At 63.3% G+C, this 55,770-nt stretch carries 56 protein-coding genes (1 of these 56 only partly in view); 25 read left to right on the top strand and 31 right to left on the bottom strand.

What is annotated here, in order from left to right; all coding sequences use genetic code 11:
- The 5 genes from ACFUOZ_RS19375 to ACFUOZ_RS19355 all read right to left on the bottom strand — a co-directional run.
- A protein-coding gene (locus tag ACFUOZ_RS19375) for a siderophore-interacting protein (protein WP_377551147.1) crosses the window boundary here: on the bottom strand, window positions 1–72 show its start. Its footprint begins 984 nt before the window's first position; the window shows 72 of its 1,056 coding nt (coding positions 1–72); it begins with the start codon at window positions 70–72; its stop codon lies off the left edge, out of view.
- Window positions 69–893 carry an ABC transporter ATP-binding protein gene (locus ACFUOZ_RS19370; protein ID WP_377551144.1) on the bottom strand — a complete coding sequence of 275 codons (825 nt, stop codon included), beginning with the start codon at window positions 891–893 and terminating at the stop codon, window positions 69–71. Before ACFUOZ_RS19370 ends, ACFUOZ_RS19375 begins: the two co-directional genes overlap by 4 nt.
- A 1-nt stretch (window position 894) precedes the next feature.
- Window positions 895–1,935 (bottom strand): FecCD family ABC transporter permease, encoded by a 1,041-nt coding sequence (locus ACFUOZ_RS19365; protein ID WP_377551141.1) that lies wholly within the window; start codon window positions 1,933–1,935, stop codon window positions 895–897.
- A gap of 65 nt (window positions 1,936–2,000) precedes the next feature.
- Window positions 2,001–3,119, bottom strand: coding sequence for a FecCD family ABC transporter permease (locus tag ACFUOZ_RS19360; protein WP_377551138.1), 1,119 nt, complete (start codon window positions 3,117–3,119; stop codon window positions 2,001–2,003).
- A 5-nt stretch (window positions 3,120–3,124) separates the two neighbouring features.
- A complete protein-coding gene (locus ACFUOZ_RS19355) occupies window positions 3,125–4,195 on the bottom strand; it encodes an iron-siderophore ABC transporter substrate-binding protein (protein WP_377551135.1) in 1,071 nt (356 codons plus the stop codon).
- Between the two features lie 441 nt (window positions 4,196–4,636).
- On the opposite strand from ACFUOZ_RS19355, the gene ACFUOZ_RS19350 reads away from it, so the two are divergent.
- Window positions 4,637–5,128 (top strand): FBP domain-containing protein, encoded by a 492-nt coding sequence (locus ACFUOZ_RS19350; RefSeq protein ID WP_377551132.1) that lies wholly within the window; start codon window positions 4,637–4,639, stop codon window positions 5,126–5,128.
- Window positions 5,129–5,203: 75 nt separating this feature from the next.
- Here the strand turns inward: ACFUOZ_RS19350 and ACFUOZ_RS19345 are convergent, their stop codons facing one another.
- The 4 genes from ACFUOZ_RS19345 to ACFUOZ_RS19330 are packed head-to-tail and all read right to left on the bottom strand — an operon-like array spanning window position 5,204 to window position 11,305.
- Window positions 5,204–8,689, bottom strand: a complete 3,486-nt coding sequence (locus ACFUOZ_RS19345) for an ATP-binding protein (RefSeq protein WP_377551130.1) — start codon at window positions 8,687–8,689, stop codon at window positions 5,204–5,206.
- On the bottom strand, window positions 8,686–9,708 hold the full coding sequence (locus ACFUOZ_RS19340) for a DUF4194 domain-containing protein (RefSeq protein ID WP_377551127.1): 1,023 nt from the start codon (window positions 9,706–9,708) through the stop codon (window positions 8,686–8,688). The genes ACFUOZ_RS19345 and ACFUOZ_RS19340 overlap by 4 nt, the downstream gene beginning before the upstream one ends.
- Window positions 9,701–11,158, bottom strand: a complete 1,458-nt coding sequence (locus ACFUOZ_RS19335; protein ID WP_377551124.1) for a DUF3375 family protein — start codon at window positions 11,156–11,158, stop codon at window positions 9,701–9,703. The genes ACFUOZ_RS19340 and ACFUOZ_RS19335 overlap by 8 nt, the downstream gene beginning before the upstream one ends.
- Window positions 11,159–11,305 carry a hypothetical protein gene (locus ACFUOZ_RS19330; RefSeq protein ID WP_377551122.1) on the bottom strand — a complete coding sequence of 49 codons (147 nt, stop codon included), beginning with the start codon at window positions 11,303–11,305 and terminating at the stop codon, window positions 11,159–11,161.
- Window positions 11,306–11,472: 167 nt separating this feature from the next.
- Between ACFUOZ_RS19330 and ACFUOZ_RS19325 the strand changes: the two genes are divergently transcribed.
- Together ACFUOZ_RS19325 and ACFUOZ_RS19320 are read left to right on the top strand one after the other, a co-directional pair.
- A complete protein-coding gene (locus tag ACFUOZ_RS19325; protein ID WP_377551119.1) occupies window positions 11,473–11,775 on the top strand; it encodes a hypothetical protein in 303 nt (100 codons plus the stop codon).
- Between the two features lie 64 nt (window positions 11,776–11,839).
- Window positions 11,840–13,804 (top strand): acyl-CoA dehydrogenase family protein, encoded by a 1,965-nt coding sequence (locus ACFUOZ_RS19320; RefSeq protein WP_377551117.1) that lies wholly within the window; start codon window positions 11,840–11,842, stop codon window positions 13,802–13,804.
- A 4-nt stretch (window positions 13,805–13,808) separates the two neighbouring features.
- On the opposite strand, the gene ACFUOZ_RS19315 is transcribed toward ACFUOZ_RS19320, so the two are convergent.
- Window positions 13,809–14,213 carry a YchJ family protein gene (locus ACFUOZ_RS19315; RefSeq protein ID WP_377551114.1) on the bottom strand — a complete coding sequence of 135 codons (405 nt, stop codon included), beginning with the start codon at window positions 14,211–14,213 and terminating at the stop codon, window positions 13,809–13,811.
- Window positions 14,214–14,397: 184 nt separating this feature from the next.
- Here ACFUOZ_RS19315 and ACFUOZ_RS19310 point away from each other — a divergent pair, with 184 nt between their 5' ends.
- On the top strand, window positions 14,398–15,270 hold the full coding sequence (locus ACFUOZ_RS19310; protein ID WP_377551111.1) for a hypothetical protein: 873 nt from the start codon (window positions 14,398–14,400) through the stop codon (window positions 15,268–15,270).
- Window positions 15,271–15,285: 15 nt separating this feature from the next.
- Here ACFUOZ_RS19310 and ACFUOZ_RS19305 read toward each other — a convergent pair whose 3' ends face one another.
- Window positions 15,286–15,777 carry a flavin reductase family protein gene (locus ACFUOZ_RS19305; RefSeq protein WP_144662274.1) on the bottom strand — a complete coding sequence of 164 codons (492 nt, stop codon included), beginning with the start codon at window positions 15,775–15,777 and terminating at the stop codon, window positions 15,286–15,288.
- A gap of 279 nt (window positions 15,778–16,056) precedes the next feature.
- Here ACFUOZ_RS19305 and ACFUOZ_RS19300 point away from each other — a divergent pair, with 279 nt between their 5' ends.
- From ACFUOZ_RS19300 to ACFUOZ_RS19280, 5 genes are all read left to right on the top strand, one after another.
- Window positions 16,057–17,091, top strand: coding sequence for an aldo/keto reductase (locus ACFUOZ_RS19300; RefSeq protein ID WP_377551108.1), 1,035 nt, complete (start codon window positions 16,057–16,059; stop codon window positions 17,089–17,091).
- 164 nt (window positions 17,092–17,255) lie between these two features.
- Window positions 17,256–18,359 (top strand): sulfite oxidase, encoded by a 1,104-nt coding sequence (locus ACFUOZ_RS19295; protein ID WP_377551105.1) that lies wholly within the window; start codon window positions 17,256–17,258, stop codon window positions 18,357–18,359.
- A gap of 169 nt (window positions 18,360–18,528) precedes the next feature.
- Window positions 18,529–18,906 carry an RNA-binding S4 domain-containing protein gene (locus ACFUOZ_RS19290; RefSeq protein WP_377551102.1) on the top strand — a complete coding sequence of 126 codons (378 nt, stop codon included), beginning with the start codon at window positions 18,529–18,531 and terminating at the stop codon, window positions 18,904–18,906.
- 214 nt (window positions 18,907–19,120) lie between these two features.
- Window positions 19,121–19,792: a DUF6318 family protein gene (locus ACFUOZ_RS19285; RefSeq protein ID WP_377551100.1), complete on the top strand. Its 672-nt coding sequence runs from the start codon at window positions 19,121–19,123 to the stop codon at window positions 19,790–19,792.
- 335 nt (window positions 19,793–20,127) lie between these two features.
- A complete protein-coding gene (locus ACFUOZ_RS19280; protein ID WP_377551097.1) occupies window positions 20,128–20,742 on the top strand; it encodes a hypothetical protein in 615 nt (204 codons plus the stop codon).
- 238 nt (window positions 20,743–20,980) lie between these two features.
- Here the strand turns inward: ACFUOZ_RS19280 and ACFUOZ_RS19275 are convergent, their stop codons facing one another.
- From ACFUOZ_RS19275 to ACFUOZ_RS19265, 3 genes are all read right to left on the bottom strand, one after another.
- Complete coding sequence (locus tag ACFUOZ_RS19275) at window positions 20,981–21,442, bottom strand: DUF3817 domain-containing protein (protein ID WP_377551095.1); 462 nt, start codon at window positions 21,440–21,442, stop codon at window positions 20,981–20,983.
- A 57-nt stretch (window positions 21,443–21,499) separates the two neighbouring features.
- Entirely contained in the window at window positions 21,500–22,093 is a 594-nt protein-coding gene (locus tag ACFUOZ_RS19270; protein ID WP_377551092.1) for a hypothetical protein, read from the bottom strand.
- Window positions 22,094–22,170: 77 nt separating this feature from the next.
- Window positions 22,171–22,677, bottom strand: a complete 507-nt coding sequence (locus tag ACFUOZ_RS19265; RefSeq protein WP_377551090.1) for a hypothetical protein — start codon at window positions 22,675–22,677, stop codon at window positions 22,171–22,173.
- A 126-nt stretch (window positions 22,678–22,803) separates the two neighbouring features.
- Here ACFUOZ_RS19265 and ACFUOZ_RS19260 point away from each other — a divergent pair, with 126 nt between their 5' ends.
- The 6 genes from ACFUOZ_RS19260 (at window position 22,804) to ACFUOZ_RS19235 (ending at window position 29,040) form a co-directional block, all read left to right on the top strand.
- On the top strand, window positions 22,804–23,028 hold the full coding sequence (locus ACFUOZ_RS19260; RefSeq protein ID WP_377551087.1) for a helix-turn-helix domain-containing protein: 225 nt from the start codon (window positions 22,804–22,806) through the stop codon (window positions 23,026–23,028).
- 285 nt (window positions 23,029–23,313) lie between these two features.
- The gene (locus ACFUOZ_RS19255; protein WP_377551085.1) at window positions 23,314–24,042 is read left to right on the top strand and encodes a FadR/GntR family transcriptional regulator; all 729 of its coding nucleotides are present in this window, start codon (window positions 23,314–23,316) and stop codon (window positions 24,040–24,042) included.
- The gene (locus ACFUOZ_RS19250) at window positions 24,039–25,103 is read left to right on the top strand and encodes an asparaginase (RefSeq protein ID WP_377551083.1); all 1,065 of its coding nucleotides are present in this window, start codon (window positions 24,039–24,041) and stop codon (window positions 25,101–25,103) included. The genes ACFUOZ_RS19255 and ACFUOZ_RS19250 overlap by 4 nt, the downstream gene beginning before the upstream one ends.
- Window positions 25,100–26,515, top strand: coding sequence for an aspartate ammonia-lyase (gene aspA / locus ACFUOZ_RS19245; RefSeq protein WP_377551080.1), 1,416 nt, complete (start codon window positions 25,100–25,102; stop codon window positions 26,513–26,515). The genes ACFUOZ_RS19250 and aspA overlap by 4 nt, the downstream gene beginning before the upstream one ends.
- 145 nt (window positions 26,516–26,660) lie before the next feature.
- Complete coding sequence (locus ACFUOZ_RS19240) at window positions 26,661–28,172, top strand: amino acid permease (protein ID WP_377551077.1); 1,512 nt, start codon at window positions 26,661–26,663, stop codon at window positions 28,170–28,172.
- Window positions 28,173–28,368: 196 nt separating this feature from the next.
- Entirely contained in the window at window positions 28,369–29,040 is a 672-nt protein-coding gene (locus ACFUOZ_RS19235) for a FadR/GntR family transcriptional regulator (RefSeq protein ID WP_377551075.1), read from the top strand.
- 41 nt (window positions 29,041–29,081) lie between these two features.
- Here the strand turns inward: ACFUOZ_RS19235 and ACFUOZ_RS19230 are convergent, their stop codons facing one another.
- From ACFUOZ_RS19230 to ACFUOZ_RS19210, 5 genes are read right to left on the bottom strand one after another with little or no spacing between them, the layout of a single operon-like run.
- Window positions 29,082–29,951, bottom strand: a complete 870-nt coding sequence (locus ACFUOZ_RS19230; RefSeq protein WP_377551072.1) for an amidohydrolase family protein — start codon at window positions 29,949–29,951, stop codon at window positions 29,082–29,084.
- Window positions 29,948–30,904, bottom strand: a complete 957-nt coding sequence (locus tag ACFUOZ_RS19225) for an aldo/keto reductase (RefSeq protein ID WP_377551070.1) — start codon at window positions 30,902–30,904, stop codon at window positions 29,948–29,950. Before ACFUOZ_RS19225 ends, ACFUOZ_RS19230 begins: the two co-directional genes overlap by 4 nt.
- On the bottom strand, window positions 30,889–31,203 hold the full coding sequence (locus tag ACFUOZ_RS19220; RefSeq protein ID WP_377551068.1) for an L-rhamnose mutarotase: 315 nt from the start codon (window positions 31,201–31,203) through the stop codon (window positions 30,889–30,891). Before ACFUOZ_RS19220 ends, ACFUOZ_RS19225 begins: the two co-directional genes overlap by 16 nt.
- Window positions 31,196–32,503: an alpha-L-fucosidase gene (locus tag ACFUOZ_RS19215; RefSeq protein ID WP_377551065.1), complete on the bottom strand. Its 1,308-nt coding sequence runs from the start codon at window positions 32,501–32,503 to the stop codon at window positions 31,196–31,198. The genes ACFUOZ_RS19220 and ACFUOZ_RS19215 overlap by 8 nt, the downstream gene beginning before the upstream one ends.
- A complete protein-coding gene (locus ACFUOZ_RS19210) occupies window positions 32,500–33,804 on the bottom strand; it encodes an L-fuconate dehydratase (protein WP_377551062.1) in 1,305 nt (434 codons plus the stop codon). Before ACFUOZ_RS19210 ends, ACFUOZ_RS19215 begins: the two co-directional genes overlap by 4 nt.
- Window positions 33,805–33,943: 139 nt before the next feature.
- Between ACFUOZ_RS19210 and ACFUOZ_RS19205 the strand changes: the two genes are divergently transcribed.
- Entirely contained in the window at window positions 33,944–34,855 is a 912-nt protein-coding gene (locus ACFUOZ_RS19205; protein ID WP_377551060.1) for a fumarylacetoacetate hydrolase family protein, read from the top strand.
- Window positions 34,856–34,864: 9 nt separating this feature from the next.
- Complete coding sequence (locus ACFUOZ_RS19200; RefSeq protein WP_377551057.1) at window positions 34,865–35,617, top strand: SDR family NAD(P)-dependent oxidoreductase; 753 nt, start codon at window positions 34,865–34,867, stop codon at window positions 35,615–35,617.
- Window positions 35,618–35,659: 42 nt separating this feature from the next.
- Here the strand turns inward: ACFUOZ_RS19200 and ACFUOZ_RS19195 are convergent, their stop codons facing one another.
- Window positions 35,660–36,814 (bottom strand): FG-GAP repeat domain-containing protein, encoded by a 1,155-nt coding sequence (locus ACFUOZ_RS19195; protein ID WP_377551055.1) that lies wholly within the window; start codon window positions 36,812–36,814, stop codon window positions 35,660–35,662.
- A gap of 160 nt (window positions 36,815–36,974) precedes the next feature.
- Between ACFUOZ_RS19195 and ACFUOZ_RS19190 the strand changes: the two genes are divergently transcribed.
- Both ACFUOZ_RS19190 and ACFUOZ_RS19185 read left to right on the top strand, forming a co-directional pair.
- Window positions 36,975–38,285: an ATP-binding protein gene (locus tag ACFUOZ_RS19190; protein WP_377551053.1), complete on the top strand. Its 1,311-nt coding sequence runs from the start codon at window positions 36,975–36,977 to the stop codon at window positions 38,283–38,285.
- A gap of 44 nt (window positions 38,286–38,329) precedes the next feature.
- On the top strand, window positions 38,330–39,574 hold the full coding sequence (locus ACFUOZ_RS19185; RefSeq protein WP_377551051.1) for a low temperature requirement protein A: 1,245 nt from the start codon (window positions 38,330–38,332) through the stop codon (window positions 39,572–39,574).
- 15 nt (window positions 39,575–39,589) lie between these two features.
- Here ACFUOZ_RS19185 and ACFUOZ_RS19180 read toward each other — a convergent pair whose 3' ends face one another.
- Window positions 39,590–40,126, bottom strand: coding sequence for a phosphohydrolase (locus ACFUOZ_RS19180; RefSeq protein ID WP_377551049.1), 537 nt, complete (start codon window positions 40,124–40,126; stop codon window positions 39,590–39,592).
- Window positions 40,127–40,209: 83 nt separating this feature from the next.
- A complete protein-coding gene (locus ACFUOZ_RS19175; protein WP_377551047.1) occupies window positions 40,210–41,001 on the bottom strand; it encodes an SDR family NAD(P)-dependent oxidoreductase in 792 nt (263 codons plus the stop codon).
- 101 nt (window positions 41,002–41,102) lie between these two features.
- On the opposite strand from ACFUOZ_RS19175, the gene ACFUOZ_RS19170 reads away from it, so the two are divergent.
- Window positions 41,103–41,714, top strand: coding sequence for a TetR/AcrR family transcriptional regulator (locus tag ACFUOZ_RS19170; protein WP_377551044.1), 612 nt, complete (start codon window positions 41,103–41,105; stop codon window positions 41,712–41,714).
- 13 nt (window positions 41,715–41,727) lie between these two features.
- Here ACFUOZ_RS19170 and gluQRS read toward each other — a convergent pair whose 3' ends face one another.
- Window positions 41,728–42,615: a tRNA glutamyl-Q(34) synthetase GluQRS gene (gene gluQRS, locus ACFUOZ_RS19165; RefSeq protein WP_377551042.1), complete on the bottom strand. Its 888-nt coding sequence runs from the start codon at window positions 42,613–42,615 to the stop codon at window positions 41,728–41,730.
- A 402-nt stretch (window positions 42,616–43,017) separates the two neighbouring features.
- Between gluQRS and ACFUOZ_RS19160 the strand changes: the two genes are divergently transcribed.
- The 3 genes from ACFUOZ_RS19160 to ACFUOZ_RS19150 all read left to right on the top strand — a co-directional run bounded on the left by ACFUOZ_RS19160 (window position 43,018) and on the right by ACFUOZ_RS19150 (window position 45,687).
- Complete coding sequence (locus ACFUOZ_RS19160) at window positions 43,018–43,476, top strand: Lrp/AsnC family transcriptional regulator (protein ID WP_377551165.1); 459 nt, start codon at window positions 43,018–43,020, stop codon at window positions 43,474–43,476.
- Between the two features lie 94 nt (window positions 43,477–43,570).
- Window positions 43,571–45,064: a WXG100 family type VII secretion target gene (locus ACFUOZ_RS19155; protein ID WP_377551039.1), complete on the top strand. Its 1,494-nt coding sequence runs from the start codon at window positions 43,571–43,573 to the stop codon at window positions 45,062–45,064.
- Window positions 45,061–45,687 (top strand): hypothetical protein, encoded by a 627-nt coding sequence (locus ACFUOZ_RS19150; protein WP_377551037.1) that lies wholly within the window; start codon window positions 45,061–45,063, stop codon window positions 45,685–45,687. The genes ACFUOZ_RS19155 and ACFUOZ_RS19150 overlap by 4 nt, the downstream gene beginning before the upstream one ends.
- A gap of 25 nt (window positions 45,688–45,712) precedes the next feature.
- On the opposite strand, the gene ACFUOZ_RS19145 is transcribed toward ACFUOZ_RS19150, so the two are convergent.
- Window positions 45,713–46,168 carry an Lrp/AsnC family transcriptional regulator gene (locus ACFUOZ_RS19145; RefSeq protein ID WP_144662223.1) on the bottom strand — a complete coding sequence of 152 codons (456 nt, stop codon included), beginning with the start codon at window positions 46,166–46,168 and terminating at the stop codon, window positions 45,713–45,715.
- Window positions 46,169–46,269: 101 nt separating this feature from the next.
- On the opposite strand from ACFUOZ_RS19145, the gene ACFUOZ_RS19140 reads away from it, so the two are divergent.
- The gene (locus tag ACFUOZ_RS19140) at window positions 46,270–46,911 is read left to right on the top strand and encodes a LysE family translocator (protein WP_377551034.1); all 642 of its coding nucleotides are present in this window, start codon (window positions 46,270–46,272) and stop codon (window positions 46,909–46,911) included.
- Here ACFUOZ_RS19140 and ACFUOZ_RS19135 read toward each other — a convergent pair.
- The 3 genes from ACFUOZ_RS19135 to ACFUOZ_RS19125 form a co-directional block, all read right to left on the bottom strand.
- Entirely contained in the window at window positions 46,908–47,375 is a 468-nt protein-coding gene (locus tag ACFUOZ_RS19135; protein ID WP_377551031.1) for an SRPBCC family protein, read from the bottom strand. The genes ACFUOZ_RS19140 and ACFUOZ_RS19135 overlap by 4 nt on opposite strands.
- A complete protein-coding gene (locus ACFUOZ_RS19130) occupies window positions 47,372–47,737 on the bottom strand; it encodes an ArsR/SmtB family transcription factor (RefSeq protein WP_377551029.1) in 366 nt (121 codons plus the stop codon). The genes ACFUOZ_RS19135 and ACFUOZ_RS19130 overlap by 4 nt, the downstream gene beginning before the upstream one ends.
- A 94-nt stretch (window positions 47,738–47,831) precedes the next feature.
- A complete protein-coding gene (locus ACFUOZ_RS19125; protein ID WP_377551026.1) occupies window positions 47,832–48,803 on the bottom strand; it encodes a hypothetical protein in 972 nt (323 codons plus the stop codon).
- Between the two features lie 156 nt (window positions 48,804–48,959).
- On the opposite strand from ACFUOZ_RS19125, the gene ACFUOZ_RS19120 reads away from it, so the two are divergent.
- On the top strand, window positions 48,960–49,439 hold the full coding sequence (locus tag ACFUOZ_RS19120; RefSeq protein ID WP_377551024.1) for a DUF4383 domain-containing protein: 480 nt from the start codon (window positions 48,960–48,962) through the stop codon (window positions 49,437–49,439).
- 139 nt (window positions 49,440–49,578) lie between these two features.
- Here ACFUOZ_RS19120 and ACFUOZ_RS19115 read toward each other — a convergent pair whose 3' ends face one another.
- The 4 genes from ACFUOZ_RS19115 to ACFUOZ_RS19100 all read right to left on the bottom strand — a co-directional run bounded on the left by ACFUOZ_RS19115 (window position 49,579) and on the right by ACFUOZ_RS19100 (window position 55,376).
- The gene (locus tag ACFUOZ_RS19115) at window positions 49,579–51,627 is read right to left on the bottom strand and encodes a glycosyl hydrolase family 28 protein (RefSeq protein WP_377551021.1); all 2,049 of its coding nucleotides are present in this window, start codon (window positions 51,625–51,627) and stop codon (window positions 49,579–49,581) included.
- A 216-nt stretch (window positions 51,628–51,843) separates the two neighbouring features.
- A complete protein-coding gene (locus ACFUOZ_RS19110) occupies window positions 51,844–52,647 on the bottom strand; it encodes an IclR family transcriptional regulator (RefSeq protein WP_377551019.1) in 804 nt (267 codons plus the stop codon).
- Window positions 52,648–52,733: 86 nt separating this feature from the next.
- Complete coding sequence (locus ACFUOZ_RS19105; RefSeq protein WP_377551016.1) at window positions 52,734–53,990, bottom strand: aminopeptidase P family protein; 1,257 nt, start codon at window positions 53,988–53,990, stop codon at window positions 52,734–52,736.
- A gap of 27 nt (window positions 53,991–54,017) precedes the next feature.
- Window positions 54,018–55,376, bottom strand: coding sequence for an MFS transporter (locus ACFUOZ_RS19100; RefSeq protein WP_377551013.1), 1,359 nt, complete (start codon window positions 55,374–55,376; stop codon window positions 54,018–54,020).
- Between the last annotated feature and the right edge of the window lie 394 nt (window positions 55,377–55,770).

The raw sequence follows: 55,770 nt of genomic DNA, 5'->3' as shown, positions 1-55,770 counted from the left end.
GGTGACATCGAAGGCGAGGGTCATGGGTTCCACGGCGGCACTTGCAGTGGCCTGGATCGGTTGTGCACTCATGAGGCGATCTCCAGTTCGTTGGTTCGTGCGGGCTCGGCGTGATGCCGTCCGATCGGGATGATCAGCGGGGTTCCTGAGATGGGGTCCGGAACCACGCGGGATTCCAGGCCGAAAACGTTGGACACCAATTCCTCGTTGACCACCTCGGTTGCGGGGCCCTCGGCGACGATGCAGCCGCCCTTCATGGCGATGACGTGATCGGCGTATCGTGCGGCCAGGTTGAGGTCGTGCAGCACGATGGCTACCGTGGTGCCGCGGCTGCGGTTGAGGTCCGTGACCAGGTCCAGGACCTCCACTTGGTGGGCAAGATCCAGGTATGTGGTGGGCTCGTCGAGCAGCAGGACGTCGGTTTCCTGTGCCAGGGCCATGGCAATCCACACCCGCTGGCGTTGCCCGCCGGACAGTTCATCGATGCTCCGCTCAGCGAGCCCCAGCGTGTCTGTGGCATCGAGCGCGCGCTGCACCGCGGCGTCGTCGTTGGCGCTCCAGCTCCGGAAGAAGCCCTGGTGCGGGTACCGCCCACGGCCAACGAGGTCGCGGACGGTGATGCCGTCGGGCGCGGTGGGGTGCTGCGGCAGCAGGCCCAGCGTACGGGCGAGTTCCCGGGCCGGGCGGGTGTGGATGTCCTTGCCGTCCAGCGTCACGGCGCCGCCGCTTGGCTTCAAAAGTCGGGACAATCCGCGCAGCAACGTGGACTTTCCGCAGGCGTTGGCACCGACGATCATGGTGACTTTGCCTTCGGGAATCTCCGTGGAGAGCCCCTCAACAACCTTGCGCTGCTCGTATTGCAGCGTCAGGTCCTTGGCATGCAGGAGGGCCATGTCAGGCTTCCTTTCGGTTCGACGTGAGGAGGAGCCAGAGCAGGAACGGTGCACCGAGGGCACCGGTGATGACACCGACCGGGAGGACGGTTCCGTCCAGGACGAGCGGTGCGATGTTGGAGGCAAAGAAATCCGCGGCCAACACGATCAACGCACCCGTAAGGGCCGCCGCCGGAAGGCTCGGCTTGCGCACGATGCGGCGGGCGATCGGCCCTGCGAGGAAGGCCACGAAGGCTACCGGACCGGCAGCGGCTGTTGCGACGGCGGCAAGTCCGACGGCGGTCAGCACCAATCCCAGCCGGGTCGCGTTGACCCTGATGCCCAGTCCGGCCGCTGCGTCGTCGCCGAGTTCGAGGATGCGCAACGGGCCGGCGAGGGCAATCACTGCGGGGATCAGGATGAGCATGGAAACCGTCAGGACGCCCGCACGGTCCCATGTCGCGGAGTTCAGCGAGCCATTAAGCCAGATGAGGGCGTCAGCTGCGGTGCGGATGTCGGCGCGGGTCATGAGGAAGTTGACCACCGCGTGGAGTGCTGCGGCGATGCCCACCCCCGCAAGGATGAGGCGGTTGCCCGCAGCGTTGCCGCGGCTGCCTCCACCCGTGCCGGAACCGGTACCGCGGGAAATCGCGTAGATGATGGCCGCGACACCGAGCGCGCCGCCCAGGGCTGCCCCGGACACCACGGCTCCGGAGGCACCGAAGATCACGATGGCCGTAACGGCGGCCGCGCTGGCACCGTAGCTGATACCGATGATGTCCGGGCTGGCCAATGGGTTGCGCAGCATGGTCTGGAAGAGCGCGCCGGCCAGGCCGAAGGCAATGCCGATCATGGTTCCCACCACGGCGCGCGGAAGTTTGTGCTCCATGACGATGAAGCTCGCGCCGGGGATCTTCTCCCCGCCGGTCAGGTGGTTGATGACGATCTTGAAGAAGTCCGGGATGGTCACGGTGTAGCTGCCGAGGAGCACGTACACGCCAAACATCACCAACAGGGCGAGGGCCAAGAAGACCGTGGGGCTTACTGCGCGCCGAGATGGCATTTGATGATGATGTTCGGGCCCGCGATTGTCATTAACTGCCAACTCGCGTACGGATTTAAGGGCACTCACAGTCCGGCCCCCTTCCCGCGACGGATGAGCCAGACAAACACGGGTGCGCCGACGATCGCGGTCATGATGCCGGCAGGGACTTCGCCCGGGAGCAGGATCACGCGGCCAATGATGTCGGCGGTGATGAGCAGGATCGGTGCGGAGACCAGGGAAAACGGGAGGATCCACCGGTAGTCCGGGCCTGTCAGCAGGCGAACGGCGTGCGGGATCACCAGGCCAAGGAAGCCAATGGGTCCAGCCAGCGCGGTTGCCGAGCCACACAGCAGCACGATGCCCAGCGCCGTGATCCCGCGGGCCAGCCCGACGTTCTGACCCAGGCCGCGGGCAATATCGTCACCCAGGGCCAGGCTGTTCAGGACGCGTCCGGCGCCCAACACAATAAGGGCGCCAACGGCCAGGAACGGCAGCGCGGGAAGCAGCACGGACCAGTCGCGCCCGCCGATGCTTCCCACCTGCCAGAAACGGAAGCGGTCCAAGGTGTCCTGGCTGGAAACAAGGATGACGTTCATGAGCGAAAACAAGCCCGCGCTCAGCGCCGCCCCCGCCAAGGCGAGTTTGACCGGCGTCGCACCGTCACGTCCGCGGGAGGCGATGGCGTAAACCACGACGGCGGCTGCTGCGGCGCCGATGAAGGCGAACCAGATGTAACCGGTCAGCGAGCCGATGCCGAACACATAAATGCCAATGACCACGGCCAGTGCTGCGCCGGCGTTGAGGCCCAGGATCCCGGGATCGGCCAGGGGGTTGCGGGCCACGCCCTGCATGGCGGCGCCGGCCAGGCCCAGTGCGGCTCCGGCCAGCAGGCCAAGGACAGTCCGGGGAATGCGGGCCACCACCACGGCGTGGTTGCCATCTGCAGGATTGAAGTGGGTGATGGCCTCCCACACGGTGTTCAGGGGAAGGCCGCGGGCGCCGATCGCCAAGGATGCGGCACTCACCGCGGCGAGTACGACGACGGCCACCAGCAGCCAGGCGGTCCGCTTGGCTGCGCTGCGCGGCCGGGTTCCCCTTCCGGCCACGTCGCTGCTGCCGGACGCAATGCCTCGCTGGTTACCCGGCACCGAAGTGCCACCAACCCGCTCCACGGTAGCGGCCGTCGTCGTACTCAGTTTCATTGCGGTTACTTGCCCGCCACGTCAGCGGCCTGGCCCAGCTGCGGCAGGAACTTGTCCAGCGCCCACGGCAGGCTTAGCGGCGAAGAAGCGGAGATGGAGAGCGTCAGGGTCTGGTCCGAGTCGGCAACCAGGGCGCCCTTCTTGATTGCCGGGATCTGGCCCAGCAGCGGATCTGCCTTGATGGCGTCGGCCGTTGCGGCTTCCGGAACCCAGGTGACGAAGATGTCGGATGCGAGCTCGTTGGCCTTCTCAGCGGACCACGGGATGAAGAATTCCGTGTTCGACTTGGTGTTTTCCGTAACGACCGGGGCCAGCTTCATGCCGATCTCGGAGAGGAAGCGGGGGCGGTTGTCGATGGCGGTGTAGACGTTGGCGCCGTCGCCCTTGGCGGGCTCAAGGTTGCCGTAGATGAAGGTCTTGTCCTTGATCTGCGGGTAGTTGGAAACCTTGTCCTTGATGGTGGCTTCGGTGTCTTCGATCAGCTTCTTGGCCTCGGCTTCCTTGCCCAATGCCTTGCCGATCAGGGTGGTGCTTTCCTGCCACGGGGTGCCGTAAGCCAGCTCCGGCTGCGCCACAACGGGGGCGATTTCGCTGAGCTTCTTGTAGTCAGCCTCTTCCAGGCCCGAGTAGGCGGCGAGGATGACGTCGGGGCTGAGCTTGGCGATCTCGGTGAAGTTGATGCCGTCCGCTTCGGAGAACTGGACCGGAGCCTTGTCGGTGCCGAAACCGGCGCCGAGCTTCTCGAGTGCTGCGTCCTTCCACGGCGTGGAGCCCTTGTCGTTGTTGCCCCACTCGTTCTTCGGAACGCCAACCGGTACAACGCCCAGGGCGAGGGCGACGTCGTCGTTGACCCAGGAGACGGTGACTACGCGCTTGGGCTGTTCCTTGATGGTGGTCTCCCCGAAGACGTTCTTGATGGTGACGGGGAAGGCGGCGGACTTAGCCTGCTCGGACGCCGGCGTCGTGGCGGCCGGGCCAGTGGAGCAGCCAGTAAGGGAAAGGGCGACGGCGGCCAGGGCGGCCGTCGCGGTACCTGCGGTCTTGAGCAGGGCGCGGCGTGGAAGAAGGGAAGCCACGGGACTCCTTAAGTAAGTGATGCGAACCTAAGTAAGGCTAGCCTACCCTCCGGATAATTAAGAAACGTTTGCGTCACGTAATCTCCTCCACCTGCAACGCGGGGTCACTTATGGCCCATGTTTAGGGCTCCAATGGGCCATAAGTGACCCCGCGTTGCTTTTTGGTGGGGTTAGGATGTTGAGGGCGGACTACCGCTTCTTTGAAAACGACGAGGGGATGAGCGTGCACACTTCAGTTGCTGCAGCCATGGTTGGCGAGGTGGCCGTTTCGGCCTGCTTGGCACACCCCGTCGCGTCGGAACCAGCCAAGTAGCACCCAAAAATCCAGCGCAAACGTTGGGCCTCTTTTGGCGTGCCCATCTTTGGTGACCGACGCCCCAGTGCCACCCGCAGCGCCAGGCGCGCTGCCGACGTCGACCATTTTTCGAAAGAAGCATTGCCATGCAGAAAATTACTGCCCAACAAATCCGCTCATCCTTCATCAACGTCAGCCGCTCCGAGGCTGCCAAGGCCAACCTTCCGCGCGATTTCGACGCCATCGACTGGGACAACCTCGAGTTCCTGGGATGGCGCGACGAGAAAATGCCCCAGCGCGGCTACCTCGTGGTTCCGTACCGGGGAAAGCTCACCGGGATCATGCTCCGTGCGCCTGAAGGAGGGTCCGGCAAGAAGCGCGTGGTGCTCTGCGAACTGTGCAGGGACGTTTTCTCCAAGGACGACGTTTATCTGTGGGTAGCCAGGAAGGCCGGGCAGTCCGGCAAGGACGGCAACACCGTGGGCACCCTGATCTGTGCCGAATTCGGATGCAGCGCCAACGTGCGCAAAGAACCGCCGGTCAACGAGATCAATCCTGACCCGGCAGCCGTGGTCCTGAAGCAGATCGCGGGGCTGGAGTCCCGGACCGCGCAGTTCCTGGACCGCGTCCGCAGCTAGACAGCAAAGCAACGCGGGGTCACTTATGGCCCATAAAGGGCCTCCCGAAGGGCCATAAGTGACCCCGCGTTGCTTCTAGCGGAGGACGATATCGACCGGGTTGGCTTCGGATCGCCAGGCGCCAGGCTCTCCCGGCCCGGCGATCACGGGAGCCGTGAGCACTCCCGATCGGTTGGTGCGCTTGTCCCGCAGGATCTCCGTCACGGAGCCAAGGTGCCTGGACAGGTCGATCACGTTCTCGGGAGCGGCCAGCAGCAACTGGAAGCCGAACTCGTGAAGCGCCTTGATGCCAGCACCGGCGAATTCCTCGGAAGCCAGCACAAAAGCCTCGTCCATCATGACGGTGCCGTACGTGGTGAAGCCTTGCTCGGCGATGCCCAGCTGGTAGCTCAGCGCGGCCGCCATGATGAACGCGGTAAACCGCTGGCGCTCACCGCCGGACATCGAACCCGTATCGGCATGCATGAAGACTTCGGTCTTTTTCTTGCCGGATTTGCCGGCTTTACCCGCTTTACCCGACGCGACCTCGCGGTGTTCCTTGCACTGGATGAAGACGTGCCCACGGACATCCAGAACCTCGGCGCGCCAGCGCCGGTCCTCGGGGGCCTGCGATCCGAGCCGCTTCACCAGCGTTTCCAGCGACTTGTAGCGGGCGGTGAGCTCGGCGTCGTCGTCGGTTTCTGCCGAACCCGCGACAGCACCCGAGGCCGCAGCGGAACGGGACGGCCGCGTGTGCTTGGTCTTCAAGGCGTTCTGGATGGCATCCTTGAACACCTTGGCCGTTGCGGGCAGTGTCTGCTTGATGTCCAGTTCCAGGAAGCTGCCCTCGTGGAAATTGACCTCCGACAGGATGCCGTTGAGGGGAAGGATGCGGCTGGTGATGCTGCGCCGCTCCTCATCCAGCAAATGCAGGAGCGTGCTGAAGGACTCGTGCGTGCGCTGGTTGAAGAAGAGCCGGAACTCGGCCTCCTGCGCGGGCAGGCCATCGCTGACGATTGCGTGGTAGCGGGCCTCGAAGTCCCCGGCTGCGGCGATTGAAGTGCCGTGGTCGGCGCTGATGGCGCTCCCCCAGTCGCGGACGAACGCCTCGAACATGCGCGTCAGCCGTTCGGCGGTGGCCTGCCCGCGGGATTCCGCGGCATGGAGTTCGTCAAGGAGCTTGTTGCGGACGCTGTTGGCCAGGTTGTCCAGCTCGTGCAGTTCGGAAACGTCCGCGACGCCGGCAAAGTACGGCTCCAGCGCGGTGACGGTGGAGGCCGACGGCGGTGACTGCTCAAGCTTGAGCCTCGCCGCGTCGAGGAGGCCGTCAGCCGTGGTCATCTGGTGGTCGAGCGCTTTGTATTCGCTCTGCAGCACAGCTGCGACGCCTGTTGAGGACTGGTGCTTTTCGCGGACCGTTTCGATGTTGTCGCGCAACGGTTCAAGGTCGGCCTGGGCGGCCAGGGCATCGACCAGGCGTTGCTCGATCCGGGCCAGCTCTTCGGCTGCAACATCGGCAGAGACCTGCTCCCACGGCCGCTCATCTTCAGCCACGCGACGCAGGGCCTCCAGCTGGCGTGCCATGCCCTGGTGCGAATCCTCACGGCTTTGCGCCAGCTCCGCGGCCTTCGCAAGCTCGTTTTCGAGTTCGCCGACGCGGGCCGCCACCAGCTCCAGCTTGGAGGCGTTGTCAAAGCCCAGAACGTAGTCCTGCCGGCTGGTGAAGCGATCGTCCTTCTCCACGGTGTGCCGGTTCCGCTTGACCACGCCACCCAGGCTCAGGCCCTTGTCCATCGCAGCGAGCTCATCCGGATTTTCCACACACGGATAGGCGAAGTCCAGGGCGATCCGCTCGCGGATCCATTCCCCGGCGTCGGCGTTGGCGCCCGAGGTGAGGATGCTCAGCTTGGTCAAGAGGTCGCCGTCGGACACGTCCTCCACAGCCAGCGCGCCACCGGCGAGCGGCTTGGAAACATCCACCGCGCGCAGCGCACCGCGGACAGTGTTGTCGTTCAAATACCGGGTCACCGCAGCGAAGTGCTCGCCCGGAACCAGCAATGTGGTGGCGAGGTTCCGCAGGGCGCGCTCGGCGGCGGGACGCCACTGGTCCTGCTCCTCGGCGAGGTCGATCAGCTCGCCGCCAAACGGCATCCGCTCTTCGGGAACGCCCGTGGCGGCCGCGATGGCGGCCCTGTTCTCAATGCTCGACGGCGGCAGCAGGGACTTGCGCGACCGCAGGGACACCAGCTCCTGCTGGGCTGCCGCAAGTTCGCGCTTCTTGGTTGCGTGGCCGTCGAAAGCTTCGAAGCGGAGTTCCTTCAAGGCCTCCGAGTCGTCCTTCAGCTCGATGGAGCGGGCTGCTGCCTGCTCGTGCGCCTGGTCCCAGCCCTCGGCCGACCATTCCAGGTTCAACCCGGCATCCGTCAGTGCCTTCTTGGCCGAATCCTCAACCTGCTTGCGCAGTTTCAGGCCCACCTTGGCGTTCTCCAAAGCCTGCTCAATAGCCGAAATGGCGTTGCCGCCCCGGTTGTTGTAGTCCAGCTCAAGGTCGCGCAGCTCCTTGGCCAAGGCGTCACGCACCACGCGCTCTGCGGCGAGTTCCTGCGCCTTGGACTGCGCCAATTCCTTGAAGCGGGCCAACGTCTTGGCATGCACCGTGACGGCGAGCTGCTGTTTGTAGGCCTCGAACTCCTCGCCGGCCAGCTCGCGGAGGCGGTTGGCGTCCAGCAAAGCCTGCGCGTACTCCTTGTTCAGCGCAGGCACGGGAGCCAACTGGTCGCGCTGCAACCGAACATCCTCCAACCGCTGCCGGATGGACATCAGGTTGCTGAATTCCTCCACCACATCATCCGCAGCAGCCAAGGTGGCCGGGGCGTCCAGGACCTGGTCACGGAAGAACGTGTTGACGCTGCCGCCCAAGCCCTTGCCCGCCTGGATCACACGCAGCAACGGCAGGGCTTGGTCGGAGTTGATGCCCAGCAGGCGACGAAAGCGCTCGGCGAACGCCTTGTGGACGTCGAAAACCTGGCCCTCAGGGAAAATTCCTTCCAGCGCGCCCTTGGTGAACCGCTTCTGCGCGATCCCCTCGATCGCTTCGAGGTCCAACGGCTTGCTGTCGATCACATAGAAACGTCCGACACTCGACTCCGTGCCGTTCTTGGGCAGGTCGAACAGCGCCGAAATCGTCACCTTCGTGCCGGCGGCGTTATCAAACGTCAGGGCGACGGCGGACCACGTGGCACCGGGGCGCTGGAAGGCACTGGCCGAGCTGTCCCCTACCGCCTTGTCACCGACCTTGCCTCGCATGTACGTGAAGGTGGTCCTCTTGTCCTCCACAGCTCCGCCGGCACGCTGGGCAGCGGCCTCATTGGAGCGGGGACGGGCATCGAAAACGCGAAGCATCGCATCAAAGAGCGTCGACTTGCCCACGCCCGAGTTACCTGTCAGCAGCGTGCCCTTGCGGTCCACGTGCATGGTGTGGGCGCCATGGAACGTACCCCAGTTGACCACCTGGACCAGTGCCAGGCGCATCTGGCCGGGGTTCGTCAGTTCGCCGAGCGGGAGCATGCTTGCGATAGTCACTTGTGTGTCCCGTCAGTCGTGCTTGCGTCCGCCTCCGCGATGGTACCGGTGTCGCTGTCCGCGGCGGCACCGGACACATGCTCTGCATGCTCGGTCGTTCCTCCCTTAGACGCATGCTGCCGCATGTCTCCGGCATCGCCGCTCGCTTGGGCGTCGGCTCGCGCATCACCGTCACCGTCGTCGTCTGCGTCCGTGTCCTCGGTCGAATCGGAGAGCTCCAGCAGCGGTTCCGTGCCGGATTCGTCTGTTCCTACTGCCACCAGGGCTTCGATGTGGGCCGGGATGTCGCCGATGTTTTCGAAGGGGAGGGCCAGCGGGAGGGCGTTGCTGATGGTGTACGTATCGTCCAACGGGGTGGGGAGGAGCAGTTGGCGGGCCAGGAGTTTGGTGATGGTGCGGGTCACGACGTCGGAGTCGCGCAGGGCATCTTGTTGCCCGGCCGGGGTGTAGTTTGCCACGAGGTCGGAGATCTCTTCGCGGGTGATCGTGGGATCGGTCTGGGCGGTCACATGTCGGTCCAGCAGGAGGCGAAGGCGCAACAAAACAATGGTTTCCACGCGGCTGAGGGCACGCTGCTGGCGAAGGATGCTGGAGCGGGAGCTGGCCCCGACGATTTCCGGGTCCACCGGCCGCAGTACGGCGATCTTGCGGTCGTGGTCCAGTTGCAGGGTGAGGAAGAGCTCGGACAGTCGGCTGCGGAGGATCAACTGGTTATCCAGGAGCGTGGTCCACAGTTTCTCGTCGCGGCCGCCGTCGATGTAGGGGCCTTTCAGGAGCTTCACCAATGCATGGCGGACCTTCATGGGGAGCACCCCGGTGTCGCCCGGGAAGAGCGCGGCGCCGTCCACGAACGTGTCCCGCGGCGTCACGCGGAAGGGATCCGTGTGGCCGGCCGCGGTCCCGACTGCCTCTTCGGTGACCTCATCCGGGCCAGTGACTTCGTCAGTACCGGTAACCTCATCCGGGCCGGCGACGTCCTCCTCGAAGGTGACGTCCGTCGTCGTGATGTCCTCAGTCATTGGAATCCTCATTCAGCGTGACGACAGGCAGGTACGCCGTGCGAATGCTGCCGTCGATTTGTTCGAAGTCGATGTGTTCCCACGCGGCGCGGTCAAAGGCTGCGCCGCCCTGAAGCGCCATGGACAGCAGGGTCCGGACGCTGTTGATGTGCCGTTCTTCGGGGGGCAGGTTTTCCCACGCCTCGCCAAGGGTTGCCGAACCCGCCATGGCAGCACGCACGACGGCGGGCCGCGCCTTGCCGGTGCGGGCCGAACGGACCCGGTCCGAGTCGCTGAATGCGATGGGGTCGGCCAACCGCGGAGGGGTCGCGAACTCGTCCGGGTCAAAGAGCTTGACCATGGCCAGTGATTCAAAACCCGCGTTGAACAGCACCGGACCCGGAACCAGCCCCGGCCTGTCACGCTCATAGGGCAGGGAACGGATGGCTTGCTCGGCCTCGGCCAGGACCTTGCGGAGGCTGACCGACTGCCGGACGTCGTCGCTCTGGATGTAGGTGTTGAGGCTTTCCGATAGCTTGCCGTAGATCCGCTGGATCTGGCTGTGCTGGTAGCGGAGTTCAGCCACGAGGTTTTTCAACGTTTCGCGGTCCTCGTGGGAGAGGTCGTCCGCGAACTGCCGGCTGAGGACCTCCCCGATGGCCGAGCGGAAGCGGAGCTGCTGCTGCGGGTCCTCCAGGAAGGCGGTAAAGGAACGGAACGTGCGCCCTTCGGGACTCTGCCGCAACCGTTTGTCCGCTTCCAAAACCTGCGCCATGGTGGCACCCTTGCTAAGCGACTCTTCGATGATCTGGTTCCGGAGTTCACCCACCAGTTCCTCGATGCGGTCACGCATTTTCTTGTAGTCAGCGGGCAGGCTGGCGGCCAGGTCAAGGATGTTGCCGGCGGCTTCCACGGCTTCCTCGTCATCCAGCAGGCCATCGAACTCGCCGGAACTGATGTCTTCCACAAGCTGCTGGCGCTCCTGGATTTCCTCTTCCAGGGCTTCGAGGCGGGCGCTTTGGTCCGGGTTCGTTTCATTGGCGAGCTTCTCAACATCGCCAAGAAGGGTGCCCAGTCGTGACCCGTTGAGCGTGGACCTTTCGCTCGACAGGCTGTCGAGGAACGCGAGCACGCGGGCCGCCGGTTCCGTGACTTCGTAGACGATCTGGCCGGATTGGTTACGACGGGTCAGGAACTGCTTGCGCGTCCACTCATCGCCGAATGCCTTGCCGTTTTGCTGCCCGCCGAGCGCAGGATCCTGGCGACGGAGCTGCTCAAGGAAAGCGTCGACGTCGGCATGGAACTCTTCGAGCGGGAGCTGCGGTCGGGTGCGGGTGAAGGAAGCCTGGAGGACTGCGATGACCCACGGCGCCGAGCGGGTCAGGGCCCAGGCGGGGCCCTTCGTCAGCTGTTCGAGGTCGCGGAGCCTCGCGCCTATGGCATCGGCCGAGGACATGGCTGAACGGGACAACTACTCTCCTTCAGCTGCTGCGAAACCTGGCTGGCAGCGGAAACTGCCCCGTACAAGGTTAACGCAGAGCGTCGAGGCGGCGTCGAACGGCCCGGAAGTGCCGGCGTCGAGCGGGCCGGACGTGCCGCCGTCGGGCGTCTGCCCCACGCCGGCCGCAACCATTCCGTGACTTACCCTCCGGTACTGTTTCGATCGGATATCAACGCCGCGATGACACGCGTCAGCGCTGGCCGGAAAGCACCCCCGCCCCTAATGTCAGATCATCGACGCAACAACGCCGCGTCGACCCACGCAATGTCGCTCCGGGGGGGACCATGGATTTCGATGTCACTGCGCTTGAAACGGGCACGTACGTAGTTATTGGAACGCTGTTCTTCGCTGTCATTTTGGCTGCTTTCATTGCCGCCGCAGCGATGGCAACGATTGTTCTTATCGGCGCCATGGGCATGGTTTGGTACACCGTCAAGGGTGTCCTCGGCGGCCTCGTCCACGGCATTAACTTTGCGTGGGACCGCCTGGTTCACCACGCCGGACAAGTGGAAATTCCGGCAGAATTCCAGCCGCAGGTTTCCTCTGGCACGGGTAGCTACCCGCGGGTAGCATTGAGGGACAGCTGAAGGGTTCCCACCCACGGCGGACCCTGGCTCCACCACCGGCACAACCGGTTAAAGGAGTTGTCCCATGACGTCCGCTACTGACAGCAGCCTCACCGCCGCCAGCGTCAACGCCACAGCAGAAGAAGCCCGCGCCGTCGCCGAAGCCGCGCGCGAAACCGAATGGAACCGGCCCAGCTTTGCCAAAGGCTTGTACCTGGGCAGCTTCGACCTCAGCCTGATCCACCCCTGGCCTCAAGCCAAGGCGGAGGACGTGGAGCGCGGCGAAGAGTTCATGGCCCGATTGCTGGCGTACGCCAAGACACTGTCCGGCCGGGTGATTGAACGCGACGCCAGGATTCCGGACGAATACCTGGCAGGGCTGGCCGAACTTGGCGTGTTCGGCATGAAGATTCCACGTGAATACGGCGGCTTGGGCTTGTCGCTGGTCTACTACGGCCGGGCGCTTGCCCTCTTGGGTTCGGTCCATCCAAGCCTGGGTGCGTTGATTTCCGCCCACCAATCCATCGGCGTTCCCGAGCCGGTCAAGGAATTCGGCACGCCGGAGCAAAAGAAGGAATACCTCCCGCGCTGCGCCGCCGGCGCCATCACGGCATTCCTGCTGACAGAGCCCGACGTCGGCAGCGACCCCGCGCGCATGGGCGCCACTGCCGTACTGTCCGACGACGGCGGTTCTTACGTTTTGGACGGCGTGAAACTGTGGACCACCAACGGTGTCATTGCCGAACTCGTGGTGGTCATGGCCCGCGTTCCGGCGCACACCGACGCCGACGGAACCGAGCACAAGGGCGGCATCTCGGCGTTCGTCGTGGAGATGGACTCGCCCGGCATCACGGTGGAAAACCGCAACGCCTTCATGGGGCTGCGCGGCATCGAGAACGGCGTGACGCGGTTCCACCAGGTGCGGGTTCCTGCCGCCAACCGGTTGGGACGCGAAGGCCAAGGGCTCAAAATCGCCCTGACCACGCTCAACACCGGACGGCTGTCCATCCCGGGGCTCTGTGTAGCGGCCGGGAAGTGGAGCCTCAAGATCGCCCGTGAGTGGTCCAACGCCCGCACCCAGTGGGGCCGCCCGGTGGGCAAGCATGAGGCCGTGGGCAAGAAAATCGCCTTCATCGCTGCCACCACTTTTGCGCTGGAAGCGGTGTTCGAGCTGTCCGCAGAGATGGCCGACGCCGGCCAGAAGGACGTCCGCATCGAGGCCGCCTTGGCCAAGTTGTGGTCCACTGAACTGAGCTGCCGGATCGCCGATGAACTGGTCCAGATCCGTGGTGGCCGCGGCTTCGAAACAGCCGACTCCCTGGAAGCACGCGGCGAGCGGGCCGTACCGGCCGAGCAGCTGCTCCGCGATCTTCGCATCAACAGGATCTTCGAGGGTTCCAGCGAGATCATGAAGTTACTGATCGCCCGCGAGGCCGTGGACGCCCACCTTGCCGCCGCCGGCGACCTCGCCTCAGTGGACGCGAGCCTGCAGGACAAGGCAAGGGCCGCCGTCGGGGCTTCCGGGTTTTACGCGAGGTGGCTGCCCAAACTGGTTGCGGGCGCGGGCATGGACCCGCGCTCCTACGCCGAATTCGGGCGACTGGGGAAGCAGCTGCGGTTTGTTGAGCGGTCCTCCCGTCGGCTGGCCCGGCAAACCTTCTATGGGATGGGGCGGTGGCAGGCCAAGCTCGAATACAAGCAGGCGTTCCTGGGCAGGATCGTGGACATCGGGGCGGAGCTGTTCGCCATGGCGGCAAGTTGCTCACGAGCGGAGGCATTGCTGCGGACGCACCCCGATCAAGGCGCGGCCGCCTTCGAATTGGCCGAGGCCTTCTGCGAACAGGCCCGCGTGCGGGTTGACGAATACTTCGACCAGCTGTGGAGGAATACCGACGACGGCGACCACGACCTCTCGCGCAAGGTCCTGGCCGGCGACTACACCTGGATGGAAGCCGGAATCCTGGACCAATCTGAAGGAACGGGCCCTTGGATCGGGGATGCCTCACCAGGGGCATCAACCAAGGAGAACCTCCACCGCAAGTATCGGTAACCAGCTAGCGGACGTCCCCGTCCACGTAAAACCAACGCTTGCCTTCCCGCACGAAACGGCTGATTTCGCGCTGGACTCCGCGTTCGCCGTCGGACCTGTAGTGGGCCGCGAACTCAACGGTCCCGTCGGAATCCAGTGGTCCTCCGTTGCTTGTGCCAAGGATGTCGAGCCTGCGCCATTCAAGGTCCGGATCGAGGTCCATGGACGCCGGGCGGGTACTCGGATGCCATGTGCGGATCAGGTATCCGGGGTCGAGGACGACGAATGCCGAATACCGGGAGCGCATGAGCTGTTCCGCCGTAGGTGCTTCAGCCTCACCGCGATGAAACCGGCCGCAACAGTCGCTGTACTGTTCGCCGGAAAGGCAGGGGCATGCGCCGTTGCGGAGCCGGGTGGTATCAGGAGTCAAGACGCGCCAATCCGGGTTTGAAATGAGAGCTGGGCAACATATTTTCCCATGCGAGGTAACAGCTTCGAAACAACAATGCCGGAGACGGCTGCGGCGCGTGATTCCGTCGGTGCGGGACCTTACGCTGGATAAGCAAGTTGGTGGGCAATTCGCGCATCGCAAAACGACGGCCAGGGGAGGCTAAGTGGAGGATCCGACAACACTCGCCATCAACCTGACGTACTTGGGGACCCTGGGCCTGGCGGTGCTGATGTTCCTGGGCCTTGGGCTGATCGTCATCATAACCCTGGTGGTTGCAGGGGTGGGGCGGCTTATATCCGTCATTCTCCTGGCGTTGATCGGAATTTTCCCCAAAGAAGACAACACGCCCATCGTGCACCTTCCTCCGCGGCCGGGCTATGCCCCTGATCCGGTCCGTGATGAGGCCGGGGAAGCGATACCGGAGGCGGCTGTGGCGCCTCTGGCTGTACCTGCTGCACCGGCGCCCGCTGCTGTAGTGGGTGGCGCTGCGCCTGCCGCTCCCGCACCCGCTTCCGCGCCGGCCGCTGCTCCGGCGCCCGCCGCTGCCAAGCGGGACTTGCTCGGAGGGGCCCGCCGCAAGATCTCCGGTGCGTCGGCCGCCGTCAAGGACGGCGCGTGGAAGTCGAAAGTAGACCCGCGGAACCTGCCCAAGCCGGCGGAGGTCAAGTCCGCCGTCGAACATCAGACGGCACACCACCCGATCGTTGTGGCCGCCGCGAAGGAGCCACCCGTCCTGGCCAAGGATTGGGCCGACGCAGTTGCTGAAGCAGACCGCCGCGAGGCCGAGCGCGCCAAGGCCCATCAGCCGCCGCCCATCAAAGTGACGGTCCGCGACCTCGACGAGCCCGCGCCGTCGTCGAACGGCCAAAAGCCAGAGTCCGTCGCCAGTGCCGCGAACCCGGCCAGCCCAGCCAAACCTGCGAACCCGACCAAAAAACAGAACCCCGGCGCTTCCACTAAAGGAAAGCCCCGAGGTCCCGGGTCGCAAGGTCCTGGCCAAAAAGGTTCGCTGAGCGGCGTTGCCCGCAACTCCTAGCGCGAGCGGCCGGTTCTATGCGGCCAGCTGTCGGAACGCAGCACCGTGGTAGATCAGCGGCTTGGACTCGAGGTTGACGTTGATTGCTTTGACTTCCAGAACTACGATCGCATGATCGCCGGCGGGTGCTTCAGAGACGATTTCGCATTCGAAGCCCAGCACCGCACCATCGATCAGTACAGCTCCTGAGTCGCTGACGCTGGTATCGAGTCCGGCGAAACGGTCACGGGTTTTCGAGGCCAACTGGAGCGCGTGGGCCTCCTGTCCTTCAGCGAGGACCGACACGCCCAGTCGCTGGGCCTGGCGCAGCTTGGGCCAGGTGGTGGAGGAGTTCTGGACCGCGAACATGACCAGCGGCGGCTCGAGCGAAACACCCACGGTAAAGGACGACGCCACCAGGGCTTCCGGCGTGAAGTCAACCATCGCACTGAAGGCTGCCACTCCCGATGGGAACTGCGCAAATGCGGCCTTGATGGCCGCCGTTTCTTCCACTGTGGTCTGTGTCATCCCGCTGTCCCTTTCGTGCGTTTCGTAAGTTCCTTTCCCATAATTCACGGGCTTGGACGAACGGCAATATTTGTTGATTCGCAAGTCATTTGTGTTGCTGTGTGTCAAGAAATGTCGCGAAGTGTGGCCCCTTCCGTTACTCCGCAAGACGAAAAACGAAGAACTTCTACCATTTGCGTTTATGCCCAACCCGGCCGTGTGTAGCCTCGATTGAACATCCCGTCCACGGCCACCGCCCCAGGCCTGGACACCAGCACTATCCCTCCACAGGAAGCCGACATGAGCCTCAACGAGCTACGAACGCTTGGACGCACTGGCGCCCTGATCAGCCCGCTCACGCTGGGTACCCTGAACTTCGGCACAGGCGCCGCACCCACGGGTCCGGCAGAAAGCATCCGGATCATCAAGGCCGCCCTCGACGCAGGCATCACGAGCATTGACACCGCAGACATCTACTCCCAGGGCGAGGCAGAGACCGTGGTGGGCCAGGCCATCCACAGCCGCCGGGACGACGTCTTCCTCGCCACCAAGTTCCACGGCCAAATGGGCTCCAACCCCGCGCATGCGGGCAACTCCCGGCGCTGGATCGTGCAGGCTGTCGAGGACAGCCTGCGACGCCTGAACACCGACAGGATCGACCTCTACCAGGCACACCGGCCGGACTACAACACCGACCTCCTTGAGACCATCACAGCGCTGAACGACCTCATCCGCCAGGGCAAGATCCTCTACTACGGAACGTCCGTGTTCAGCCCCGCCCAGTTGGTCGAAGCCCAGTGGATCGCCAACACCAACCACCTGACCCCGCCGGTGGTGGACCAGGTTCCCTATTCACTCCTGGTGCGGGCCAACGAACGCGACGTCTTCCCGATCACCCAGCAGTACGGCGTCGGGGTTTTGAGTTACGGACCGCTCGACGGCGGCTGGCTCGCCGGCAGCTACCGCGTCGGGGCCGGGCAGCCCGAGAGTTCGCGCTTCTCCGCGCTTCCCGGCCGCTTCGACGTGACCGCGCCGTTCAACCAGGGAAAACTACATGCAGCAGATGCGCTGGCACAGCTCGCAGCACGCCACGGCCTGACCCTCATTCAGCTGGCTGTTGCTTTCGCGTTGAACCACCCCGCGGTGACCAGCGTGATTATCGGACCGCGGACGGAGGAGCACCTGACGGACTACCTGAAGGCGGCCGATGTGGTGCTCAGCGAAGCAATCCTCGATGAGATCGACGACATCGTTGCCCCCGCCGTCAACTTCCTGGAGCGCGACGCAGGCACGGTTGCACCGCACCTTGAGTACCCGGAATTACGACGCCGGTAGCCACCTTCCGTTGTGAGGCCCGCTTTACGCCCTATACCCATTCGTTGGCGCGCAAAGCAGGCCTCACAACGAGCTATTGACGGGCCTTGGCCACGGCGTGATCCTTGAGCTAAGTGCTGCGGCACTAACCGCAGCGTTTCGCTTCCAGTAGAACGCCGCCGTCCATGTCCAAGAACCACACCAAGCAAAAGGCTGCAAAGGCCGCCACTCCAGGGCAACCGACCGACGGTCCCCTGACCCACGAAGAACTGCAACTCTCGGGGCGGAACCATTCCATGCCCCTGGAAGCCCTGCACGACGACATCACTCCGGCCGGGCTCCATTATCTATTGATCCACTTCGATATCCCCCACGTGTCGGCCGAGTCCTGGCGGTTGAGGGTGGGCGGCGCCGTGGACCGCAACATGGAGCTAAGCCTCGAGGACATCAAATCCCGGCCTGCGGTCACCATGCCCGTCACCCTTGAATGCGCGGGCAACGGCCGGTCCCTCCTCCAGCCGCGGCCCCTGAGCCAGCCCTGGGTACTCGGTGCCGTGGGCACGGCCGAGTGGACGGGAACCCCCTTGGCACCCCTGTTGGAGGAGGCAGGTTTGGCGAGTGACGCCGTCGAACTCGTTTTCACAGATGCCGACAGCGGCATCCAGGGCGGGGTTGAAGAGCCGTATGCCCGCAGCCTCTCGGTCGAAGAGGCCATGCATCCCGAAGTCATGCTGGTCTACGCCATGAACGGCCATCCATTGCCCCCTCAGCACGGATTCCCCCTGAGGTTGCTGGTGCCGGGTTGGTACGGCATGGCAAGCGTGAAGTGGCTGGCTTCGATTGAGGCAGTGAGATCCCGGTTCATGGGGTGGCAGCAGTCCGTGGCCTACCACTATCTTCAAGGCCCCGATGGGCCGGGCCTCCCCGTCAGTCACATCCGCGTGCGTTCGCTGATGGTGCCGCCGGGAATACCCGATTTCTTTACGCGGCGGCGCGTCGTGGATGCCGGTCCGGTGATGCTGGAAGGGCGGGCATGGTCCGGCCACGGCGACGTGGAACGGGTAGAGGTGGGGATCGACGGCGAATGGATGCCCGCGCACCTCGAACCGCCACAGGGCGATTTTGCGTGGCGGCGGTGGTCCATGGTGTGGGTGGCCAGTTCGGGCGAGCATGTGCTGCGGTGCCGGGCGATGGACACCTCGGGCGCGCTGCAACCCATTGAGCAGGTGTGGAACTACCAGGGACTGGGGAACAACATGGCGCAGCGGGTGGAGGTGACGGTGCGGTAGCTTTTGCTGTTTGTGGTTGGGTGCGCTGGGTTCGCTTGGGTTCGCCGAGTTCGCTTGGGTTCGCCGAGTACGCTGGAACGCTGCGAGCACGCCGGGAAACTTCCAGCGAATTCGACGCTTTCCCGCGTCCTCGCAGTGCGCAGGCTGCCCGGTTAGACTCGTTCCAATCATGAGTATCCCGTCATCATCCCCAGCGAACGTCCGGGTTGACGCCTGGTTGTGGGCCATCCGTGCCTACAAGACCCGCTCCGCAGCCACAGCTGCCTGCCGCGCCGGACACATCCGGATCAATGGAAACCCTGTGAAGGCGTCGCAGAGTGTGATCATCGGCGACACCATCCGCATCCGCGAGTCCGGCTGGGAACGGATCCTTGAGGTCCGGCGACTCATCGCAAAGCGTGTTGGTGCCGAAGCCGCATCACACTGTTTCACCGACCACACTCCGCCACGCCCGGTGGCACCCAAGCTGGGCCTGCCCCAGCGCGACCGCGGCACCGGACGACCAACCAAGAAGGACCGCCGCGATATGGAGAAGCTGCGCGGCTGACTTTGCTGCGTGCCGCGCAAATTTGCTGGATCATCGGACTGGGCACGGACCCAAATCCGCAAAAACTCAGGGATTTCGAGACAGACCCATGCGGATCATCCAGCAAAATATTCCTCGGCACTTATCCACAGGACCATTTTTCTGACGTGAATCCCCCCGCGCACGCTGCTTAGACTGGCCGCCACACCGTCGAAACAGCTGTTGGGGAGCTTGTATGTCACGCTTTACGTTTGCCGCCTTGTTGTCTTTACGAACACGGGCCGTAGTGGTCTTGGCTGCTATCGCGGTGCTTCTCAGTGGGTGTCAGGGCTCACCTGCACCCGGCGGATCGCCTTCCGGGACAGGTTCGACGACGGCGTCGCCCACCTCGAGCGTTTCGGTTCCGACGGCTACGGCTACTCCTTCGATTTCCGGTGTCTACAAGCCCGCAGATGCAAAGGGAAAAGCCCAGAACGTGCCGGTGCCGGTAATGCCGGAGCTGGCAAAGGAGAACTCGAAGGCAGGGCTGGAGGCGTTCATTGGGTATTGGTACGCGACTTACTCGTACGCGACGGAGACAGGGGACCTGGGGCCGTGGAGCCAGTCAACGGATGTCACAACGGTTTCGGGAGCCGCATACAAGAAAGCAGTAGAGCTCAATTACACGAAGGGCCGTTGGGTAGTTGGTGGACGCATAACTACGCCGGTCGTAGAAGTTCTCTGGCAAGAGGGCGTAGATACACAGTCAGCTAAGGTGCAGGTTCTCCAAGAGCAAATACTCTACTTTGACGCCGACGGGAGCTCCGGTCAGCAGGGAACGCCCGAGTTCAACACGGCCGAAGCAGTTAAGGCCACCTACCGGGGCAACAGTTGGCAAGTCACCGACAACGGATTGATCGTGGGTTAACCGTGCGTTTGTTTCGGAGGGCACTCTTAGCAATTGCTGTCATGGCTGCGACAGCCGCCCTAGGTTGTTCCCCAGGGTTTGCTGATGATGAACCACGGGTCAGCATTGGCAAGCACGATACGGCCCTAGACATCAATGCAAAGTACATCATCGATCCAGTCACCGGCATTCCCTCTGCAAATCTAGGAACGACTCCCCCAGCGGAAGATCCCTACCAATACAAGCCGGACTTTCGCTGTACCCTCGGTGGCCCCGGGGCGCGCGAAATGGGCTGTCTTGCCCTTAGCTGCCCACCTACAACTCCCGATGGTGAAAAAGGTTCACCTGTCATCTGGTTGAAGGCACCGAAAGCCTTCACCAACCCGACATTCACCGATTGGCAGCCAGTCGACGGTAAGCCCGCGTGCCTCTATGACGCAGAGCCACAAAATGTCCTGGCCGACGTCGCAGCCCGGATCCTCAACGACTTCCGCCAACTACCCGTCAACCCCGGAACCCTCCAAGCACAACCCTTCCCCCACACCCTCAAAGGCGGACCCACCAACTTCTACACCACCACAACCGAGCAAAGCTTCGATGTCACGATCCTCGGCCAAGCAGTGCACCTGACTGCCACCCCGGCCAGCTACACCTACACCTTCGGCGACGGCACCACCCTCGGACCAACACCTGCCACCGGGTACTCCATCCCCCAGGCCGAATGGCTCACCACCGACACCCGCACCAGCCACGCCTACACAAACACCGGCAACTACCCAGCCACCGCGCCCACCATCTTCACCGGCACCTACTCCGTCAACAACGGCCCACCCCTGCCCATCAACGGAACCCTCAACCTCACCACCCCGGCCATCACCATCCAAGTCTGGAAAACAGAACGAGCCCTCGTCGCCGACACCTGCCAACAAAACCCCAACTCCTGGGGATGCCCCGGCACAGAACCCAAATAGAGGCCCGCGGCACCGCCGTCGGCACCCAGCCAAGTGCCGCCGTCGAACCTCCGTCCCCAGTCCGCGCCGCCAAGACCAACTTTGAACACACCACCCCCGCGACACACCCCACAAACGGCGCGTCACAGCAGTCACAGGTTCAAAGCGGGTGTTGGCGGCACGAAGGGGCAGAAGGCCAAGGCGTCTTAAAGAAGATAAGCACCAGTTCCGAAGAACCGGTGCTTCCACAGTCGAAGCCCTAAGAGAACCAAGTCCCCGGAGGGCCCATGAACAGCAGGAAGCTGAACACAACCCCCACGGCAACCAAGGTCACCACAACGGCAAGGATCGGATTCCGCAGCACCCAAGCCTGGGCCTTTTCAAACCCTCCCCGAGGCTTTTCACCTCCAGCAGCCAACCGCCATCCGCCGGCAAGGAGGCCTCGGCGGTCAAGCGACTTCTCCATGGGAATGGTGGCATAAGGAATCACGGCGGATCCGATGGCAAGGAGGCCCGTGCGCACTGTCCATTTCTGGTTGATCCAGGTGAACGCAGCAGTAGCGGCGTAGCAAAGGAAGACGAATCCGTGGATGCCTCCGGCGATGCTCACGCCAACGTCCGTGGTCCGGGTGACGTATTTAAGGAACAATCCAATCAACAGGAACGTCCATGTCACGGCCTCAGCAAAAGCGACGGTACGGAACAAGGCGCGGGGTTGCATGGGAGTCCTCGGATCGGCAACAGGAGACCCTTCCAACTTACCGCGACTGGCACACGCCTAAGAATCAGCAGCAGGCAGCGTCTCACGGTGACGGATGCGCGAATCGCCGAATTCGATGGCCACCGGAGAAATTTCCATTGGCGGTTCGTGACGGGACCGGGCCCTCCCCACGGCAATATGTGGCAGCCACCGCGGCGACCTGTATCCCAGAGCGGGTGAGCTCAGAATAAAGTCGTCGATGTTGTCGAGGCCAAGTTCGTCAAAGAGCACATGCAGGCCCTGCACCAAGAGGGCCTGGTAATCGTGTACCTCTTGCGGGACGTCCACTTCGAGCCCCATCAACCGCCCACCACCCAAGGGGACCAGCTTGTCCGACTTCCCCAGAAAGCCCTGCAACACCGGCAGTTCGGTCAGCCAACTGGTGATCTCAGCCAGCACCTCCCCAGGCTCCGCCCTGCCTTTGGTCCACGCGGCGATGTCCTCGACGAGTTCATCCAGGATTCCCACGTGCAGCAAGGTCATGTGCAATCCCTGCGGTTTACGCAAGGAGTCAACGAATCGGTTGAGACCTTCGTAGTCGCCAAGCCCTGCGCCCACCCGGAGTACCGGAACCTCTACGGTGATGCGCGGCATGGCTGCTGTGGCCGTCATGAACGCCATTATGCGCCGATCACGCGCCTAAAGGAGGCCGACAGCGGAACCCGCCTGCCGCCGTCGGGCGCTGTTAGCTATTTCTTGGGGCGGGCCTGGACGAGGTTCGCGAACGGAAGCTGCCCGTGTTCAGCAACGAAAGCGGCGTGGTAGGCGGCTTCGGCGGGATTGACCTCGGAAGCTGGGAGCTCCTTCCAGGCGATGATCAGGTCCAGGGCGTCGCGCAACTGCCAGATGAGGCGCGCGTCCCAAACAACGGTCGGCCGGCCACGACCGTAGTCCACAAACTCCTGGATCTGTTTGCGCAGGCCCCGGTTCCCTTGGCTGCCGGCACTTGCCTTGCCGATGTACAGCACGGAGGCGTCGGGAACCCATTCGGCTTCCAACGCTTCACGCTTCAGCGACGGGTCCCTCTTTTTGAAGGTCCCGGCCGCGCTTTTGCTGAGGAAGGCAGGCTCAAAGTCGCCCTTCCGCAGGATCACGAACACGCCCGGCCCTTGAGGGATGCGCATGGGATCGAGGTCATCCAAAGCGCGGAACCCCGTGAACCCGTCGAGCGTGAGGGACTTTCTGGTGAAGAGCATGATCCATTGTGTCAACGTCCGGTGTTCCAGCCGAAAACAAAGCATACTGTCGCCGTACGGCAACAAATATTAAAGTCGCCGTACGGCAACAATTCGTGAAGTTTGAGTACGGCGACAGGAGTTGGAATGCGCACCGTCCGGGAAGCAGGCCCTCTCGTGCGCGAACTGAGGGAAACCCGCGGCTGGTCCCAGGCGGAGCTGGCGCGGCGGGCGAATGTCTCGCGCACTTTTGTCATCGACCTTGAATCCGGCAAGGCAACGGTGGAGACCTCAAAATTCATGGACGTTTTCCAAGCATTGGGCTTCGAGCTTGCAATACGCGACAGCGACACAGGTGATGTGCGGTGGTGACAACGCGAACCCTTGACGTCTTCATGGACGGCATCTCCTGCGGCCGACTGGAGCAAGCACCGTCTGGAAATCTGGCCTTCCGTTATGCACCCGGCTCCCAAACAACCAACGACGCCACACCCCTGTCACTTTCCAGAGAGCCGCGGACGACGTTGCTACCAATGTTCGCAAGTTGCCCATGGTCCAGTCTTCATGATGTTGTGCTGACGCCTTTACCAGTCCCCAAACCGTGAAGCAAGCCTTTCAGCGTTGACAGCATCTTGTGACCCGTGCCATATTCGAAGCGTGAACCTGTCAGACAGCCGGACAGCCGGACAGCCCGAGTCCCAGAGTGGCCATTCAGCGCATATGCCCATTTCGCGCATTTCCGCAGCTGAGGCCGTCTTTGCCGCACTCCGCCGGGCCATCGAAGGCGGCCAGTTCGACATCGGCACCAAGCTGAGTTCCGAAGCGACGCTCGCTGCCCAGTACGGCGTCAGCCGCTCGGTAATCAGGGAAGCTCTGAGATCGTGTAACACCCTGGGGCTCACAGTCACCAAAACCGGCAAGGGCACGTTCATTGTGGCCAACAAGGTTGCTAATGACCTTACCTTGGGCCAGTACAGCGCGCGTGATCTTAACGAAGCACGTCCTCACATCGAGATCCCGGCTGCCGGACTGGCGGCTGAGAGAAGGACAGATGAAGAACTTGAGCACCTGAAGGACATCATCCAGGAGATGCTCAACGAGAACGACCCCGAAGCCTGGGTAAACCTGGATGCCAGCTTCCACTCGGCCGTGGCCCGCGCCAGTGGAAACCGTGTGTTTGCGAGCGTGGTGTCGGACATCCGCGAAGCGCTGGCCCACCAGTCCGAAACCCTGAACCTCGTCGCTGACCGGCAACACCGCTCGGACGAGGAACACGTCGCCATTCTCGACGCCATTGAGGCGGGCGACTCCCAAGCCGCAAGCATGGCGATGGCTGCCCACCTGCAGGCCGTCAGCGTGGCACTGGACACAATCCTCAGCAAATGACACACCCAAAGGAAACTGCCACCATGCCCGCCCCCAACGCACAGGCAAACGCCACCCAGGCACCCGCGCATCAGGCAGACCAAGCGCCTGCCCCGAACCACGTCCCCCTCGTCGAAGTAACCCGCGACGGACTGGTGGAAAGCATCCATTACGGTTCGCTGATCGCGATTGCCGCAGATGGCAGCACCCTCCTCGAAGCCGGTCAGCCGGACGCCCCCATGTACCCGCGTTCAAGCTTGAAGCCAATGCAGGCCGTCGCCCTGCTCAAGGCCGGCTTGGACCTTCCCGAAAACCTCCTCGCACTCACGGCAGCCAGCCACTCCGGTGCGAAGATGCATCGTGATGGCGCCACCGAAATCCTGAAGCTCCACGGCCTCACTGCCGAAGCCTTGGCGAACAGCACGGATCTGCCGTATGGCGTCGCGGAACGCGAGGAGTGGCTGCGCGCTGGCAATGGTCCCACCCAGATCGCCCAGAACTGCTCCGGGAAGCACGCCTCCATGACCGCCGTCTGCGTCATCAACGGCTGGCCTGTGGAGGGATACTTGCACCCCGAGCACCCGTTGCAGGTGCTGGTCCGCGACACCGTCACCGAGCTGACCGGCGAGGAAGCCGCCGCCGTCAGCACGGACGGCTGCGGCACTCCGCTGTTCGCCCACTCGCTGCACGGCATGGCCCGCGCGTATGGCCGGCTGGCCGCCGCGGACGAGGACACCCTCGAGGGCAAGGTGGCCCACGCGATGCGCCGCTTCCCGGAGATGGTGGCCGGCGAAGGAAGGGACGTCACCGCCCTCATGCGCGCCGTCCCCGGCCTGCTCGCGAAGGACGGTTTCGAAGGGCTGCAACTCGTCGGCCTCCCGGACGGCACCGGGCTGGCAGTCAAGATTTCCGACGGCGGCGACCGCGCGCGCATGCCCGTCACCCTTGAGGTCCTCCGCCGTCTGGGTGTCGACGGCGGCAGCCTGGACACGCTTCAAAGCCCACCTGTGTTGGGCGGCGGCCTTCCGGTCGGCGAACTCCGCGCAGCAGAATTTTCAGTAACTAACCAAGGACAGCTATGACCACCGTCGATCAGGCGATCCCCCTCCGCTCCGAACATGACCTCCTGGGCGACCGCGATGTACCCGCGGACGCCTACTGGGGCGTCCACACACTGCGAGCCATCGAGAACTTCCCCATCACCGGGCAGCCGCTCTCCACCAACAAGCACCTGGTCCGGGGGCTGGCCGCAGTGAAGCAGGCAGCCGCCCGGACCAACCACGAGCTTGGGCTCCTGGACGCCGAGCGCGCCAACGCCATCGAACAGGCCTGCCAGGACATCATGGATGGCAAGCTGCAGGAACAGTTCATGGTGGACGTGATCCAGGGCGGAGCGGGCACCAGCTCCAACATGAACGCCAACGAGGTCATCGCCAACCGTGCGCTGGAGATCCTGGGACACCCCAAGGGCGATTACTCCAAGCTGCACCCGAACGACCACGTGAACCTGAGCCAGTCCACCAACGACGTCTACCCGACGGCGGTCAACCTCGCCACGATCTTCTCCGTGAAGGAACTCCTGGCGGCGCTTGAGGAACTCGAAGTGGCTTTCGCAGAGAAGGGCCGCGAGTTCCGGACCGTGGTGAAGATGGGCCGCACGCAGTTGCAGGACGCAGTTCCCATGACCTTGGGCCAGGAGTTCGGGGGCTACGCCGTCACCATTGGCGAAGACCGCGCACGCCTGGACGAGTCCCACATGCTCATTCACGAGATCAACCTCGGAGCCACGGCCATCGGCACGGGCTTGAACGCCCCGGTGGGCTATGCGGAAGCCGCCTGCCGGCACTTGGCCGAAATCACCGGCCTCCCCCTGCTTACGGCCGCCGATCTTATCGAGGCCACCCAGGATGTGGGAGCGTTCGTCCACCTCTCCGGGGTCCTGAAGCGCGTGGCAGTGAAGCTTTCCAAGATTTGCAACGACCTCCGCCTGCTGTCCTCCGGACCGCGCGCGGGATTGGGCGAGATCAACCTTCCGGCTGTGCAGTCCGGTTCGTCGATCATGCCCGGCAAGATCAACCCGGTGATCCCGGAAGTGGTCAGCCAAGTGGCATATGAAGTCATCGGCAACGATGTCACCGTCACCATGGCCGCAGAGGCAGGCCAGCTTCAGCTGAATGCCTTCGAACCGATCATTGTGCACAGCCTGCACAAGAGCATCTCCCACCTGGAAGCAGCGTGCCGCACCCTTACGGCACGCTGCGTCCGGGGCATCACCGCAAACACCGAACGGCTACGGCTTACCGTGGAGCAGTCGATCGGTCTCGTCACGGCATTGAACCCCCACATCGGTTACGCCTCCGCCACCGCCATTGCCCAGGAGGCGCTGGCAACGGGCAAGGGTGTGGCAGAACTTGTTTTGGAGCACGGCCTCTTGACCGCTGCCCAGCTCGAAGAATTGCTCAGTCCAGAACGTCTGGCCAACCTGAGCAAATAGGCCCACAACGGCCAAAAAGCCCAGCGGCTTCATACAGCCGTCCCGCCCGATGAGGCATACCCCAATCGAGGCGCTGTCTTGTGTGCCCGGAACCCCGACCGGCTGCGCACAAGACACCCCCAACAGGACACTCCTAAGGATTCCAATGACCAATCCCATCACTGACCACACGGTTCCGGCCCAAGCGCACGCCAGTGAGAAAGCCCTCCACAAAGAGGACACTGGCTACCACAAGGACCTCAAGCCCCGTCAGATCCAGATGATCGCTATCGGTGGCGCCATCGGCACCGGCCTGTTCCTTGGCGCAGGTGGCCGCCTCAACGCAGCCGGCCCTTCCCTGGTGATCGCATACGCCGTCTGTGGCTTCTTCGCTTTCCTGATCCTCCGCGCACTGGGCGAACTGGTGCTGCACCGCCCCTCGTCCGGATCGTTCGTCTCCTACGCCCGCGAGTTCTACGGCGAGAAGGCAGCCTTCGTTTCGGGCTGGTTCTACTGGATCAACTGGGCCACAACCACCATCGTGGACATTACGGCCGCAGCCCTTTACATGAACTTCTTCGGCAAATACGTGCCATGGATGGGAGCGGTCCCGCAGTGGGCGTGGGCCCTCATCGCCCTGGTAGTGGTGCTGAGCCTGAACCTGGTCTCCGTCAAGGTCTTCGGCGAGATGGAGTTCTGGTTCGCGCTGATCAAGGTTGCTGCCCTGGTGGCGTTCTTGCTGGTGGGCACCTACTTCGTCATCTTCGGCACCCCGGTTGATGGCCAAACAGTCGGCTTCAGCCTGATCTCGGACAATGGCGGCATCTTCCCGAACGGCATTCTCCCCATGATCATCCTCATGCAGGGTGTTCTGTTCGCGTACGCCTCCATCGAGCTCGTGGGCACCGCTGCGGGCGAGACCAAGGAACCCGAGAAGATCATGCCCAAGGCCATCAACTCCGTGGTCTTCCGTATCGCAGTCTTCTACGTCGGCTCGGTCATCCTGCTGGCCCTGCTGCTCCCGTACACCTCCTACGAGAAGGGTGTCAGCCCGTTCGTGACGTTCTTCGGATCCATCGGTGTCCAGGGCGTTGACGTGATCATGAACCTCGTTGTCCTCACCGCTGCATTGTCCTCCTTGAACGCCGGTCTGTACTCCACGGGCCGTATCCTCCGCTCCATGTCCGTGGCCGGTTCTGCTCCGAAGTTCGCACAGCGCATGAACAAGGCCGGTGTCCCCTACGGCGGCATCGCGATCACTGCCGGTGTTTCCCTGCTCGGCGTTCCGCTGAACTACCTGGTTCCGGCCGACGCTTTCGAGATCGTCCTGAACGTCGCCTCCGTTGGCATCATTGTCACGTGGGCCACCATCGTCCTGTGCCAGATGCAGCTCAAGCGCTGGGCGGACAAGGGCTGGGTCAAGCGCCCGTCCTTCCGCCTCTTCGGTGCCCCGTACACCGGCTGGTTGTCGCTGCTCTTCCTTGCCGGTGTCCTGGTGATGGTGTTCATCGAATCTCCGCTCACCATGCTGGTCACGGCGATCGCCTGCGCCCTGATGGTTTGGGGCTGGTTCCTGTGCCGTAAGCAGATCCACGAGCTTGCTGCCACCCGCGATGGCTACACCGGCAGTGCCCCGGTGATCGCCAACCGCCCGCTGCCCGGCGGCGGCGACAAGTAAAGCAACGCCTGACTCACGACGGCGGCACCCGGGTTCCGTAACAGCGGAACTTGGGGTGCCGCCGTCGTCCGTTAACGCCCCCAACTGGGTAACAGCACCTGTTCCAATGACCACTCAGTAGAGCATGTGCTGTTACTTAGTTGGGCGGGGACGCGGCGGAGGCAGACATCCGATCATTCGTGGCTACTATTGGTCCATGGCTGTCACAGACGAGGCGATCAGCAAGATCAAGGACATGCTGATCCGGGGCGAACTCAAGGCCGGCGATCGGCTTCCGCCGGAGAAGGAACTGAGCGAACGGCTTGGCCTGTCCAGAAGCTCGCTGCGCGAAGCGGTGAAGGCCTTGGAGCTGATCCGGGTGCTGGATGTCCGGCGCGGCGACGGAACATATGTGACCAGCCTCGACGCAAAACTGCTCAACGAAGCCGTAGCGTTCGTGGTGGACCTGCACCAGGACCGCTCCATACTGCAGCTCTTCGAGGTCCGACGAATCCTTGAACCCGCCACGGCCCACCTCGCGGCGGCGAAAATCACTCCGGAACAGCTCGTCGCCCTCCGCGGAACGATGGACGGAATCGACGAGACCACTGACGTTGAGGAACTGGTTGCCCATGACCTCGAATTCCACAGCATCATTACCGAAGCCGCCGGAAACGACTACTTGGGCAGTCTTCTGGAAGCCCTGTCCAGCAGCACAGTACGCGCCCGGATCTGGCGTGGGCTGACCCAGGAGAAGGCCGTGTCGCATACTTTGGCCGAGCATCGCGCGATCGCGGAAGCATTGGAACGTGGTGACGCGGAACTGGTCCGGGCACTGGTGACAGTGCACATCAGCGGAGTGGAGAACTGGCTGCGCCAAGCGCTCTGAGCATCCAAGCGCTCTAAGCATCCGAGCGGCATCCAAGCCCTTTAGGCATCCACCATCGGGTTGGCTGCCAGCCCATAGGTACGGATCGCGGTCCCTTCCAGGATCGCGTCCTGCTCCTCAGGGTCCAGCGTGGAAACGAGTTCCAGCAGCACGTCGAGGGTCCGGCCATACGGCGCCCCGAGGGTGCTCACCGGCCAGTCCCCGCCGATCATCAAGCGTCCGGCACCGAAAGCCTCCACGGCAGTCTCGAACAGGGGCCGCAGCGCATCGCTGGTGTAAGGCAGTCCCGCAACATGAAGCCCTGAGAGCTTCGCCACGGTGTTCGGCTCACGGCCAAGGGCGAGGAAATCCTTCCGCCACGAGTCCATGAGCGCCGGGTCAGCCAAGGGCGGCTTGCCCAGGTGATCAAGGACCACGGTCAGTTCAGGAAGCTCCCGTGCCAGCCGGACAGTCCCCTCGAGATGTCGCGGGAATGCGTCCGGAACATCGAAGGCCAAGCCACGGCCCGCCACCAAAGCCAGCGATTCCCGCACGGAGGGAACGTCCAGGAAATCCGGCCGGGGATCGTCATGCACCAGGTGCCGCACGCCGCGGAACACCGGGTTCGCCGCGAATCGGTCCAGCTGGGATGCCGCCTCGGCCGGCGTATCCAACCGCAGCCAACCCACCACCCCCAGGACCCACGGATTCCGCGACGCCACGGCCAGCATGTTCTCCGTGTCGGCAACAGTGTCGTCTGCCTGGACCAGCACCGCACCCCTGACGCCGGCGGCATCCAGCGTCTCCCACGCCTCGTCTTCGCCAAAGCTGCGGTACAGCGCGCCATGCTGCGGGCCGAGCCAGGAATAGGGTCGCTCCCCTCCAGTGACGAACGTGTCCAAGGTCCACAGATGCAGGTGCGAATCAATCACCGTTCCAGTCCCTCCAACGCCACCCACAGCTCCTCAGGAACAGGCTGGTACATCCGTTCCGCATTGGTGGCCATCTGTTCAGGGGATGTCGCCCCGGCGGTCACGTTCACAACAGCCGGGTGCCGCAGCGGAAACTGGAGTGCCGCCGTCGGAAGTTCCACACCGAACTCGCGGCAGATGGCCGCGAGCGCCCGCGCCCGCTCCAACACGGCGGCAGGTGCCTGCCCGTAGTTGTAATGCGCATCGTCCGGGACCTCGGGACGGGCCAGCAGGCCCGAGTTATAGGCGCCAACGCTTACGACGCCGGTGCGGCGCGCCACACAGCGTTCAAGGAGGGGAACGTCGGGCTGCTCCAGCAGGGTGTAGCGTCCGGCGAGCATCACGAGGTCAAGGTCGGCGGCTTCGATACACTCCAGGGCGGCTTCGGCGGAGTTGGTGCCAACACCAATGGCCGACACCAGGCCCTCGGACCGTAGCTTTTCCAGCGCGGGCAACCCTTGGGTGATTCCGGCCTGAAGGTCATGGACGTCGGGATCATGCAGGTAAACGATGTCCACGTGGCTAAGCCCAAGCCGCTCCAACGACTCCTCGATGCTGCGTCGGATGCCGGCCTCGCTGAAGTCCCAGACTCGCCGCGTGGTGGCAGGTACGTCGAAGCCCTCGGAGTCGCGCCCTCCGGCTGGGTTGGGTTCCAGCAAACGGCCAACCTTGGTGGAGATGACGAATTCGTCGCGCGGTTTGTCCCTCAGTACGGCGCCGAGTCTCTGTTCCGACAGGCCCAGGCCGTAGTGTGGCGCGGTGTCGAAGTAGCGGACTCCGGCATCCCAGGCGGCCAGCACCGTGGCAAGGGCTTCGCCGTCCGGGATGGCCCGGTAGAGGTTTCCGATCCCGGCGCCGCCAAAGCCGAGCCTGCCCAGCCTGTGGAGGTCCAGTGGGTTCATGGCAGTTCCCATACCTTCCCGATACCCGTATCCGCACCGGAGTAATCGTCCTGGACGTCCAAAAGTTCAGCCATCCTGGCCTGCCACGGCACGTTGGCGGGATGGTCGGCGAGCGCACGCCGCATCGCTTGGTAGTCGTCCACATCCACCACGTGAAAGAGGTCGAGCCCGCTGCGCCAGATGCGCCAGTTCCGGACCCCGGCTTCCTTCAAGGCCGAGACGAGCTCCGGAGGGATGTGCGCGTGGGCGTCGGCGTACTCATCTTCCGTGCCCGGTTTGAGCCGCGTGTGCAAGGCGATGCTCTCAACCATTGCTCGCGGGCGCTTCCACAGTGGAGGGCCTAAGGAACAGCTCCAGCACCGGAACTGCAGCATCCGGCCTCTGCACCGGCAACTTGATGGTCAAGGTTCCCGGGGGCTGGCCGCCGGGGGTCATGTTCACGGCTTGCTGGTCCGGGTCCACCTCGCGAAGGAACACTTCCGAGGCATCATTGAGCAACTGGGCGTATTCCACCTTGTCGGCCAAACCAGGCAAGTGTACGTATTCGAACGGCCAGGCGAACAAGTGCACATAGAGCCGGTCCCCGCGCTGGGTGTAGCGGACGTCCGAGGGAGCGGTGAACGGGGAAACCCCCGCACCGTAGATGGAGCGGGAATGCAGTTTCATCCACTCCCCGATTCCCGCCAGCGACTCCAGCGCCCGCGGATCCAGAGCGCCCCTCCCCGTTGGGCCCACGTTGAGCAGCAGGTTTCCGCCCTTGGACACCCCGTCAATCAGCATCCGAATAAGCAGGTCCACGGACTTGTAGTCCTGGTTGTCCCGGTCGTACCCCCAGCTGCCGTTCAACGTCTGGCAAGCCTCCCAGGTGACCGGTTCGCCGTCGAGCATCATGGGGCCGGCCGGCTGGTACTGCTCCGGCGTGACGAAGTCTCCCGGGATGTCCAGGCGGTCGTTGACCACGATGCCCGGCTGCAGCTCCCGGACCATCGCGAGCAGCGCCTCGGAGTCCCAGTCCTTGCGCCCCTTGCCACCCCAGAACTGCCCGTGACCGTCGCCGGCATAGGAGAAGTCGAAAAACAGGTAGTCGATGGTGCCGTAGTTGCTCAGGAGTTCGCGGACCTGGCCGTGGAGGTACTCACGGTAGCGGTCCATGTCCCGCCCGCTGTTCAAACGTTCGACGTCGGCCGCGTTGCGTTGCGGATGTACCCCGTCGATGGTGAAGTCGGGGTGGTGCCAGTCGACGAGCGAGTGGTAAAAACCGACCTTCAGCCCCTCGGCCCGGAGTGCTTCCACATAAGGCTGGATGAGGTCCCTGCCGGCGGGGGTGTTGGTGGCCTTGTAGTCGGTCAGGGCCGAATCCCACAGGCAGAAGCCATCGTGGTGCTTTGTGGTGAGGACCACGTACTTCATTCCGGCGGCGCGGGCGGCCCTGGCCCATTCGCGGGGGTCGTACAGGTCAGGATCGAAGCGCCGGAAGTACTTCGAGTACTCCTCGACGGTGACCTCTTCCCTGTTCATGACCCATTCGTGCCGTGCGGGCAGGGCGTAGATACCCCAATGCACGAACATCCCGAAACGTGCCTCTTCGAACCAGGGGGCGTGCTGGATCACTGGTCTTCCTTCCATACCGGGCCGTCAGGAAAGCTGTACGCGGCCAGTGTTTCACGGAGCATTTCGTTTCCGGCACCAGGACTCGACGGCGGCCAGTACGCGCCGCTGTGGACCTCCACCGGTGTGACGAAGTGTTCGTGCAGGTGGTCAACGAACTCGATGGTCCGTTCCTCCTTGGTCCCGGACACGGCGACGTAGTCGAACATGGACAGGTGCTGCACGGCTTCGCACAGCCCCACCCCGCCGGCGTGCGGGCAGACACGGACACCGAACTTCGCGGCCAACAGCAGGATGGCGATGTTCTCGTTGACGCCGGCCACGCGGGCCGCATCGATCTGGAGCACCTGCAGGGAACCTGCCTGCAGCATCTGTTTGAACACCACCCGGTTCTGCACGTGCTCCCCTGTTGCCACAGGAATGGGTGCCACAGCCCGGGCGATCGCGGCGTGGCCCAGGATGTCGTCCGGGCTGGTGGGTTCCTCGATCCAGGCGATGTCGTACGGGGCAAGGTGGGCCATCCAGTCGATGGCCTCCTGCACGTCCCAGCGCTGGTTGGCGTCCACGGCGATCCTGATGTCGGGACCAACGGCAGCCCGCGCAGCACGCACGCGCCGGATATCGTCCTCCAAGGACGCCCCCACCTTCAACTTGATCTGCTCGAATCCGTCAGCCACGGCTTCCTTGGCCAGTCGCGTCAGTTTCCCGTCGCTGTAACCGAGCCAGCCCGGCGTCGTGGTGTAGGCCGGGTACCCTTCGGCGCGCAGTGCCACCTTCCGCTGTTCCCGTCCGGGTTCAGCGGCGCGAAGGATGGCCAGTGCTTCATCGGGGGTGAGGGCGTCTGTGAGGTAGCGGAAGTCGACCAACGCCACGATTTCCTCAGGTGCCATGCCTGCGAGCAGTTCCCATAGCGGCAGCCCGGCGCGCTTGGCCTTCAGGTCCCAGAGGGCATTGACGACGGCGCCGATCGCCATGTGCATGACGCCCTTCTCGGGTCCCAGCCAGCGGAGTTGGGAATCGTGGGCCAGGAGTTTCCAGGTGGCGCCCATGTCGTCGAGGAGTTCTTCAGCAGATCGCCCAACGATGTGTCCGCGAAGCGCTTCGATGGCCGCGGTTTCCACCTCATTGCCGCGGCCGATGGTGAACACGAAGCCGTGACCCTCGTGTCCGTCACCGGCGTCCGTGCGGATGATCAGGTAGGCGGCTGAGTAGTCCGGGTCCGGATTCATGGCGTCGGAGCCGTCGAGGTCCAGGGATGTGGGGAAGCGGATATCGAACGTTTCGACGTCGGTAATGAGGCTCATGGGGCTCCTGGCTGGGTAGCTGTTCTCCGTTGAAGCTAAACATCCGATGTATGCCTTGTCAATGGGTCACATTTCCGTATTATGGGACAAAACGCCACACTAGAGCTCGGATGTTAGTCCCGAACGCACGGAGGAAGACATGACCTTGAAATTCGCCAGGCTGGGTACGGCCGGAAACGAACAACCGGCAGTCATCGCCGAGGACGCAAACGGCAACGAGAAGTACTACAGCCTGACGCCCCTGACCAAGGACATCGACGGCGGCTTCCTCGCCTCGGACGGCATACAACGCACCCGCGAGGCCCTGAATAACGGGGAACTGCCGGAAATTGCTGCAGAAGGCCTGCGCCTCGGCGCACCCGTTGCCCGGCCTGGATCCGTCATCGCGATCGGCCTGAACTACACCGCACACGCAGCCGAGTCCGGCGCGAACCCGCCCGAAGTTCCCGTCGTGTTTTTGAAGCCAAGCAACACCATCGCCGGACCGTTCGACGCCGCTCCCATCCCGCCGTCGTCGGAAAAGTACGACTGGGAAGTGGAACTGGCCATCATCATCGGCAGGGAAGCGTCATACCTTTCGACCTTGGAAGAGGCCGAAGACAGCATCGCCGGCTACGCGGTGGCCAACGACCTTTCCGAGCGCGAGTACCAGATCCCCGGGGCTGCCGGACAGTGGACCAAGGGCAAGTCACTCCCGGGATCCACCCCCCTGGGCCCGTGGCTGGTCCCCGCTTCCGACGTGGATCCGGGCGCCCTTCGCCTCCGGACCCTGGTCAACGGCGAAGCCCGCCAGGACTCCAATACCTCGGACATGATCTTCGACCCCGCAACGATCGTCCACCATCTCAGCCAGTACATGGTCCTGGAACCCGGCGACGTGATCATCACCGGCACCCCCGAGGGCGTGGCCTTGTCCGGCCGCTTCCCGTTCATCCAACCCGGCGACGTGGTGGAGCTGGAAATTGACGGCCTGGGTCGTCAGCGCCAGGAGTACTTCCGGGCGCAGGCCGGAGCAGCACGGACCGTTGCCGTCGCCGGCACCAACGCCTGAGGCCGCGCGATGACCGCCAAGGAATTTGATGGCCTCGCGGCAATTGTCACTGGTGGTGCTTCCGGGATCGGGGCGGCCATCGCGGACCGCCTCGCCGCAGGTGGCGCCGAGGTAGCGGTCCTGGACCTCACACCGGATGCCAGCCCGCACTTCGGCGTGAAGTGCAACGTGGCCGACGACGCCTCGGTGCGTGCCGCCGTCGAGCATGTAGCTCAGCGGTTCGGCCGCCTCGACATCGTCATCAACAACGCCGGCATCGGGGCGCAAGGCGACATCGCCGCGAACGATGACGATGAGTGGCTCCGCGTCCTCAACATCAACGTGGTGGGGATCGCGCGCGTCAGCCGGGCGGCACTGCCCTACCTGCGCGAGTCGCCGGCGGCCGCCATTGTGAACACGTGCTCGATCGCCGCAACGGCGGGCCTGCCGCAGCGCGCGCTGTACTCGGCGTCGAAGGGCGCGGTCCTGTCCCTCACGTTGGCGATGGCCGCAGACCACGTCCGTGAAGGCATCCGCGTGAACTGCGTCAATCCCGGCACCGTGGACACCCCGTGGGTGGGGCGCCTGCTGGACTCGGCGTCCGATCCCGCCGGCGAGCGCGCTGCCCTCAACGCCCGCCAGCCACACGGGCGGATGGTGGATCCCGCAGAAGTGGCCGGCGCGGTGGCTTACCTGGCAAGTCCGTTGTCGGGCTCGACGTCGGGAACCTCGCTGGCGGTCGACGGCGGCATGCAGGGCCTGCGGCTTCGTCCGGTTGGTTGATCGGCCCGTAGCGCGGCGGGGTTGCCATAAGGAAGCGCCAGGTCAGTAGAGCCCGTTGAAGATGTTCCAACCCCAGCCGACGGTTTCCACACCCTTCCAACCGCCGCGTCCGTCGCCGTAGTACATCAGCAATTCACCGGCGCTGTTGACCCCGTGGACATCGGCAAAGCCGTCACGGTTGAAGTCCCCCACGCTGCCCACCTTGCTCAGGACGTTCCACCCCTGGCCGACTTGGCGCGGCGCCAACCATCCACCGTCTCCGTTGCCCCCATAGAGGAACAACCTGCCGGCCTTGTCTTTGGCGAGGATGTCCGCGGTGCCGTCGCCGTTGAAATCACCGGGAGTGATGAGGAGGTCCATAACATCCCATCCTTGGCCAACCTGCACGCGCGGTGTCCACCCCCGGGCGGCTTTGGGGTAGAGGTAGAGGTTGCCGTTGGGCTCGGTGGCCAGGAGGTCGTTGTACCCGTCGCCGTCGAAATCGCCGGGACCCACCACTTTGTCCATGGCGTTCCACCCCCAGCCGATCTCCGAGGGATACGCCTCTGCGGGGAAGGTCCCATCTCCCCTGCCCCAGAACATCCAGAGCCTGCCCACCGCATCCGTGGCGAGGAGTTCGGTCTTGCCGTCGCTGGTGAGGTCGCCGGCTCCGATGATCCTGGTATAGGCACCCCAGTTGGAGCCGATCAGCCGCGGTGGCTTCCAGCCTTGCGCGCCATCCAGGCCCGGATAGAGCATCAGTGCACCATCGTGCCGACGTCCCAGAAGTTCAAACACTCCCCGGCCCGTGAACCCTTCAGCACGCATGGGCTGGGCTTTGACCACCTCGGATTCCTTCACCACCACCTGCGACGGGTTGCAGGCCTGCGAACCCGTGACAACAGCCGAGATCCGGGTGCCGACATCCTCCATGCGCAGCTCGTAGAAAGAGGTGAAGGTCGATTGCGATGTCACCGGCTCTCCATCACGAAGCCACTGGATGGAATAGCCGTGCTGTGGATCGGGATCGCAGGCGGAGAAGTACTCGTAGGCACCGCTGACCGACAACCCGGTTCCCACGTAGGTGGGGCCGCTGATGCTGAACTCGTCCGGCGACACGGCGTTGGCTGCGGGAACCGGCAGGGCGGCCAGAAGGACAACCGCTAAAATCGCAGCCTTAACGGACCCAGCCGCTCGCCGTGCAGAACCGTTGCCCACCGCTTCCCCCTTGAACGAGCCGACTCTCATCTGTGCTCATCATAAGCGCGGGTCCGTTCACCGTAACGCAACGGGCCCGCAACGTTCGGCGGCAGTGATTCGCTTATGCTCAACTCCAAGGAATCAATGGCGACTCACTTACAGCCCAGGAGTAGAACTCATGACCAATTGGCGCATCCGGGACTTCCACTCGTCTGATCTCGACGGGATACTGCACCTCTGGGAATCCCTCAAGGCCGACGGCGTGGAGCCTGTCTACGCGTTGTCCGAAGTCCTGGCCTCCTGCGAGAAGGACCACGCCGTGGTCGCGGTTCAGGGCGAGCAAGTGGTGGGTGCCGCCGTCGGACGTGCCGCGCATGACCAAGGCTGGATCGTCTTCCTGGCGACGCTTCCCGAGTTCCGGGGCCGGGGTATCGGCACCTCGCTGCTGGCCGCCGTCGAGAACCGGATGGCTCCGCACGGCCTCAACAAACTCTCGGCGCTGATGCCGGAGACCGAAACGCGGGTCGAGGCGTTCCTGGGCCGCGGGTTCGTGGTGAAGAAGAACCTGCGCTATTTCGAGCGGACCATTCCGGTGCAGCGCCAGGAACTCGGTGCGCTGGGACTGCTCGGTGGGCGCGTCCTGGCGCGCGACCTGTGGGAAAACGTGGCCGGTATGCGTCGCGAAAAGGAACTGCTGGAGCGGCGGCTGGTGCTTCCCCTGGCCGAAGCCGACCTCGCCGATGAATACGGCGTTGTTCCACCGCGGGCCGTGGTGCTGTTCGGTCCGCCTGGCACTGGCAAGACCACGTTCGCCAAAGCTATTGCCTCACGACTGGAGTGGCCGTTCGTGGAGGTGTTCCCCTCGCGTTTGGCCTCCGATCCCAAGGGTTTGGCGGGCGCCTTGCGGGAGACCTTCCTGGAGATCGCCGAGCTGGAGCATGCCGTGGTGTTCATCGACGAGGTGGAAGAGATCGCCTCCCAGCGTGCCGGGGATCCGCCGTCGCCGCTCCAGGGCGTCACCAACGAGCTCCTCAAAATCATTCCGGCTTTCCGCGAACAGCCCGGCCGCTTGCTGGTGTGCGCCACCAACTTCATCCGTGCGCTGGATACTGCGTTCCTCCGGCACGGCCGCTTCGACTACGTCATCCCCATTGGGCTTCCGGACGTCCATGCCCGGGAGGCCATGTGGCAGCGGTTCATCCCGGCGTCGGTGGTCGACTCAGTGGACATCGCGCAGCTGGTCGAGCGGACCGAGGGCTTCTCACCGGCGGATATTGAGTTCGCGGCCCGCAGTGCCTCCCAGCGGGCCCTGGAAAAAGCCGTGTACGACGACGGTGCTGCCGCCGGCTCCGCCTCGGACGGAACCAACGGGCGGAAAGGCCCGGTCACCCAGGACTACCTCGACGCGATCGCGGACACCCGCACCACCGTCAGTCCCGAAGTGCACCAGGACTTCCTGGAAGACATCGACGTCCTGGGCCGCGTTTAGGGGTCCGTGCAACGAGTTCGCCAGGCAACGGTAATCTTTGAGCCATGTCCACGAACCCCCTTCGCCATGCCCTCTCCCGGATGGGCGGGCGCGATCCCCATGAGAAGCACCGCACCGCCACCCCGCTTGAGCTGTTCTTCGACCTGACTTTCGTCATTGCCTTCGGAGTGGCAGGAAACCAGTTCGCCCACGCCGTGGCGGAGGCGCACTTCTGGCCAGGACTCCTTGCCTTCTCCTTTGCGATGTTCGCGGTGATCTGGGCCTGGATCAACTTCACCTGGTTCGCCAGCGCGTACGACACCGATGACTGGGTTTTCCGCGTAGTCACGATGGTGCAGATGGTGGGCGTCCTCATCCTGGCCATGGGCATCGAGCCGGTGTTCCACTCCATCATTGAAGGCAAGCACGTGGACAACTTCACCATGGTGCTCGGCTACATTGTCATGCGCGTAGCCCTGATCTTTCAGTGGCTGCGCGCTGCCCGCCAAGACCCCGAACGCCGGGAAACCTGTTTGCACTACGCAAAGTACCTCTCGATGGTTCAAATTGGATGGATCGCTGTCCTGTTGATCGACGCCGGCGTACTCACCACGTTTCTCATGGCAGCGCCGCTGTTCGTCCTGGAGATGTCCGTTCCCGGACTTGCCGAACGCAAAGCCCGCACACCATGGCATGCACACCACATAGCCGAACGATACGGACTGCTTGCCATCATTGCCTTAGGCGAATGCCTTATCGGAGCCATCGAGACACTGCGGGCGATCGTTGCCCTGCACGGCTGGACGCTGGACGCCGCGTTGGTTGGCTTCAGCGGCACAGGGCTGGCCTTCGCCATGTGGTGGATCTACTTCATTCTGCCTGCGGGCCCGGCGCTCCATCTCCAACGGCACCGCTCCTGGGTGTTCGGCTACGCGCACATGCCGGTCTTTGCGGGCATTGCAGCCACAGGCGCCGGGCTCCATGTCGCTGCCTACTACATCGACCATGAGACCAGCATCAGTGCAGCGGCCGCCGTCGCATCCAGTGCCATCCCCATCATTGTTTTCAAGGTGTCCCTCACAACGCTTTACGGCAGCATGCTCAACGCGGACCGCGAATTGCTGTGGAGCACCGCTCTTGTGGTGATTGGCTTGGCCGCAAGTATCGCCATGGCGGCCGCGGGCGCATCCGTTCCCCTGTGCATGCTGGAAATGATGCTGGTCCTGGGCCTGTCCATCGCCTACGACGAACGGCGCGGACACAAGGGCAGGGCTGCCGCACTGCGCCGCTTGGAAGCTGCGGCCGGCTGACCGCGGGGCGGCGGGCTATTCAGGAACGATCTCGTCCAGTTCTTCAAGCAGGTGCGGGTTGATCCGTTGCAGGATCAGCCGGACCTCCTCTTTGGGAACGGCCGCGTAGAGCACCGGACGGGCATCGGCGTACCGCGTTACCGGCGGCTTGTCCGGCCACTTCTCGGCGAGCGCCCGGACGCGTTCCGGCAAGGAATTGTGGGCATTGTCCGCTATCTTGACCAACGTGGCGTCGTGGTCCTCCGCGACGTAACGGATGCCGGCGTCGTAATCATCGGGGTCGTCGTGGAAGCGGCGGGTGACGCGCTCGATAATGGCGAGGGCACGCTCCGAAACGCCCATGTCCAGCAATGCTTGCCGGGTGATGGGGGTGTCCTCGGCGATGTCGTGAAGGTAGCCCGCAATTTGGATGTCCTCGTCAAAGTCGGCCAGGGCATCACCTACTGCCAGGACGTGCTCCCGATACGGCCGCTTGAGTTTGTCCTTCTGGCGGTTGTGGGCCACCTCCGCCAGGACCTGGGCTGTCTCTACGGTGAAGCGTGGTTCAGTCATGCTGGCCTCCGGATTGGCAAAGGATCTTCAGGGACGGTTCCTCATAATCAGGCTATCCGTTGTCAGAGGCGTGGAAATACCGCCTACCAATCCTGGACGGCGCGGGCAGCGATCGCCACGGTAACGGCCCTGGGCAGTCGCTGGGCGAAACCCGCAGCCACCCGATTCATCCACCCGGAGACCACGCTGCCGGGGGTCACCTTGCGGTCCAAAGCCTTGAGGGCCGTCTCCACCACCTGGGCCGAAGTCTGCATGGCTCCTACTGCCGCCGACTGGCTACCGAGCACATCGAAGAACTCCGTCTTTGTGGCTCCCGGGCAGAGTGCCAGGACGTTGAGCCCTGAGTCCTTGGTTTCGTGGGCTACGGCCTCAGTGAAGCTCAGGACGAAGGCCTTGGTTGCGCCGTAGACAGCCATACCGGGAATCGGCTGGAAAGCCGCCGTACTGGCCACATTCACCAGAGCGCCCTTGCCGGAAGTGAGCATTGAAGGCAGGAAAGCCCGGGTGATATCAACCAGGGCAGCAACATTGAGCGAGATCTCGGAGGCTATGACCGCTGGATCTTCCTCCACCAAGGGCCCATGGGTACCGAAGCCTGCGTTGTTGATCAGGGTGTCCACGGCGATGCCGCGTAGGGACAGTTCATTGAAAAGCTCCGCCCCCACACCGGCCCGGCCGAGGTCCATCGGGAGCACCGTCACCGTGACGCCATGTTCGCTTCGCAGTTGCCGTGCCAGGTCTTCCAGGCGATCCACCCGCCTGGCAACCAGGACAAGGTTGGAGCCACGGGCGGCGAAGCGCTGCGCGAATTCGGCGCCCAGCCCGGAACTGGCTCCCGTGATGAGCGCGGTGGTGCCGGAATAGGTCATGGTCATGATGGTTCCCGTTCGTTGAGTGGACGCTGATGTAGTCGCTGTCTACATGGTAGGCAGCGCCTACATTGTTGTCAACGCCTACATTGACCTAGACTTGTAGCATGACCGAGCAGCCCTACCACCATGGAAAACTTCGCGAAGCACTTCTGGAGCGTGCCATGGAGACCATCGAAGAGGTTGGCGTCGACGGGCTTTCCCTCAGGCAGCTCGCGCGGGATGTAAACGTAAGTCACGGAGCACCGGCCAAGCATTTCCGGGACAAGCAGGCTTTGATCGACGCCCTGGCCATGGCTGGCTTCGAGTTGATGAACAGCCGCATCCAGACCGCTTCGGAGGCCGGTGGCAGCCTGCGGGAGCGGTTCGTCGGCGTCGCGAAGGCGTACGTGGGATTCGCGGTAGCGCACCCGGCCCTGCTGACCGTTATGTACTCCACAAAGCACCACCCGGATTCAAGTACCGAGCTGCGGAACACCGGCGGTCAAGGAATCGAAATAGCGCAGGCAATGATCGTCGAGGCACAGGATGCCGGCGAACTGGCCCCCGGCGACCCGGCCACATTGGCCATGGTCTGCTTCGTCAGCCTCCACGGCGCTGCGCTCCTCGCTGCCGGCAAGCACTTGGAAGGGATTCCGGTGAGCGACGCCATTGCGGCAACCACGGATACGTTGTGGGCAGGAATGGCCGCGGGTGTGCAGGCGGCCCAGGGAAACTAGTTGCGTGGACCGTTCAGGCACGTGGAGTTATCCACACCCAAGGCTCCCTGGGGAGCCGCTGCGGCTCGAACCACCGAAGCGCGTCCTGCAGGGTCCCGGCGGGCAGGCCGAGGGACTCAAGGATCAGGGCCCGCACCCGTTCGGCAGGGATTCCGACGGCGGCGAGGTCGTCCAGCGTGACGGCACCGTCGCGCTTTGCCAGCCTCACGCCGTCGTGGTTTACCACCAACGGAACGTGCGCGTATTCGGGGACGGGAAGGCCCAACAGCGTGGCGAGGCAGGCCTGTCGCGGGGTGGACGGAAGGAGGTCGTCGCCGCGTACCACCTGGTCGATTCCCTGAGCGGCGTCGTCGACCACCACGGCCAGGTTGTAGGCGGTCACGCCGTCATTCCGACGCAGCACGAAGTCGTCCACCATCCCCACAAATGTGCCGTGCAACTGGTCCTCAACAGCCCACTCCGTGGCCTCGGACCGCAGGCGGATCGACGCCGGACGGGACGCCCGCCGAATCTCGCGCTCGGCCGCCGACAGCCGCCGGCACGTCCCCGGATAGGCGCCTTGCGGCGCATGCGGGGCCGATGGCGCTTCCTGGATTTCCTTGCGGGTGCAAAAGCACTCATAGGTGAGCCCCTGCGACGCCAGTCTCTGGATTGCCTCGTCGTAGAGGCCCGCGCGCTCGGTCTGGCGAACGACGTCGGCGTCCCACGTAACGCCGATGGCTTGCAGGTCCCGGAGCTGTTGCGCCTCAGCGCCGGAGCGGGCCCGGTCAAGATCTTCCACCCGCAGCAGGAAATCGCGGCCGCTGGACTTCGCGAACAGCCAGGCCAGAACGGCCGTGCGGAGGTTGCCAACGTGGAGTTCACCCGAAGGGCTCGGGGCAAATCGCCCGGCGGAAGTCATGGTCCAAGCCTATGCGTGCAAGCCGCTGGGTGCGGGCGGGGATGGATCGGGGGGCACGGCTGGCTCGGAGGGCCGGCCGCCCCGCCGGGCAACACAAGAGCCCCTCAGCTACCGCAACGATCCGGTGGCTCAGGGGCTCTTGCTGTGCTGCCCGTCCAGCGGGCGAGTGCAGGATGACAATGCTGTGAACAAGAGTCAATCAGCGGCTGCTTCCTTGCGGGAAACCTATGCAGAACCCCGGGTGGTGTTCCGGGGACCTGGTGCCGGCGGGTTTCGGCGGTGGCCTCGACCTGCTTCGTTGTCACAATTTCAGCAGGAGCCATACAGTAGGAGCAACAGTCGTCTTGATTGTTGGTCGATCTGACTATTCATCCATCAGAAACCGGGCAGGAAGTGGTCATTTTGCAGGAACTGGACGTTACGGACCGCCGGATCCTGGCCGCGCTCGACGACGATCCGCGTGTCCCCATCATGGTCCTGGCGCAGAAGTTGCATCTCGCGCGCGGTACGGTGCAGTCGCGACTGGAACGGATGACGGCGTCCGGTGCGTTGCGGGCCAACAGCAGCCGGGTCCTGCCATCGGCCCTCGGGCGGGGAGTGGCTGCCGCCGTCAGCGCGGAGCTCGACCAGAGCCACCTGAACCAGGCCATCGCAGCTCTCCGCAAGATCCCGGAAGTCCTCGAATGCCACGCCCCCGCCGGCGACACCGACCTCATCATCCGGGTGGTGGCCAAGAGCCCCGACGATCTCTACCGGGTGTCCGAGGAAATCCGCTTGTGCCCGGGTATTGTCCGGACGTCCACCAGCATGTTCCTCCGGGAAGTCATTCCCTACAGGACCACCGGGCTGCTCAGCGAGTAGCCACTTATACACATAGGGAAGTTGTCCCCATGTGCCCGGTTGCGGCGCCAGCCTAGGATGGGGTCAGGCAACGGCACACTACATTGGGGGCAACGTGGCGGGTAACTTCTACGGCGCGGACGTCGCACAGTTGCGGCAGTTGGCCAAGGAGCTTGCCCGCAACGCGGACAATCTCACGAATCTGGGGCAACAGCTGTCCGGCACCATCACCAGCAGTCAGTGGCGGGGGAACGACGGCGACCGCTTCCGTCACGAATGGAACAGCTCGCACCTGCGCGCCCTCCAAAGCGCGGCTTCCGGCATTAAGGCAGCCTCCCGGAATCTGTTGCAGAACGCCGGGGAACAGGAAACCGCGAGTACCCAGGGCGGGGCGGGCGGTGCCGGCTCCGGAGGCCCTGGTTCCGGTGGAAACGGTTCCGGCGGAAACGACCAGGAGCTCACGGATCTGTTGAACGGGATGACTCCCGAAGAACGCGCGGATTACCTGCGCAGCGAAGAGTTCAAGAAGTGGGCGCTCGAGCACCCCCAGGAAGCCAAAGCGGCCATGGACGCGGCGGCCGACTCGGGACTCATAGAGAAAAAGTCTCCCGAGTACTCCCAATTCCTCAGCGACTATTGGAACCAGCAGGCCATGCGGGAGATGGGTATAGACCCCTCCACCTGGGACACCAGCAAGGGCACTGAGTACAACTGGGAGACCATCAAGAAGGTCTACGACTTCTACGGTCAGGCGTTTCTGGCCAATCCGGACCTCCAGTGGGCCGGCATGGCCAACATGATCGGCCCATCCTTCGCTGGCGGCTTCAAGGACATGGCCATGCTGCGCGATCTGGCACGGCAGATCGCAGACAATCCCGCATCGGATATCCCCATCCCGGTACTCGACCAAATCGAGCAGCTCGCCGGCATGACGGATGCCGAGATCAAGTTCTACGAGACCTCCATGCTGGACATGAACAAAGAGATCTTCCTGGACCAGGCCCGGCAGCACCAGGCCTACATGAATGGCGGCATTGACGAGATCAACCGCCTCCGTGACTCCGGCGCCATCGACCCAGCTACCGCAAAGGCATGGGCGCAGATTGATTCGGGCGATCCTGCACAGGTCAAGGAGGGCAACACGGCGCTGCTGTACCGGGAGCAGAACGAGATCATCGCCGACGATTACGACAACATGCGCAACCATCCAGGAGGGGAAGCCGTGACCTACATGGTGACCCTGGCAGGTGAACCCTCCATTCCCGGAGCAAAGAGCTACCCCGAAGTGTTCCCGTACGAGTTCAGTGTGGAAAGCCCGGGGCCACAAAACCTCCCGTTCACCAACTGGGACAACCCAACGCAGTTCCGTACGGACTTCACCACAGGATTCCCGGACGGCAACATTGCCGACGCCGATCAACGCTGGGCCCTGATCAAGCAGGACACCCTCCCGGCGTACCAGGACCTGCTGGCAAACAATCCCCAACAAGCGCGGGACATCGTCGGTTCAGATTTCAATGACCGAGTTGAGCAGTACAGGCCCACCAACAACATTCCGGGCATCATGGACCGGTTCCTGGATGGCTTTGACGCAGAGGTCCACCAATGACCCGCACCATGAGAGTCCTGGGACTGGCCGCCGTGTGCGTGGGACTCCTCACCACCACAGCCTGCCAGATCCCCGTCCCCGCTTCACCAACAACGTCCCAAGGGAGCACAGTGATTACCTCGGAATATTCCACTCTTGATGCTGCAGGTGTTGACCGGATCAGGACCGACAAACGGGCCAAGCTGGACATGAGCAGCGGCACCCTGCAGAAATCGGCGGTGCGGGTATCCGAGGACAGCTACGGCCCGGAGATCAATACCCAGAACTCCGGAAAGATCGACCTGACCATTGTGGGACCCAGCGGAGAAATCCGTGCCCAGACAGACCGCATCAGGTTCAAGACCACCGATGCCCGTCCTGATTTCACCGAAGTAACCTACTTCCTCACCGCGGATTCCGCAGAGGGTTTTGCTGCTTTGATCCGCGACGGAGTGGAGAAGTACGGTATCGACGCCGACGACGCCGAGCGATGGATCTCGGCCAACGGCAAGGACTCATCGGCAAAAAGCGAATACTCCTTGACCTCGGGTAAGAGCACCGGGCTGGAGGTCAACTACGACCTCCGTTTCGATGGCTCCAAGGAAACCCAGGTCATCATCGTCCACGTAACCCCAGCCAGCTGAGTGCCCCGCCGGGTCGCTGACCCGGCTAAACCGGTGGCCCGATGTTGGTCTTCAGGTTCTTCATGACCAACGTCGAGGTGAGTCGCTCCACCGCGGGCAGCGCAGCAAGCTCGTCGTCGTAGAAGCGCTGATACGCGGGCAGGTCTGCGGCTATGACTTTCAACAGATAATCAGGAGAACCAAAAAGTCGCTGGGCTTCCACGATGTTGGGGTTGGCAGTAACCCTGGCTTCGAAAGCGGCCATGGTTCCCCTATCAACCTGCCGCAGAGTGACAAACACGATCGCTTCGAACCCAAGCCCGACAGCCGCGGGGTCGATGTCCGCACGGTATCCGCGAATCACCCCTGTCGACTCCAAATCGCGGAGCCGTCGATGGCAGGGGGCCACCGTCAATCCGACCTTGGATGCCAAGGCCGTGGCAGTCATTCGACCATCCTCTTTGAGGTGGCGCAAAATACTTCTGTCAATACCGTCAATCACGCAATAATCTTACGCGATGAGCGCTCCTGAGAGCTAAAAAAGGGAACACTTATGGGCTGAATTTCCCTAGAGTTTTCCTACCAACAAGCTCTGGAGAGATCGTGAATCCGCAACTGTTCTTCGCCTTCATCATCGTGGCAGTCACCCTGGCCTGCACGCCCGGCGTCGACTGGGCGTATTCGATTTCGGCGGGGCTGCGCCAACGCAGTTTCGTGCCCGCAGTTGCCGGCCTCTGCAGCGGTTACGTCATCCACACCCTCCTGATGGCGGCTGGACTGGCCGCACTCCTCGCCGGAGTCCCCGGGCTTCTGGGATGGCTGACAATCGCCGGCGCGGCCTACCTGCTGTGGCTCGGCATCGGCACCATCCGCTCGTGGCGGGGCGCAAGCTTCAGTGCGGAAGACGGCGTCGTGCATTCCGGAAACCAGCTCCGCACGTTCTTCCAGGGCATGGGCACCAGCGGCATCAACCCCAAAGGGCTTCTGTTCTTCGTCGCCCTGGTGCCCCAATTCGTCAGCCCCGAGGCCGCACTGCCTGTCCCGGTCCAGTCCGGCCTGTTGGGACTGACCTTCGTGATCCTTGCCGGTTTGGTCTACACCGCTGTTGCCCTGACATCGAGGAAGCTGCTTGCGTCCCGGCCGGGTGCCGCGCGGGCTGTGACGCTGACCAGCGGGATCATCATGATCGGGTTGGGAACTGTGCTGTTGTCGGAGCAGATCCTGCCGCTGCTGCTGCACGTCTAGCCGGCAAGGAGCTCGTCCAGGCGCTCATACCCTTCAACTACGCCATAGTTCATGCCTGTAGCCAGCGCCATGTCGCGTGCTTCCACGGTCGGATAAACCTCGTGGGCGACAATCCGGGTGCGGCCGTCGACTTCCTCGAAAGTGGTGGTGCTGATGCCCACTTGGTTGGGGGCGCCGTCGAATTCGAACGTCATGATGATCAGCGCGTCTGTTTCGACCGTGTGGAAGATGCCGCGGAAGCCGAACATGGCGTCTTCGTGCCCGCTCTCGTAGTGCCAGCTGCCGCCCGTGGTTGCGTCGTACTGGGTGACGTTCAGCGTGGCGTTGCGCGGCCCCAGCCATTTGGCCAGGAGGTCGGGGTCAACGTGGGCTTTGAAGACCGCGCTGACGGGCGCATCGAATTCCCGGACGGTGTCGACGAAGGGGACGCCGTCGTCTGCGGTGATGGTGGTTGGATTGCTCATTTCGGTTCTTCCTTTGTTTCTTGTTCCTGTTGGGAGGTGGCGAGCAGTTGGTCCAGCCTCCTGTAGCTGGACTCGGCGATCAGGCGGTACTGGTCAATCCACGCCGTCAGGCGTTCAAGGGCGGCGGCGTCCAGATGGACGGGCCTGCGCTGGGCGTCGCGGGAACGGGTCACCAGCCCTGCATGTTCGAGGACCTGTATGTGTTTGGACACTGCCTGCTTGGTAATGGCGAAAGGTTCTGCGAGTTCGTTGACGGTCGCGTCTCCCCTGGAGAGCCGGGCAACGATCGCGCGCCGGACCGGATCCGCCAGTGCCATGAAGGCCCTGTCCAAGGTGTCGTGACCTGGTGCATCGTGCATCATCTACCCGCAAACCCTTCTTAATCAACCAAATCATTTATCAATGAGTTGGTTGATTAAGAGAATACGCCCCTGCTGCAGCAAGCACAATGGTCTTTTATTCGCCGCCCAGTTGCCGGAAGTCGTTCTCCCAAAGACGCCGCATTTCTGCGTCTTTGCGGATGACATCCATGGATTCCAGCTCGGCCGGCGGAGCCTGCCGCATCGATCGTGGCGTCAACGTCCTGCGCCCCTGGTCCAGCGCCAGAAGGGCCCGGTCCGTCAGGGCATCATTCTTCAAGGCCAGGTTGGTCTTCCTGCGGCGAAGGACCTCCTTCAAGGCGGATTGGGCTGATTCAAAGTCACCCCTGGCTCGCAGCGATCGCGCCCTGATCAACAACAGAGCGGCCGAGAGGTCATCGGTATTCAGCAGGCCCTCGGTCCAGACCACCACATCCCGGTGGCGCTCCAGCGAGAACGCCGCTGTGCAGCGGGCCAACGCGGAAGGCAACGACGGCGGCAAACCCACCACAGCTTCAAGGGCGGCTTCGGTCATCCCCATTTCCCGGAGACAGTGGGCAAGTGCCAGGAAGACGGATTCCTCGCTGAACAGCACGGGAACCTCGATGCGTTCGGCGACCTCAACCCGGGTGACCACCTGCCCAAGGTACATGGCCGAGAACTGGGTGGCGTCGTCGTCGATCCTGGTAGTCAACCCGCGCTGCAGGAGTTCGGATGCGCGCAAGTACCCGCCGTGCTTGTAGACAAGCAGCCCTGCCATGATGTGGCACAACCCCGCCCAGCCGGGGTTCATCCGCGCAAACGCGAGGAGGCGCTCTGGTTCCGTTGAGGAGAAAACGGCCTCATGCATGGCCTTCGCCGGTTTCGAGGACAGCATCTTCAGCCTCGGGACGCTGCCCACAACGGACAAACGCGCATGGTCGCGACCGGCGAGGACTCCCGAAAAGACATCACTCACGCCATCAGCCAGTCCACGCACAGGCGTCCGGACGTAGCCCTCACGGAAGGGCGTCAAATCCCGGACATCATGAAAAATGGTGTGCACGCGACCGTTCGGCACTTGGCTCATGAATCCATGCTAACCGGCTCCTGAACCGGGCCAATCCCCTGCTATCCGGAGCATTTCAGGAGTATTATGGCGGCGTCGGCAAGGTTTTGCCACACCCCTTGCCGCAGGTCGGCTCTCCAGGAGAAGAGCCGCATAACCGCGTGAAAGGGAGGACTGATGACCACCGCTTCGCACCCTGCCGAACACCACCACATGATGGGGTTGACACTTCGCAACACCGCCATGGGCGTTGGCATTGTATTTCTGCTGGTAGGCGTCCTGGGCTTCATCCCGGGAATCACCACCAATTACGGCGCCATGACCTTCGCGGGACATGAATCCGGCGCCATGCTGCTTGGAGTCTTCCAAGTGTCCATACTCCACAACATCGTTCACCTGCTGTTCGGCGCGGCCGGCTTGGCCATGGCAAGGAACGACCGCATGGCCCGCCTGTTCCTGCTGGGCGGCGGCGCCGTGTACATCGTCCTTTGGATCTACGGCCTGGTCATCAACCAGGAAACGGGCGCCAACTTCGTCCCGTTCAACACGGCCGATAACTGGCTCCACCTGATCCTTGGCGTAGCCATGATCGGCCTCGGCGCCTGGCTCGGCAGGGATGTCATGGACGAAACAGCCGCGACCCGGAGGAAGATGTAAACCCTCGGTATCTGCGGGAACAACGACGGCGACCGCCCCTGTGAGGGGACGGCCGCCGTTTTCCTGCCGCGAGTTGGCATTAGATGACAATGTTTGCGCCTGCGATTGTCATTAACTGCCATCTCGGCCTCGCTGCGGCCTACTTCCCGACTGGCGCAGGGCTCACATTGGTGAACATGTTGCCCGTGGAGTACTGGTCCAGACGCCAGGGGTTGGCGTTGTTCCGCACGCTCTGGAAGGTCACGTTGTTAAAGGAGGAACCCGTCAGGCCCTTGATGTTGGCCGGGTTGACGTTACGGAACACCACATCCTCGAATGTGAAGGCACTCAGGGTCGCCGTTCCTTCGCCGAGCGCGGGACCGGCCTGCATGTCGATGACCGGCTTGCTGTCGGACACGGCCATGCCACATGTCGGCGAATTGTTGCCATCAACCGAGACGTTGCGAACCACCACGTCCTTGAACGTCGCCGAATCCGCAGCTATGTACCCCGACGGCGACTGGTTGTAGCTCAGCGTCATGATGAACGCGCTGCTTCCCATGCAGGCCATGGCAGTATCCCGGAAGAGGAAGTCGCGGCCACCCCCGGCCATGTCCGAGGTACTCTTCATGCGGAGGCCCCCGGTTTCAACCTTGTACATGACGTTGTCTTCAGCGAGGACGCGCTGCACCCAAGCTGCAGTGTTCGAACCGACAGCCACTCCCCCGTGGCCCATTCGCATGTAGTTGTTGAAGATCCACACGTCCTCACTCGGCCTGCCCGAAGCTCCATATTTGCCCTGGCCTGCCGCGAAGTTGACCTGGTCGTCCCCGGTGTCGAAGAAGTTGTTCAGCACGACGCCGTTGCTCGCTCCGCCGAACTCCAGACCGTCACCGTTGTTGGCGTTGTAAGTGGTGTGCCGCATAGCGTTGACAGTGCTGTTTTCGGTGTCCAGGATCATCACGCCGTGGAACGCAGGATTGTCTGCCGTAACTCCCTCGATGTAGAGGTTCTTCACTCCCATGAAGGTCATCAGGCTGGAGCGGTACTGCCCATAGAGTACGGAGTCATCCAGTGTTTCAGGCTTGTTGATGACGCCGGTGAGGGCATCCGGATTTTCCCTGGCCTTGCGGAACTGATCGGCGGCAAGCACGCCATCGTCCAGGACTTTGCTTGCGGAACTGGCCACGTATTGGGGTATTTCGTTCCCGGCCTCATCCACTATCGAACCTTCGGCAGTCCGCTTCCAGCCGTTTCCATCCACCACGCCCTTGCCGACAATGCGCACGTTGCTTGCAACCGCGCCTGGCTCGCGGTTTCCGGCGGACCTGCCGTTGTCGTCCGGAAGTACGTTAATGAGCGACGGCGGCCTCCGGTAGTTTCGGTATTCAGCCTCGGTCGGGAGGGGATCGGGTACCGGATAGAGGTAGTAGCCCTTGTCCAGGGGATAGTCCTCCGCCTGGTCCGAACCGAGCAAACGTGCTCCCTCCTGGAGCTCGAGCGTCATGTCCGAGTGCAGGAAGAGCGCGCCGGTTTTGAAGGTTCCGGAAGGGACAACAACGGTGCAGCCCGGCGTCCGGCAGGTGTCAATGGCCTTCTGGATTGCCCTGGTGTTCAGGGTCTTTCCATCCCCAACGGCCTTGTAGGCGGGATCGGTGATGCTGACTTCATGACGTACCGGCGTGGTGGTGACGGTGACCGGCCCGCTCGCCGCGGACTCGCTGCCGTCGGCCCTGATGGCGGTGACAGTGAACTGGTAGCTGGTGCGGGGAGACAAGCCCGTCACAGTGTAATTGTGGGCAACGGTCCGAACATGGAATCCGTCCTTGTCGGCGGCGCGGAATGCCTCTACATATTCCTGGGCAGGCGAGAAGGTCCGCGCGTTTTCCTCGGCGGTTCCCACAGCGCGTCCGTTCAGGTAGACGCGGTAGTCCACGACGTCGTCGTAAATGTCCGGCTTGTTCCACACCAGCAGCGTCTTGGTACTGTCCGTCGCCTGCGCTGGAACGCACAGGTTTTGCGGCGCAGTGCTGCTTCCGCTGGTCAGGAGAACGCTGGTTTGGGAGCACGCAGAGCTGTCGCCCTTGCCTGCAGGCGCCGCGGTTGCCGGCGATGCCACGGCGGCTAGGGACGTCACCCCCATCACGGCCGCCAGCACTGCGCCTGGCAGACCATGCCGGAATTGGTGTTTTCTTCGGGTCGATCTCATGAAAAATCCTTCCCGGGGCACAACGGTGTACCCCAGTTCTCGGAGGCGCGAAGCTCTCCGGTGGGTGCTTGAGACGGCTAAGAAAACGTTTTCTGAAGACACCCTAGGAAGGATCGGCTGCGGGGTCAAGAACCGCACCCGCCGACTTGGCAATTAACGACAATGTTGGCGCCTGCGATTGTCGTTAACTGCCACCTCGGCGTCGACTCGCCCCGCCTACTTCGGGCTGCGGCCACCCAGGCGCGTGGTGACCTTGGCCGCTGCTTCAGCGCAGGCCTCACCCAGGCCGGCCAGGACTTCCTGCGAAACCCGGAACTTGGGGGCAGGGATCAGGACCGACGCCACGACATCGCCCCTGTGGTCATAGACCGGCGAGGCAACACCGACCTCCTCGATGGACGTTTCACCGAAATTGACTGCCCACCCACGGGCCGCGCTTTCCTTCAGCCGGGCAAGGTACGACTCCACGGAAGCATCATCGAGCCCAGGCAACGCGATGGATCCGCCACGGAGCAGGTTACGGACCCGGTCAGGGTCTTCGGCGGCAAGAAACACCTGCACCGAGGAACTCAAGGCTTCGTTGTATCGGGCCCCGAGCGGAGCAAGATGCTTGACCTGGTGTCGGCTGGGGATCTGCTCGACGCACATGGATTCGACGCCGTTCCACACCATGAGCGCGCTGGTCTCGCCCGTGCGCTCGGTCAACTCCCGAAGTACGGGATAGGCGACCCGCCGCTCTTCGAGTTCCGCCAGGAGGGGGCCCGACATTGCGATCATGCCCAGCCCCAAGCGGAACCTGCGCGAATCGACGTCGCGCTCCACCAAACCCTCTTGCTCCAAAGTGGCCAGAATCCGCGAAATGGTGCTCTTGTGCAGGCCAATACGGCTTGCGATTTCAGTGACTCCAAGGAGGGGTTCGTCGGCAGAGAAGCTTCGCAGCACTGCGATGGCGTTGACGATGACCGAGGTGCTCTTGCTGTCGCCGTTATTTGGAGCGTCGCTGGTTTCGGAGGGAGTCATGGGTTCACTATATTTCGCTGCGGGCTGCTCGCGTTGCGGCGCTGGAACCGGTGGACGCCGTGCACTGCGCCCACCGGCCGCATCACTTACGCTCCGATGATGTTGTACTCAGGGCCGAACGGGAACTTGGTGATGTTCTCCGCGCCGTCTTCGCCCACCACCAGGATGTCGTGCTCGCGGTAGCCGCCAGCACCCGGCTGGCCGTCCAGAACAGTGATCATCGGTTCCATGGACACCACCATGCCCGGCTCAAGGACGGTATCGATGTCTTCGCGCAGTTCCAGGCCGGCTTCGCGGCCGTAGTAGTGGCTGAGCACTCCGAACGAGTGGCCGTAGCCGAAGGTCCGGTTGGCCAGCAGTCCATGGCTGATGTAGATCTCATTGAGCTCGGCCGCGATGTCCTTGCAGACGGCGCCGGGCTTGATGAGTTCCAGTCCGCGCTTGTGCACCTCCACGTTGATGTTCCAGAGCTCAAGAGAGCGGGCATCCGGTTCGCCATAGAACAGGGTCCGCTCCAATGCCGTGTAGTATCCGCTGGTCATGGGGAAGCAGTTCAAGGACAGGATGTCGTGTTCCTGGATCTTGCGGGTGGTGGCCCAGTTGTGGGCGCCATCGGTGTTGATGCCCGATTGGAACCACACCCAAGTGTCGCGGATCTCCGAGTCCGGGAACGTCCGGGCAATCTCGTGAACCATGGCCTCGGTGCCGATCAGGGCAACCTCGTATTCGGTGATGCCGGCGGTGATGGCGTTACGGATGGCTTCGCCACCAAGATCGCCGATACGGGCGCCGTGCTTGATGACCGCGATCTCTTCATCCGACTTGATCATGCGCTGGCGCATTGCTGCCTGGGCGACGTCCACCAGCGTTGCTCCGGAGAAAGCGGCCTGGATCTTGTTGCGGTTATCCAACGGCAGGGAGTCATCTTCGACGCCGATGCGGCGCGGGTTGATGCCGCGGGTGCGGAGGACTTCCTGGATGGCGTGGATGTAGTTGTCACGACGCCAGTCCGTGTACACGAGGTTCTCACCGTAGCTGCGGCGCCAAGGCATACCGGCGTCGATATTTGCCGTAATGGTGACCGTGTCATCCTTGGTGACCACCATCCCGTAGGACCGGCCGAAGTAGGTGAAGAGGAAGTCGGAGTAGTACTTGATGGAGTGGTAGCTGGTGAGGACGACGGCGTCGAGGTCCTTTTCGGCCATGATGGCGCGAAGGCCGCTGAGGCGGCGCTGGAATTCGGCGTCGGAGAAAGTCAGTGAGACTTTTTCGCCGTTGTTGAGGACCTTGGTGCGCTCGAGTTTCGCGACGTCGTTGACGGACTCGTTCTGGGTAATGGTCATGGTGATTCCTTTCAATGGGTGGTTGATTTAGTCCCGCTGCAGCGGCTTCTTTGACGTTTCTGCTGCGAAAAGGACTGCGATGAGGGAAACCAAGGAGGCGACCACGAGGTACCAGCCGGGAGCCAGCTGGTTGTGGGTCATGCCAATGAGGAGTGTTGCCATGAATGGTGCAGTGCCACCGAACAGGGCGTTGGAGAGGTTGAAGCTCACGGCAAAGCCGGTGTAGCGGACCTTGGTGGGGAAGAGTTCCGCGAGGAAGCTTGGCAGGGTGCCGTCATTGAGCGTGAGCATCCCGCCAAGAAGGATTTGCACCAGCACGATCACCAGGAAGTTGCGGGTGTCCAGGAGCATGAAGGCTGGCACCGTCAAGAGGATGAACAGGACGGATGCGGTCAGGAGCATGCGCTTGCGGCCGAATTTGTCCGATGCGATACCCGTCAGGAAGATGAACCCGATATAGCTGGCCAGTGCAATGGTGGTGGCCAGGAATGACTCCGCGGCTCCGAAGCCCAGCTCCTCCGACAGGTACGTCGGCATGTAGCTCAGGATGACGTAGAACCCGACGGCGTTGAGCAGCACGGCGCCCGTGGCGATGATGAGCTGCTTTCGATAAGTCCTGAACATGGCGAAGGCAGGCGCTTTGACTGCGGTGTCCTTCTCCGCCAGTTCGCGAAAAGCTGGCGTGTCCTCCAGCTTGGTCCTTATGTACCGCCCGATCAGGCCCATGGGTGCCGCGAGCAGGAAGGGCAGGCGCCAGCCCCATTCGTTCAACTGCTCCGCAGTGAGGACTGAACTCAGCAGGGCGGCCAGGAGCGAACCCAGCAACAGTCCCGCCGCGGTACTGGCAGGAACGACGGCGGCATAGAGTCCGCGCCTGTGCGCGGGTGCGTACTCCACCAGGAACGCGGAGGCACCTGCATATTCGCCTGCCGCCGAGAAGCCTTGGACCACACGGACCAGGAGGAGAAGGACGGGCGCCATAACGCCGATGGTGGCGTATCCCGGGATCAGGGCTATGCAGAACGTAGCAACTGACATCAGCAGGATGGACAGGGACAATGCTTGCTTGCGTCCGATCCTGTCGCCGATGTGGCCCCAGATGAAACCACCGAGGGGCCTCACGAAGAAGCTGATGGCGAAGACGCCGAATGTTGCGAGGAGTGCGGTCTGGCGGTCCGACTCCGGGAAGAAGACCGTGGAGATGATGCCGGCCAAGTAACCGTAAACGGCGTAGTCGAACCATTCGACGAAATTGCCGATAAAGCTGGCAGTGACGACTCGCCTTCGAGTGTCCTTGCTGACCGTGTTCTTAGGGCTGTGGGTGTGATCGTGGCCGGAGGCGGGTGAGATGCCTTGCTCGGCTGCCACAGAGAATTCATTGCTCATGTGTCCACCAAAATCATTGGGGTTGCATTCAACGCAACGCTGTTGCACCAGAGTATGTGTGTAGTGGATCACGGTCAAGGTTTGACAGCAAATGAATGATCCATTGTTTTTGGTAAGAGTTGGCTAAGCAGGCCAAGTAGCGCGAAGTTGCCTATTGTTGCAGTGAACGATCCCCGGTTGCATTGATTGTCACACTCAGACCAACCCTCCCTCACATCCCCCGCCCTTCAACCCAGCCCTCCCTCACATCCCCCGCCCTTCAACCCAGCCCTCAGTCGACCAAAGGAAAAGCCCGACGTGGGGACCCCCGCGGGGTGGCGACCGCGGGCGTTTAGGGCCCCCCGACGCGAGCGAGCAAACGGGGCAAAAGCACGGGAACAGGTAGATGGGGGCG

The sequence above is a fragment of the Paenarthrobacter sp. NPDC057355 genome (assembly GCF_042667405.1).
Taxonomy (GTDB): Bacteria; Actinomycetota; Actinomycetes; order Actinomycetales; family Micrococcaceae; genus Arthrobacter.
This window is presented reverse-complemented; position numbering and strand designations above follow the sequence as displayed.

Bases quoted from the DNA above. Each gene is read 5' to 3' on its own strand.
- ACFUOZ_RS19200 (WP_377551057.1), top strand. From the start codon at position 34,865: ATGACCGCCAAGGAATTTGATGGCCTCGCGGCAATTGTCACTGGTGGT.
- ACFUOZ_RS19175 (WP_377551047.1), bottom strand. From the start codon at position 41,001: ATGACCATGACCTATTCCGGCACCACCGCGCTCATCACGGGAGCCAGT.
- ACFUOZ_RS19360 (WP_377551138.1), bottom strand. From the start codon at position 3,119: ATGAAACTGAGTACGACGACGGCCGCTACCGTGGAGCGGGTTGGTGGC.
- aspA (WP_377551080.1), top strand. From the start codon at position 25,100: ATGACCACCGTCGATCAGGCGATCCCCCTCCGCTCCGAACATGACCTC.
- ACFUOZ_RS19220 (WP_377551068.1), bottom strand. From the start codon at position 31,203: ATGGTTGAGAGCATCGCCTTGCACACGCGGCTCAAACCGGGCACGGAA.
- ACFUOZ_RS19180 (WP_377551049.1), bottom strand. From the start codon at position 40,126: ATGACTGAACCACGCTTCACCGTAGAGACAGCCCAGGTCCTGGCGGAG.
- ACFUOZ_RS19210 (WP_377551062.1), bottom strand. From the start codon at position 33,804: ATGAGCCTCATTACCGACGTCGAAACGTTCGATATCCGCTTCCCCACA.
- ACFUOZ_RS19120 (WP_377551024.1), top strand. From the start codon at position 48,960: ATGACCACCGCTTCGCACCCTGCCGAACACCACCACATGATGGGGTTG.
- ACFUOZ_RS19185 (WP_377551051.1), top strand. From the start codon at position 38,330: ATGTCCACGAACCCCCTTCGCCATGCCCTCTCCCGGATGGGCGGGCGC.
- ACFUOZ_RS19320 (WP_377551117.1), top strand. From the start codon at position 11,840: ATGACGTCCGCTACTGACAGCAGCCTCACCGCCGCCAGCGTCAACGCC.
- ACFUOZ_RS19150 (WP_377551037.1), top strand. From the start codon at position 45,061: ATGACCCGCACCATGAGAGTCCTGGGACTGGCCGCCGTGTGCGTGGGA.
- ACFUOZ_RS19235 (WP_377551075.1), top strand. From the start codon at position 28,369: ATGGCTGTCACAGACGAGGCGATCAGCAAGATCAAGGACATGCTGATC.
- ACFUOZ_RS19205 (WP_377551060.1), top strand. From the start codon at position 33,944: ATGACCTTGAAATTCGCCAGGCTGGGTACGGCCGGAAACGAACAACCG.
- ACFUOZ_RS19115 (WP_377551021.1), bottom strand. From the start codon at position 51,627: ATGAGATCGACCCGAAGAAAACACCAATTCCGGCATGGTCTGCCAGGC.
- ACFUOZ_RS19240 (WP_377551077.1), top strand. From the start codon at position 26,661: ATGACCAATCCCATCACTGACCACACGGTTCCGGCCCAAGCGCACGCC.
- ACFUOZ_RS19295 (WP_377551105.1), top strand. From the start codon at position 17,256: ATGTCCAAGAACCACACCAAGCAAAAGGCTGCAAAGGCCGCCACTCCA.
- ACFUOZ_RS19270 (WP_377551092.1), bottom strand. From the start codon at position 22,093: ATGACGGCCACAGCAGCCATGCCGCGCATCACCGTAGAGGTTCCGGTA.
- ACFUOZ_RS19130 (WP_377551029.1), bottom strand. From the start codon at position 47,737: ATGATGCACGATGCACCAGGTCACGACACCTTGGACAGGGCCTTCATG.
- ACFUOZ_RS19260 (WP_377551087.1), top strand. From the start codon at position 22,804: ATGCGCACCGTCCGGGAAGCAGGCCCTCTCGTGCGCGAACTGAGGGAA.
- ACFUOZ_RS19350 (WP_377551132.1), top strand. From the start codon at position 4,637: ATGCAGAAAATTACTGCCCAACAAATCCGCTCATCCTTCATCAACGTC.
- ACFUOZ_RS19285 (WP_377551100.1), top strand. From the start codon at position 19,121: ATGTCACGCTTTACGTTTGCCGCCTTGTTGTCTTTACGAACACGGGCC.
- ACFUOZ_RS19125 (WP_377551026.1), bottom strand. From the start codon at position 48,803: ATGAGCCAAGTGCCGAACGGTCGCGTGCACACCATTTTTCATGATGTC.
- ACFUOZ_RS19100 (WP_377551013.1), bottom strand. From the start codon at position 55,376: ATGAGCAATGAATTCTCTGTGGCAGCCGAGCAAGGCATCTCACCCGCC.
- ACFUOZ_RS19105 (WP_377551016.1), bottom strand. From the start codon at position 53,990: ATGACCATTACCCAGAACGAGTCCGTCAACGACGTCGCGAAACTCGAG.
- gluQRS (WP_377551042.1), bottom strand. From the start codon at position 42,615: ATGACTTCCGCCGGGCGATTTGCCCCGAGCCCTTCGGGTGAACTCCAC.
- ACFUOZ_RS19110 (WP_377551019.1), bottom strand. From the start codon at position 52,647: ATGACTCCCTCCGAAACCAGCGACGCTCCAAATAACGGCGACAGCAAG.
- ACFUOZ_RS19370 (WP_377551144.1), bottom strand. From the start codon at position 893: ATGGCCCTCCTGCATGCCAAGGACCTGACGCTGCAATACGAGCAGCGC.
- ACFUOZ_RS19265 (WP_377551090.1), bottom strand. From the start codon at position 22,677: ATGCTCTTCACCAGAAAGTCCCTCACGCTCGACGGGTTCACGGGGTTC.
- ACFUOZ_RS19190 (WP_377551053.1), top strand. From the start codon at position 36,975: ATGACCAATTGGCGCATCCGGGACTTCCACTCGTCTGATCTCGACGGG.
- ACFUOZ_RS19325 (WP_377551119.1), top strand. From the start codon at position 11,473: ATGGATTTCGATGTCACTGCGCTTGAAACGGGCACGTACGTAGTTATT.
- ACFUOZ_RS19290 (WP_377551102.1), top strand. From the start codon at position 18,529: ATGAGTATCCCGTCATCATCCCCAGCGAACGTCCGGGTTGACGCCTGG.
- ACFUOZ_RS19300 (WP_377551108.1), top strand. From the start codon at position 16,057: ATGAGCCTCAACGAGCTACGAACGCTTGGACGCACTGGCGCCCTGATC.
- ACFUOZ_RS19340 (WP_377551127.1), bottom strand. From the start codon at position 9,708: ATGACTGAGGACATCACGACGACGGACGTCACCTTCGAGGAGGACGTC.
- ACFUOZ_RS19275 (WP_377551095.1), bottom strand. From the start codon at position 21,442: ATGCAACCCCGCGCCTTGTTCCGTACCGTCGCTTTTGCTGAGGCCGTG.
- ACFUOZ_RS19365 (WP_377551141.1), bottom strand. From the start codon at position 1,935: ATGCCATCTCGGCGCGCAGTAAGCCCCACGGTCTTCTTGGCCCTCGCC.
- ACFUOZ_RS19225 (WP_377551070.1), bottom strand. From the start codon at position 30,904: ATGGGAACTGCCATGAACCCACTGGACCTCCACAGGCTGGGCAGGCTC.
- ACFUOZ_RS19135 (WP_377551031.1), bottom strand. From the start codon at position 47,375: ATGAGCAATCCAACCACCATCACCGCAGACGACGGCGTCCCCTTCGTC.
- ACFUOZ_RS19170 (WP_377551044.1), top strand. From the start codon at position 41,103: ATGACCGAGCAGCCCTACCACCATGGAAAACTTCGCGAAGCACTTCTG.
- ACFUOZ_RS19305 (WP_144662274.1), bottom strand. From the start codon at position 15,777: ATGACACAGACCACAGTGGAAGAAACGGCGGCCATCAAGGCCGCATTT.
- ACFUOZ_RS19250 (WP_377551083.1), top strand. From the start codon at position 24,039: ATGACACACCCAAAGGAAACTGCCACCATGCCCGCCCCCAACGCACAG.